The sequence below is a fragment of the Candidatus Poribacteria bacterium genome (genome assembly GCA_026706025.1).
Taxonomy (GTDB): domain Bacteria; phylum Poribacteria; class WGA-4E; order WGA-4E; family WGA-3G; genus WGA-3G.
In genome coordinates this window covers 1-57,671 of record JAPOZO010000060.1, presented here as the reverse complement: position 1 = coordinate 57,671, position 57,671 = coordinate 1, and the positions used below count along the sequence as shown (strand labels likewise).

41 protein-coding genes and 1 riboswitch (1 of these 42 running past the window's edge) are annotated in these 57,671 nt (G+C 47.6%); of the genes, 20 read left to right on the top strand and 21 right to left on the bottom strand.

Going from position 1 to position 57,671, the window contains the following annotated elements; genetic code table 11:
• The 13 genes from OXH00_14530 to OXH00_14470 all read right to left on the bottom strand — a co-directional run.
• A protein-coding gene (locus OXH00_14530) for a RimK family alpha-L-glutamate ligase (GenBank protein ID MCY3742228.1) crosses the window boundary here: on the bottom strand, positions 1–515 show its 5' portion. It extends 367 nt beyond the left edge of the window; only the first 515 of its 882 coding nucleotides appear in the window; its start codon is at positions 513–515; the stop codon falls past the left edge of the window.
• A 97-nt stretch (positions 516–612) separates the two neighbouring features.
• The gene (locus OXH00_14525; protein MCY3742227.1) at positions 613–1,146 is read right to left on the bottom strand and encodes a hypothetical protein; all 534 of its coding nucleotides are present in this window, start codon (positions 1,144–1,146) and stop codon (positions 613–615) included.
• A 219-nt stretch (positions 1,147–1,365) separates the two neighbouring features.
• A complete protein-coding gene (locus OXH00_14520; protein MCY3742226.1) occupies positions 1,366–2,385 on the bottom strand; it encodes an AAA family ATPase in 1,020 nt (339 codons plus the stop codon).
• A 147-nt stretch (positions 2,386–2,532) separates the two neighbouring features.
• Positions 2,533–3,375: a phytanoyl-CoA dioxygenase family protein gene (locus tag OXH00_14515; protein ID MCY3742225.1), complete on the bottom strand. Its 843-nt coding sequence runs from the start codon at positions 3,373–3,375 to the stop codon at positions 2,533–2,535.
• Between the two features lie 4 nt (positions 3,376–3,379).
• Positions 3,380–5,212, bottom strand: a complete 1,833-nt coding sequence (gene sppA, locus OXH00_14510; protein ID MCY3742224.1) for a signal peptide peptidase SppA — start codon at positions 5,210–5,212, stop codon at positions 3,380–3,382.
• A gap of 231 nt (positions 5,213–5,443) precedes the next feature.
• The gene (locus tag OXH00_14505) at positions 5,444–6,250 is read right to left on the bottom strand and encodes a hypothetical protein (protein ID MCY3742223.1); all 807 of its coding nucleotides are present in this window, start codon (positions 6,248–6,250) and stop codon (positions 5,444–5,446) included.
• 218 nt (positions 6,251–6,468) lie between these two features.
• Entirely contained in the window at positions 6,469–8,598 is a 2,130-nt protein-coding gene (locus OXH00_14500) for a hypothetical protein (protein ID MCY3742222.1), read from the bottom strand.
• Positions 8,599–8,701: 103 nt separating this feature from the next.
• Positions 8,702–10,801 (bottom strand): hypothetical protein, encoded by a 2,100-nt coding sequence (locus tag OXH00_14495; protein ID MCY3742221.1) that lies wholly within the window; start codon positions 10,799–10,801, stop codon positions 8,702–8,704.
• Positions 10,802–10,860: 59 nt separating this feature from the next.
• Entirely contained in the window at positions 10,861–12,129 is a 1,269-nt protein-coding gene (locus OXH00_14490) for a hypothetical protein (protein MCY3742220.1), read from the bottom strand.
• Between the two features lie 16 nt (positions 12,130–12,145).
• Positions 12,146–13,633 carry an ATP-dependent protease ATPase subunit HslU gene (hslU, locus tag OXH00_14485; GenBank protein ID MCY3742219.1) on the bottom strand — a complete coding sequence of 496 codons (1,488 nt, stop codon included), beginning with the start codon at positions 13,631–13,633 and terminating at the stop codon, positions 12,146–12,148.
• Positions 13,634–13,730: 97 nt separating this feature from the next.
• On the bottom strand, positions 13,731–14,285 hold the full coding sequence (hslV, locus tag OXH00_14480) for an ATP-dependent protease subunit HslV (GenBank protein MCY3742218.1): 555 nt from the start codon (positions 14,283–14,285) through the stop codon (positions 13,731–13,733).
• A gap of 56 nt (positions 14,286–14,341) precedes the next feature.
• Positions 14,342–15,070: a hypothetical protein gene (locus OXH00_14475; protein ID MCY3742217.1), complete on the bottom strand. Its 729-nt coding sequence runs from the start codon at positions 15,068–15,070 to the stop codon at positions 14,342–14,344.
• Between the two features lie 40 nt (positions 15,071–15,110).
• The gene (locus OXH00_14470) at positions 15,111–16,292 is read right to left on the bottom strand and encodes an ArsA family ATPase (GenBank protein ID MCY3742216.1); all 1,182 of its coding nucleotides are present in this window, start codon (positions 16,290–16,292) and stop codon (positions 15,111–15,113) included.
• Positions 16,293–16,618: 326 nt separating this feature from the next.
• Positions 16,619–16,720: riboswitch (TPP riboswitch) on the top strand.
• A 216-nt stretch (positions 16,721–16,936) separates the two neighbouring features.
• Here OXH00_14470 and OXH00_14465 point away from each other — a divergent pair.
• The 5 genes from OXH00_14465 (at position 16,937) to thiS (ending at position 21,812) form a co-directional block, all read left to right on the top strand.
• Positions 16,937–17,701: an ABC transporter permease gene (locus OXH00_14465; protein ID MCY3742215.1), complete on the top strand. Its 765-nt coding sequence runs from the start codon at positions 16,937–16,939 to the stop codon at positions 17,699–17,701.
• Positions 17,702–17,742: 41 nt separating this feature from the next.
• A complete protein-coding gene (locus tag OXH00_14460) occupies positions 17,743–18,801 on the top strand; it encodes an ABC transporter substrate-binding protein (protein ID MCY3742214.1) in 1,059 nt (352 codons plus the stop codon).
• Between the two features lie 219 nt (positions 18,802–19,020).
• Positions 19,021–20,160: a glycine oxidase ThiO gene (gene thiO / locus OXH00_14455; protein MCY3742213.1), complete on the top strand. Its 1,140-nt coding sequence runs from the start codon at positions 19,021–19,023 to the stop codon at positions 20,158–20,160.
• Between the two features lie 120 nt (positions 20,161–20,280).
• Positions 20,281–21,414 (top strand): glycine oxidase ThiO, encoded by a 1,134-nt coding sequence (gene thiO, locus OXH00_14450; GenBank protein MCY3742212.1) that lies wholly within the window; start codon positions 20,281–20,283, stop codon positions 21,412–21,414.
• Positions 21,415–21,605: 191 nt separating this feature from the next.
• Positions 21,606–21,812: a sulfur carrier protein ThiS gene (gene thiS / locus OXH00_14445; protein ID MCY3742211.1), complete on the top strand. Its 207-nt coding sequence runs from the start codon at positions 21,606–21,608 to the stop codon at positions 21,810–21,812.
• Positions 21,813–22,143: 331 nt separating this feature from the next.
• Here the strand turns inward: thiS and OXH00_14440 are convergent, their stop codons facing one another.
• The 3 genes from OXH00_14440 to OXH00_14430 all read right to left on the bottom strand — a co-directional run bounded on the left by OXH00_14440 (position 22,144) and on the right by OXH00_14430 (position 28,943).
• The gene (locus tag OXH00_14440; protein ID MCY3742210.1) at positions 22,144–25,242 is read right to left on the bottom strand and encodes a dockerin type I domain-containing protein; all 3,099 of its coding nucleotides are present in this window, start codon (positions 25,240–25,242) and stop codon (positions 22,144–22,146) included.
• 82 nt (positions 25,243–25,324) lie between these two features.
• Entirely contained in the window at positions 25,325–25,477 is a 153-nt protein-coding gene (locus OXH00_14435; protein MCY3742209.1) for a hypothetical protein, read from the bottom strand.
• A 187-nt stretch (positions 25,478–25,664) separates the two neighbouring features.
• The gene (locus OXH00_14430) at positions 25,665–28,943 is read right to left on the bottom strand and encodes a cohesin domain-containing protein (GenBank protein MCY3742208.1); all 3,279 of its coding nucleotides are present in this window, start codon (positions 28,941–28,943) and stop codon (positions 25,665–25,667) included.
• A 1,243-nt stretch (positions 28,944–30,186) separates the two neighbouring features.
• Here OXH00_14430 and OXH00_14425 point away from each other — a divergent pair.
• The 7 genes from OXH00_14425 (at position 30,187) to OXH00_14395 (ending at position 33,678) form a co-directional block, all read left to right on the top strand.
• Complete coding sequence (locus tag OXH00_14425) at positions 30,187–30,390, top strand: nucleotidyltransferase substrate binding protein (protein ID MCY3742207.1); 204 nt, start codon at positions 30,187–30,189, stop codon at positions 30,388–30,390.
• Complete coding sequence (locus OXH00_14420; protein MCY3742206.1) at positions 30,368–30,547, top strand: hypothetical protein; 180 nt, start codon at positions 30,368–30,370, stop codon at positions 30,545–30,547. The genes OXH00_14425 and OXH00_14420 overlap by 23 nt, the downstream gene beginning before the upstream one ends.
• A gap of 106 nt (positions 30,548–30,653) precedes the next feature.
• The gene (locus OXH00_14415; protein ID MCY3742205.1) at positions 30,654–31,427 is read left to right on the top strand and encodes a thiazole synthase; all 774 of its coding nucleotides are present in this window, start codon (positions 30,654–30,656) and stop codon (positions 31,425–31,427) included.
• Between the two features lie 23 nt (positions 31,428–31,450).
• On the top strand, positions 31,451–31,936 hold the full coding sequence (locus OXH00_14410) for a PIN domain-containing protein (GenBank protein ID MCY3742204.1): 486 nt from the start codon (positions 31,451–31,453) through the stop codon (positions 31,934–31,936).
• Positions 31,914–32,174, top strand: coding sequence for a hypothetical protein (locus tag OXH00_14405; GenBank protein MCY3742203.1), 261 nt, complete (start codon positions 31,914–31,916; stop codon positions 32,172–32,174). The genes OXH00_14410 and OXH00_14405 overlap by 23 nt, the downstream gene beginning before the upstream one ends.
• The gene (locus OXH00_14400) at positions 32,131–32,409 is read left to right on the top strand and encodes a hypothetical protein (protein ID MCY3742202.1); all 279 of its coding nucleotides are present in this window, start codon (positions 32,131–32,133) and stop codon (positions 32,407–32,409) included. Before OXH00_14405 ends, OXH00_14400 begins: the two co-directional genes overlap by 44 nt.
• Positions 32,410–32,472: 63 nt before the next feature.
• Positions 32,473–33,678, top strand: a complete 1,206-nt coding sequence (locus tag OXH00_14395) for a hypothetical protein (GenBank protein ID MCY3742201.1) — start codon at positions 32,473–32,475, stop codon at positions 33,676–33,678.
• A gap of 21 nt (positions 33,679–33,699) precedes the next feature.
• Here OXH00_14395 and OXH00_14390 read toward each other — a convergent pair whose 3' ends face one another.
• The gene (locus OXH00_14390) at positions 33,700–35,238 is read right to left on the bottom strand and encodes a hypothetical protein (protein MCY3742200.1); all 1,539 of its coding nucleotides are present in this window, start codon (positions 35,236–35,238) and stop codon (positions 33,700–33,702) included.
• A gap of 274 nt (positions 35,239–35,512) precedes the next feature.
• Between OXH00_14390 and glnT the strand changes: the two genes are divergently transcribed.
• The 8 genes from glnT to OXH00_14350 all read left to right on the top strand — a co-directional run bounded on the left by glnT (position 35,513) and on the right by OXH00_14350 (position 44,463).
• The gene (glnT, locus tag OXH00_14385; protein ID MCY3742199.1) at positions 35,513–36,847 is read left to right on the top strand and encodes a type III glutamate--ammonia ligase; all 1,335 of its coding nucleotides are present in this window, start codon (positions 35,513–35,515) and stop codon (positions 36,845–36,847) included.
• A gap of 213 nt (positions 36,848–37,060) precedes the next feature.
• Positions 37,061–38,035, top strand: a complete 975-nt coding sequence (locus OXH00_14380) for a formylglycine-generating enzyme family protein (protein MCY3742198.1) — start codon at positions 37,061–37,063, stop codon at positions 38,033–38,035.
• 153 nt (positions 38,036–38,188) lie between these two features.
• Positions 38,189–38,974 (top strand): LamG domain-containing protein, encoded by a 786-nt coding sequence (locus OXH00_14375; protein ID MCY3742197.1) that lies wholly within the window; start codon positions 38,189–38,191, stop codon positions 38,972–38,974.
• A gap of 191 nt (positions 38,975–39,165) precedes the next feature.
• Positions 39,166–40,224, top strand: coding sequence for an NAD-dependent epimerase/dehydratase family protein (locus OXH00_14370; protein MCY3742196.1), 1,059 nt, complete (start codon positions 39,166–39,168; stop codon positions 40,222–40,224).
• A 64-nt stretch (positions 40,225–40,288) separates the two neighbouring features.
• Entirely contained in the window at positions 40,289–41,212 is a 924-nt protein-coding gene (locus OXH00_14365) for a DPP IV N-terminal domain-containing protein (protein MCY3742195.1), read from the top strand.
• Between the two features lie 71 nt (positions 41,213–41,283).
• Entirely contained in the window at positions 41,284–41,937 is a 654-nt protein-coding gene (locus tag OXH00_14360; protein MCY3742194.1) for a hypothetical protein, read from the top strand.
• A 73-nt stretch (positions 41,938–42,010) separates the two neighbouring features.
• Positions 42,011–42,676, top strand: a complete 666-nt coding sequence (locus OXH00_14355; GenBank protein ID MCY3742193.1) for a hypothetical protein — start codon at positions 42,011–42,013, stop codon at positions 42,674–42,676.
• Positions 42,677–43,344: 668 nt separating this feature from the next.
• Positions 43,345–44,463, top strand: coding sequence for a quinolinate synthase (locus OXH00_14350; protein ID MCY3742192.1), 1,119 nt, complete (start codon positions 43,345–43,347; stop codon positions 44,461–44,463).
• A gap of 227 nt (positions 44,464–44,690) precedes the next feature.
• Here OXH00_14350 and OXH00_14345 read toward each other — a convergent pair whose 3' ends face one another.
• From OXH00_14345 to OXH00_14330, 4 genes are all read right to left on the bottom strand, one after another.
• A complete protein-coding gene (locus tag OXH00_14345) occupies positions 44,691–45,674 on the bottom strand; it encodes a PorV/PorQ family protein (protein MCY3742191.1) in 984 nt (327 codons plus the stop codon).
• A gap of 115 nt (positions 45,675–45,789) precedes the next feature.
• The gene (locus tag OXH00_14340; GenBank protein MCY3742190.1) at positions 45,790–54,393 is read right to left on the bottom strand and encodes an Ig-like domain-containing protein; all 8,604 of its coding nucleotides are present in this window, start codon (positions 54,391–54,393) and stop codon (positions 45,790–45,792) included.
• 485 nt (positions 54,394–54,878) lie between these two features.
• The gene (locus OXH00_14335) at positions 54,879–55,880 is read right to left on the bottom strand and encodes a Gfo/Idh/MocA family oxidoreductase (GenBank protein ID MCY3742189.1); all 1,002 of its coding nucleotides are present in this window, start codon (positions 55,878–55,880) and stop codon (positions 54,879–54,881) included.
• Positions 55,881–56,053: 173 nt separating this feature from the next.
• Positions 56,054–57,019 carry an Ldh family oxidoreductase gene (locus OXH00_14330; GenBank protein ID MCY3742188.1) on the bottom strand — a complete coding sequence of 322 codons (966 nt, stop codon included), beginning with the start codon at positions 57,017–57,019 and terminating at the stop codon, positions 56,054–56,056.
• Positions 57,020–57,671 lie beyond the last annotated feature (652 nt).

Below are 57,671 nucleotides of genomic sequence, written 5' to 3'. Positions count from 1 at the left end.
TGATGGAGATCACAGAGGGCATCCACTGCTGACGTGAGTGATGTCGGTGTATCTATTAACATAACACCTCTGCCGTGTGTGCCGTAGAACGGTTTCAAAATAAATGGGTAATCTCCCGTTTTGGCTACGGCGTTCTCTAAAAATTCGGAGGAACCGACGGTGAGACTTGGTGGGATGGGTAAGCCATGCTGTGCGAGGATACGGAGCGAATGGAATTTGTGTCGTGCTGCTGCAATTGGTTTTGCGCGATTGATTACAGGGGTGCCGATCCATTCGAAGTGTGCCACGACCTCTTCGCCGTATTGCGCCGTTGTGCGGCTGAGCCGTGGTATAAGGACATCGACATCCTCTACCGATTTTCCGTGATATGTGATCCGGTTGCTGGTACCACCGACATGGAGGTAAAACCCGAAGGGATCTAAAATTTCTGCGGTGTGTCCTGCATTGCAGGCAGCTTCGCTGAGACTGCGTGTGGAGTGGTTTTGAGGTCCCCGAGAGAGGATACCAATTTTCATATTTTTAACTATGGGTTTTCGCTCGGTTTTAACCGGTTTTCGCTTAAGTTTGCGTGCATCTGACGCGTGCTGAGAAAGCAAACCTACCGGGGTTGTGCTATTCCGGTGATGGTGAAGACCCACCGACGAGCAGCTCCAACGGTTCCGTTGATTCTCGCAAAAGTTTTAGTGCTGCCTCTCCCCGACAGCGATGTTCGTTTTGAAGTTCAGATACACGTGTTCTGAAAAGGAGCATTGTCTCAGCAACGCCGGGTTCGGTAACAGCACCAGCAAGGACGCCTCGAACAATCAATTGGACATTTTTGAGTGCTGGGTTTTGTTGGACAGAAAACGTTGCGCATTCGTTGATCAGGACGCGATACTCGTTTAGCAGGTCGGGGCCTACAAGGGCATTGCTCTCTGTGACCAATGCCTCGGCATCCAAGACGAAACCGAAGGTGTTGTCCTTTCCGTCCTCGTCAAAAATACTATAACGATCATTGACGAAGAGAAAAATATATTTATGATCGCCTGCTAAAAAATCCTCGATGCAAAACCTTTTACCATACCAATCTTTCGTCGGAACAATGGTGCCTTTTTCAAGACACTCATTATAATGAGATTCGTCAGTTGTGTAATACGCATCAACCATAGGGTAAGAACCTTTCAACGATAGTGCAGTGATGCGCCGACGCACCACTCGGTCAGAATTTAGAATATTAGTTTCGTAACAGAAAACCTTGAAGTTTTAGAATCAGAATAACTTAATATGACTGACGATGACAGGATTGATGAAGGCAATACGATTGAAAATTGAGGTGATTCTTTTTTATTGTTTCCTCTTTTTCTCGTTCCTCCGCTTAATTTGGTGTCAATTTTCATCTACTTTATACGTGGTCGTCAGAAAATCTGTTAACTCCTCGTAGGTGTCAAAGATCCGGTCGCATAAGTTCTCAAAAAAAATGCTTCGCGTTCCTGTGTAGACGGCGTACACCGGTTTGTTATGGCGAGTTGCATAGTTCATTTCGCTGAGAACACCGGGCGACAATTTGTCTGTCGGATAGATGACAACGACAAAATCGCTCTGGTGGACGAATTGGTAATCCCGTGAGATTGTTCGAGTTTTAATCTGTTCAATCACGCCGTCGTCCATCTCACCCATAGTCGTGGGGACACTCCCATCTCCACCAGCGGTCACCAGTGCCATATCTTTAATTGTGAGCGGATCAAAAACAATAAATGACCGACTCAATTTTTCGCCGATCTCTCGGATTTTTTCAATTTCCTTTGGAGTGTCTCTGAGAAGTGTAATCGGATAACTGAGGTAAAATTTCGGTTTCGGTGAAAAGAGGAGTTCGTAAAAATTCTCAAGATCATGTTGTCTTGCGACGGTGTAGTGTGGTTTCTCTGTGAAATGTGCGATTTGTCGCGTCAGGAACTCTTCCTCGTCTAACCAAACGTTGAGTGTGGAATTATCCATACCTGACCATTGTCCACTTTCTTTCATCCGTTCCGATATATCGGTGATATTGTCAACAACGTTAATCAGAAGATCGGGCAGGAGGATTTCAATATCTTTGAAAGAGAATCCTTCGATAAGACTTCCGCGCCACCGAAAGCAGGCGTGTAGTCCGATGATGGCATGTTCATACGATTCGGCGCGTCGTGCGATTTCATAGAAAGCGGTGCGCCGTGCCAACGATAAAACGGCTGGATCTGAATCGAGTACTTTGTCTGTAAAATGGACACGAGATTCCGCTGCAGCACTGTGCATAACATCGCCAATATTGAAGAAGCCGATGTTCAGTCTCTGTTTCATACAGAGTATTTTAAAATTTGCCATCAACTCTTTGCGCCCCGAACAGCTGATGCCGGTACAAATAATCTTCATTTTTTAGTTTTCCTTGCGGTTCGGTGAGGTGAATTTGGGCTTTAATGTCCCTTTCCGTAGATCCGCTTTCCACTTCGTTTCAAGCTACGCACTTTTACTGACAAGAAAACACCGTTTCCAAAACGCTTTCACCGCGCGCAAGCGACATTACGAATTTGCCGCCAAAGACTCCAGTTTCGAGAGTGCTTCTTGCTCTTCCTTCTGCCACGGACGGTGTGCTGGCTTATCCAGTTTTTTCGGTGGACTGCCGAAGACGAGGATATATGCCCTACGTGCTGCTGCCGTGCTATTAGGGGCGGAATAGTGTAAAGTCCGGCAGTGGTGGAACGTTGCACCGCCTGCGGGTATCGGACAGGCAACTGCCTCCGATATGTCAACATCATCTGTCACTAACCCGTGTACGAGCGGATCATTGTCAATATGCCGATGCCAACGCACCTCTCCTTTGTGCGATTTTGGGATGAATTGGAGGCATCCGCTCTCAAGCGTTGCTTTATCAAGCGGTAGCCAGACGCTTAGGCTGTGTGGTAGGACTTCGGGGTTCCAGTACGCTTCGTCCTGATGCCACGGCGTTTCATTGCCGTAGTGTGCGGGTTTCAAAATCATGTGTCCGCCACCGCTGACTTTTTCAGCCTCTACGCTGAGCAACTTTGCGGCGAGTCGTTGGGCGTTTTGGAAATAGACAGTCTCGCGGAGTTCAGGGAATTGTGCCTCAGGCCCCAATACTTGCGGTAACGTCTCCCGCCCGTTGTGCGCACGCGGGCCAGCGAGATCAAAGTAACGTCCTTGCGCCTCTCCGGTTCGTTCCGTGAAAAGTTCATCGTAAATGCCTTTAAGCCATTCGATTTCTTCATCCGTCGTGATGCGCGGGATGCTCAGGTATCCGTTCTCTTGAAAAAAAGCGACCTGTTCGTCAGTTAGGTCTACGTGGCTTTTGTCAAGCAAGTTTCGGCTTGCAAGCTGCGCCGAAAATTCACTCTTAGATTTCATAAGATCACCGAATTAAAATATCATAAGGTAAAATTGTTACGATTTGTGTGCCATTCTCAAAGCCAAACAGGTTCAACCACGTGATAATATGCTGTGATGGCGTGCCTAACATAGATAACACAGGATGGTTGGCGGTGAATTGTAGGGACTGGGTAACCCAGCCCCTACGGATTGAACCGTCTGTATCTTCGATCATCTGCTCTAAGATTTGTTCAAAAAACGGACGCTGCTTCGGTAGGACGATAAGGCCAACTTCGTCCGCCTCGGCAAACCCTGCCTGTTTCTTCGCGATAGACAGCGCAGTATCAAGTCCTCCGATTTCATCGACAAGCCCAATCTCCTTCGCCTGTTTACCTGTCCAAACACGTCCTTGTGCGATTTCGTCGATTTCGTCAAAGGATTTATTTCTTCCTGTTGCTGCTTTGTTGACAAAATCTTCATAGACGGTCTTCATCATCTTTTCGACGCGTTCCCGCTCGGTGGGTGTAAAACCGCCGTAATCCGAATACAAGGTAGCGTTCTGACCGTGTGCGATGATCTCCTTTGTCAAACCTGCTTTATTGTAGAGTCCCTTCAGATTCAGTTTACCGCCGAATACACCGATTGAACCTGTCAGTGTACTCGGATGTGCGATGATTGTCCCTGCTGCCATCGCAATATAGTAACCACCGGAGGCAGCGACATTTCCCATGGAAACGACGACCGGTTTTTCGCGTTGTGTGAGCATCACCGCTCGCCAAATTAAGTCTGAAGCGAGTGCGGAACCGCCGGGACTGTCAATACGTAGCACGACTGCCCGAACGGAATCATCCGTGCGTGCTTTTTCAAATGCCTTCTTTAGTTCTTTTGGCGTAATTGCTGACATTGAGATGAAAGGTGAGTCAATATCGGGTAAAATGGGGCCGCTGGCATAGATAAGCGCGATCTGATTTTCCGATGCAGCTTGCGCACGTTGGGGCGGATTCAATATACTGAATAGCTGCATAAGTCCGGCGAAACTGTTCATATCCGGCACTTTTCGTTTGCGCTCATATCCGGGTTTGGCAACTTGAACATCTTCGTCTGGAGATGCTGCTTTCAGTGAGGCTACCAATTCGTCGTAGTATTGTAAAGCATCAACTAATTTTTTCTCCTCTGCCTCTTCTGCTGTGAACGGACCGCTGTTGATTAAATTCGCAACACTTGCTTCGGTGATACCGTCTCGATTTTCAGCGATGTGGTTCAGGAATTGGGTGTACAGATCATCAAGCAGCGCAGTCATCGACTCACGAAATTCATCCGACATACCGTCACGCATATAGGGTTCAACACCAGATTTGTATTTTCCCATTGCCAGCATATCTGCCTCAATATCCAGTTTGTCCAGCAGCCCTTTATAGAAAAGGATTTCAGCACGTAAACCGGTTAAATTGAGGCTTCCGGTAGGCATTAGGACGATGCGATCCATTGTCGCAGCAAGAAGGTACTCGGCATTACCACCGCTTTCGAGATAACCGATCGTCTCTTTTCCTGTTTCGTGGAATTCGTTTAGTTTGGTGCGGATTTCTTGAAGCACTGCCCATCCTACGCTAACCCCTTCTATTTTGAAGATAATACCAGCGAGATCATCGTCTGTTTGGAGGGCATCTAATTTCTTAAAAAGTCCCCGCAGTGTCTTTGTTGAGGAGGCACCGAATGTGCTGACTGTCTTGGTGTCGGCGTAGGTGCCGCTCAGTGTGAATTCAGCGTATTTCTTAACGGGAGGCGGTGTTTCTTCTGCTGCGTGTCCCTCAGCAAATATCGGGGAAACGAGGAGAAACAGTATCAGTAGAGAGGCATACGTTTTTAATAATTTCATGGATTTGTCCTTCTTTTTTGTATCTGATTTGACGATGCTATTCTACCACAAGATGGAGAGTGTGTCAAGTTGCAAATTCTTTTGCGGTGTATAAATATTTGTCAAGCGTTAGGATTGAGATGCGTTCTCTTTTTCTTCTTTAAATCGTTGATGATACGGATTATGCAGATGACGCGGGTTTTAAGGAGGCTTGCTGTCAAATCAACACCTCCGCTCTGAAGAGCTGAAGGATCAAAGTTCTTCTTGTAGAGAATACTCAATTAACTCAACTGTCCGATCTGGATTTTGTAATTTGACGATGCCGACATCAGGTGCAAGCCAGATAGTATCAGTTTTTTCTGTGGTTGTCTCCGCTTCGTCCAAGATACTTGTGGTGATTTGTGATTTGTATTCAACTTTAGCAGTCGTTTCAAAAGTGCCCGCTGGTGTTTGGATTGAGCCGCCACCAACAACAGCTCCTGTTATCAGATGATGTATCTCAAATGGAAGTTTGAGTCCATCTAAATCCAGGAAGACGATATTCCCTTTGACTTTCAGATCAAGGACATCCCATCGCAAATTACCGATTGGCGGGATACGAAAGAACACAAGTTCATGTTCCGAGACTGCTTTCACTTCAACTTCAATGTTTTCACCCGGAAATACTTGCGTCCTCAGTGCATTTGCGAAATCAACTTCAAAATAGCGATTAATTTCTTCACCTACAAAGAAAAGCACTCGATTTTGTGTGACACGATAAGATGGCGTTTTTAGATAGTCAAATGGCGTGTTTTCAATAGGCGGATTGTAGTCAAAAACACGGTAAACTCTCCCTTGAATAATGCGTTCTCTTGAAACTGTTCGCTCCCATTCAAACCCATCCGCTTCTCGATAAGCCCACCGGTTACCGATAGCATCAGGATAATAGCTCGGTATCTTTTTTTCTTGCGTGGGTGTGACAATGGTTTCATCACTTTCGGGGGTATCGGAGCCGCAGCCGGATAGTAAAAGGATGCCAGAAAAGAATACCGATAGAAATTTCATTAGACTGATTTTCATATTTCCTCCAACAAGTTTAAAAGGTTCATCGATGATAGATAACGGGCGGGAAACCCTGGGGAAATCCGCGGAAATACCCAAGCAAAACGCCTACGGGTTCAGCACCTGACGGAAAATCGAAAAGGTCTATTTACCAGGACTTAATGCTGTAAAGACGAACGCTCGTGGAAAGTGCGCCTACAGGAAGACGTATCTGCTTAGTCTTTATAGGTCACCCTCTATTCTCCAAGGTGCTGAGCAACGAGTACCAGATCCAAAATATTGACGATGCCATCACCGTTAAGGTCTGGCGTTTTCTGCCCGAAACGTGAGGCAATAAAGGTGACGTCCAAAATGTTTATAACACTATCAGCGTTGACATCCCACGGCGTTTGTGCAAGGGACGGCGCGAGGTCCCATAAGAGAATTGTGCCATCATGACTTGAACTGGCAAGGTCCCAATCGGCGGTTGCATCGAAATCTGGAGATGTGTGGTTCGGTGAAAATGAAACGGTGCTGATAGCAGCAGCACTTGTAATTGAAAGCACGTTCGTGTGTCCTGTTAAGAGGGCAATTTGATCGCCGGTAGATGCCTCCCAGAGGCGAATGGTGTTGTCGTAACTACCGCTGGCGAGTAGACTGCCATCTGGCGAGAATGCCAAGGTTGTGACATCATGTGCGTGTCCTCTCGTAAAGTAGAGGACATGTTCGCCCGTGTCTGCGCGCCACAAACTAATGCCGCCGCGGTGGGTTCCGATGGCAATCGTTTTCTTATCCGGTGAGAACGCGACGACGGTGTTGAGTCCTGGATCAAGTCCTCTACCGATTTCGGGGGTTACGGATTTTTCTGTATAGACATCCCACACCCGGAGTGTTTCGGGTCCCTTCCATCCCCCACAGGCACGCAGGCTGCCATCATGCAAAAACGTTAACCCATCTGCCTCTTGCCTGTCAAAGGTAGCTTGCAGTTCGCCAGTGTGCGTATCCCATACTCGAATGGTATCATCATAACTGACGCTGGCAAGTCTGTTCCCATCATAAGAAAAAACGGCGGCAAAGATCCTTCCCGTATGCCCAGAGAGTGTAACATATCGTTCTCGGGTGGAGGTATCCCATAGGTACATCATGCCATCCCAATCTGCACTGACGAGAGTTGTCCCATCTGGTGAGAATGCCACAGCTGCAATTAGATCGGTGTGCCCGTCAAGGACTGCTTGGAGTTCCCCTGTAGACGCATCCCACAAGCGAACGAAGTTGCCCCGTGAACCCCCTCCACTGGCAATAGTGGTGCCATCAGGTGAGCGTGCCAGCGTCGTGAACCCTTCTGTCCACCCTGTAAGGGGTGTCTGAAATTCTTTAGTTTGGGTGTCCCAAAAATGAAGCACGCTATCTTCACTTGCACTGACCAGCGTTGTTCCAGAAGCGTCTCCGCCATCAGGTGAGAAGGCGAGTGCCCGGATGTCGGCAGTATGTCCCTCAAGCGTTGCGTTAAGCCCCCCAGTGCGAGCATCCCACAAACGCACCTTGTTATCCCGATGTCCACTCGCCAATATTGTGCCATCGGACGAGAGCGCAAGTGCGGGAATGCCGCGAGTGCTTTCTCCGAACATGAAGGTTGATAATTGGCGACCTGTCCCAACATCCCACAAAAGGATGGTGGTGCCAGAACCACTCGCTGCCAAGGTTGCGCTGTCCAGTGAGAAAACGAGTCCATAGAGGAAACCCAGATTAGTTTCGAGCGTCTTCATCAATTTACCCGCGGATGGATCCCAGAGTTGGATGTCGCCCTCTGAGTCTCCACTGGCGAGGATCTTTCCATCTGGTGAAAATGCTAAGGCGTATGTCCACCTCGCATGTCTTGCCAGGACGTTCTTCTGTCTGCCGGTATTTGCATGCCACAAGCGAATCTCATTTGAACTCGCACTCGCGATCGTTTTTCCGTCTGGGGAGAACGCAACGCTATAGACAAAATTCTCATGTCCATAGAGCGTAGTCCGGTGTTGTCCGGTTTTAGCATCCCAGATCCGAACTGTGCGGTCCAAGCTGGCACTGGCAAGTGTCATACTGTCCGGTGAAAACGCAGCTGCCTGAACCCAGCCTGTATGTCCGGTGAGCAGAGCGATTTCTTCATGGGTGCGCGCATCGTAGAGCCAAACTCCAATTGAACTGACGACAGCAAACTGTGTGCCATCCGGTGAGAATTCTATATCGGTAATAAAACCTTTGCCGAACCGAACTTTAGCACCTTCAGGCAGATTTCTGTAACGGGAGTCTTGGGCGTGAACGTTTTGTGGTAACGCAAATAGCACCAATAGGAGGAATGTGACAAAAATCAGGCATAGGAAATTGGATAGTTTTTTCTTGATCATAAAATGCCTCCTAAAAGGGTTTTCAGCCTGCGCGGGTTGGGGGACCCAACCGCTACGAAATACACGGGTTGGGGGACCCAACCCCTACGGATCACGATTTCACCTATTTTCCGAGGTGGTTCGCTATAAGTACCAGATCCAGGATATTAACAATGCCATCGCCATTAAGATCGGGTGTGTTCTGTCCAAACTGCGATGCAATTAATGTTAAATCCTGAATGTTTACAAGTCCATCACCGTTAATATCCCAGCGGTTTTGTGCCAATTCGGGTTCAAACTCCCACAAGAGAATTGTATTATCTAAACTCGCGCTGGCAAGGGTTTTTCCATCGGGCGAAAATGCCAGTGAAGTGACGCTATCCGTGTGACCATAAAGGGTTTTGTAGTGTTCACCCGAATGGACATTCCACAAGCGGATTGTTTCGTCGTTACTCGCGCTGGCAAGGGTTTTTCCATCGGGCGAAAATGCTACTGCCTGGACATCAGCCGTATGACCCTGAAGGGCTAAAGAACGCGGCGTTGGTTCTCCCACAGTTAATTTCCACAATTGGAGCGTGCCATCCCGACTGCCGCTCGCAAGAATCCAGTTATATTTATAGGGGTTGGGTAACCCAACCCCTACTGGTGAGAATGCCAAAGCGAGAACGCCATCTCGATGCGCTGTCAGCGTCATCTGCGGTCTATCTGTAGTTGCACTCCCTGAGTCGAGATGCCACACTCGAATCGTGCCGTCACCACTTCCGCTCGCGAGGAACATTCCAGACGTGCCTTGGATATCCGGTGAAAATGCCAATGCATAAACCCAACGTGTGTAGGTTTCAAGCCTCCCAATTTGCTGTGCAATGTCCGTATCCCATAGCCGTATGATTGTATCTTCCCAACCGCTTCCACTGGCAAGGGTTTTTCCATCCGGTGCGAACGCTAATGACTGAACCTCACGCCTCTGCCCTTCAAGGGTAGTTTTGAGTTCAGCATTGTGTGTATTCCACAATCGAATCGTCTTATCCCAACTTCCACTTGCAAGCGTTCTGCCATCCGAAGAAAATGCCAATGCACTGATACGATCCGTATGCCCTTCAAGGGTATCCTTCAAGGCACCGGTGTCTGGATTCCACAATTGGATTGTATTCTGGGGCCAATCGCCGCCGCTGGCAAGTGTCGCGCCATCTGGTGAGAACACCACCTCCGTACCGACGTTTACATGTCCGATGAGAATGAAGCGAGGTTGTTCTATGTTTAAATCCCATACTCGAATTGTATCGTCCTTGCTTACACTTGCGACAGTTGCTTCATCTGGTGAAAATGCTATTGCGGTAATACTACCAGTGTGTCCGTGGAGCGCATTTTTATGTTCGCCAGTATAGACATCCCACATCCTCAGTACGTTGTCGTGCCAACCGCCGCCACTCGCGATCGTTTTGCCATCTGGTGAAAACGCGAGGGTATAGATTGAATCGTAGTGTGTTCTGATGGCTAACTGCCGCTGCCAAGTGTCAGTGTTCCATAGCTGAATCATATGCCCGACACCATCGCTGGCGAGCGTTTTTCCATCTGGCGAAAATGCCAGAATAGAGACAGGTCCTGTATGACCGGTGAGCGTAGTGAGGGGCCCGCCTGTACGCGGATCCCACACTCGGATTGTATCGTCCTGACCTGCACTAACAAGGTTTTTACCATCTGGTGAAAACACCACTACTCTGATGCCACCGGTGTGCCCTGTGAGCGTATTCCGATGTTCCCCAGTTTCTGCATCCCACAAAAGGATTCGTTTGTCCCTACTCCCGCTTGCGAGGGTTTTTCCATCCGGCGAGAACGCTAAAGTCTCAACCGAGTCACTATGCATCGTGAGTGTTACGAGGTGTTGTCCGGTAGACACGTCCCACAACCGAATCGTATTGTCGCTACTTCCACTGGCACATATTCTGCTATCTGGAGAGAATGCTCCAGCACGAATGCGTTCACTGTGTCCAGTGAGCAATACGAGTTCTTTTCCGGTGTGTGCATCGTATATCCAAGTGCCAATTGAACTCGCGACAGCGAGTCGGGTGCCATCGGGAGAAAAAGCAATATTGCCAGTTATTTCGCCTTTTCCAATGAGTCGTTTCGCGCCTTCGGGTAAGTTCCATGTTGTGTAGTCTTGGGTATATCCGTTTGACAAAAGTAGTGTCAGTATCAATAGAAGCGTAAAAATAAGGTATCTCACTGTTTTTTATTCCTGTGACAGGCACGATGTGCTTCGGTTGGTCATGAAAGATGCAGCCTTCATTCTCCGATATGATTTGCAACGATAATCAAATCCAAAATGTTGACGATGCCGTCATTGTTAAGGTCTGGTGTTACTTGTCCGAAACGTGCGGCAACAAAGGTTAAATCTAAAACGTTTACAACACCGTCGGCGTTGACATCCCAAGGTCTTGGTATAGATGTTAAGGGCCACAATTGGATTGTGCCATCAAGACTTGCACTTGCGAGTGTTCTGCCGTAAGTATGGCTTGACTCTTTACCTCCATTAACGAGTAAAAACGCTAATGCAAGGACTGGCGCGGTATCGCCTTCAAAAATTGCCTGTAATTGTCCTGTCTGTGGGTGCCACATACGAATTGCGTTATCCCAACCCGCGCTTGCGAGCATCTCGCTATCCGGTGAGAATGCTAAGGCGAAAACCGGCTCGGTGTGTCCTTTAATGGTTGTCAGGAGTTGCCCGGTGTACGTATTCCATAGGTGAATTGTGCTTTCTGCGTCTCGACTCCAATATCCGCCGCTTGCTAACGTTTGATTATCAGGCGAGAAGGTGAGTGCTGTGATTGAATCTGTATGTGCGGGGAGACTGTGTCGGCGTTGCCTGGTTTCTACATCCCATAACAAAATTGTGCCGTGAAAACTTGTGCTGGCAAGTGTTTTACTATCCGGTGAGAATGCCAATGTGGTGACCATATCCGAGTGTCCGTGAAAGACTGAGGTGCGGATCGGCAGGTCTGTGGTTAAGTTCCAGAGACGAATTTCTTTGAAACTTCCACTGGCGAGGGTGTTACCATCAGGTGAGAATGCCAAGGTTACAACAGGGTGGGTATGCCCTATGAAATCTGTTCTGTGCTCACCAGTGTGAGCGTCCCAGAGGCGGATAGTAGCATCTTCGCTCGCGTTTGCAACTGTTCGGTTATCAGGCGAGAATGCTAACGCGGTCACGGTATCCAGCAGCACAGAGAGCTGTGCCAATTCTTTCCCAGTATAGGTATCGTACAACGTGATACCATTGGCGATGGCGATAGCGAGGTGTGTCCCGTCAGTGGAGAATTTTATGGCATTTATCGCTGTTGTATTGGAGGGGGCTTTGCTACTCTCTGACGCGCGCCATTGTGTTCCATCTTGAGCGGAACTGTTCGGTAGGAGCGCGACATAAATGAATAGAAGGGTAAAAATTAGGAGCTGCCGCACGATCAGTTTCCCTCTGCTTGTCCATTGGACAAACCGGTACTGATAAGGTTTAATATTTTCTTTGCCAATTGCACCACATGCGTACGAGGAAAACATCACCCGGACAATCTGCTTAAAGAATGTACCTGCTCAAATCTTGGTCTTTGACGATTTCATCCAACTCTGATTTGACATAGTCGGCATCAATAGTGATCTCTTTTTTATCGAGTTCAGGTGCATCGAAAAAGAGATTTTCAAAGAGTTTTTCCATGATAGTGTGCAAGCGGCGTGCACCGATGTCTTCAACGGATTCGTTAACTTGAAACGCGAGGGCGGCGATTTCGTCAATCGCGTCATCAGTAATAGTCGCCTCTATCCCTTCAGTTTTGAGTAGTGCGGTATACTGTTTTACTAACGCGTTTTTCGGTTCCGTCAAAATAGATTTAAAGTCGTTCTTATTCAGGCTTTTCAGTTCCACTCGAATTGGAAATCTACCTTGTAGTTCTGGGATGAGGTCAGAGGGGCTTGACACATGAAACGCGCCGGCGGCGATAAACAGGATGTGGTGTGTGCGCACCGCGCCGTATTTCGATGTCACCGTGCTACCTTCAATGATGGGCAGGATATCGCGTTGCACACCTTCCCGGGAGATATCGGGTCCGTGGCGAGATTCTCTACCTGCGATCTTGTCAATTTCGTCCAAAAAGACAATACCGGAGTTTTCAACACGCTGAATGGCTTCGCTGATAACAGCATCCATATCAATGAGTTTTTCAGATTCTTCTTGCATCAAGATAGTGCGTGCCTCGGAGACCGGAACGCGTCGCTTCTTCGTCTGATTCGGGAGGATGTTACTAAACATATCCTTAAAGTTGATATCCATCTCCTCAATGCCGCCGGGCGAGAAGATTTCAACAAAGGGCATACTCTGATGCTTGACATTGATTTCAACAGGTTTATCCTCGAGTCTACCTTCGCGTAGCCATTCTCTAAATTTTTCACGGGTTTTGAGATGGCGTTCTCGTTCTTTCTCTCGGTCTTCTTCGGCTTCGGTTTCCGCGTCGGTTCCGAGATCGAAAGGTAGTTGGAGTACCACGTCGTCATCCACTTCCTCAGGTTCGTCAAGCATATCCTTTTCTAAGCGGGGACGCTCCTGCAAAGAGCGTGGAATCGGAAAAATACAATCGAGGAGGCGTTCTTCAGTGAATTCCCGTGCTTTTTCCTCAACGACCTCGGTCTGTTCGGCTTTGACGCGGCTAATGGCAGTCTCAGTGAGATCACGAATCATGGATTCAACATCTCGACCGACGTAGCCAATTTCGGTATATTTTGATGCCTCTACCTTGATGAAGGGGGCGTCAACAAGACGTGCAAGCCTGCGTGCGATTTCAGTTTTACCGACACCTGTTGAACCTATCATGATAATGTTCTTAGGTGAGACTTCGTCTTGTATATCTTCACCCAACATCTGTCGCCGCGAACGATTGCGGAGGGCGATAGCGACGGAGCGTTTTGCCTCAAACTGCCCGATGATATATTTATCGAGTTCCTCGACAATCTGCCGCGGCGTAAGTGCATCTGCTAAAGTGCTCTTTTCATGCGTTTTATTTGATTTCTCCAAAGTTTCGTTAGTTATCAGTCGTCAGTCGTCAGTTTTCAGTTAAGAGGCGTTGGGGTTACCGAAAGGTGTTTGATGAACCCGAGCCCGCTTGTAACTGTTAACTGTTAACTGATAACTCCTCCTCTATTGTGTCAGTTTCAATTCGTGCATTGGTATAAATACAAATTTCACTCGTGAGTTGAAGTGCCTCTGAAACAATCTCTTTTGCGGTCAAGTCTGAGTATTTGAGCATGGCTTTTGCGGCTGCGAGGGCAATAGAAGAACCCGAACCGATGGCGACAACATCGTCGTCCGGTGCGATCACATCGCCGTTTCCAGAAATAAGGTAACTGTCGTTAGCATCTGCGGCGATCATTAGTGCGTCTACCTGTCTAAGGACTCTGTCACTACGCCATTCCCGTGCGAGTTCTACTGCTGATTTCTGAAGATTTCCCCGGTACTGCTCAAGTTTCTTCTCCAAATTTTCATACAGTGTGATTGCATCCGATGCGGAACCTGCGAAACCGATCAGCACTTTGTCGTTATGGATTTTGCGAATTTTGCGTGCGCCGTGTTTAATCGCAGTATCGCCTAAAGTGACTTGACCATCGCCTGCGATAGCGACTTGGGCATCGCGCCGAACGGCTAAGATCGTTGTTGAACGAATTCGCATACTATTGATTTTCCTCTCCTGCAATTAAAATTATATACGAATAGGCACGCCTATTTCTATGCGTAAAAAAATAGAAGGAAACTCAGAAACTGCAGTGCCCCTATAAAAATGCCACACCGTATCCCTGCGATACCTGCATGTTGTTCCCTCAGAAAACTGCCAGCGACCCCGAAAAGGTAGGGACACAGTAGAAAGGTGAGTAGAAAAGCGAGCGGCACAAAAATTGGTACAGACGCAATCTGTGGTATCCGATCAATCTGTGTTGCATTCCATTGCCACAAATGTAATCCGCCCAGCGCGTAAATTGTGATACTTCCAATTGCAGCACTGATGCCCGTGACACCTGCCGCCAACATCGTGGTTCCTATCAAACCGCTCTTCGGATTTTCAGGATCCGATGCAAAACGGGTTTGGCAAACCACTGCAAGCCTTTGATAAAAGTAGGCTGTAAGAGTTGCGAACACCACCCAATTTAAGATTAGCACAATCGGTGTTGTCATATTCGGAAAAAAATCTGAACGCAGATAAAAAATGAGGTGTACCTTCCGAGAAAATAACCAATCCATGGGTGTGTACATTAACACCGTTGCGATCCCAAAAATAGAACTGCTTGAGAGTAGTGACGCATCTTCATCAGTTTGTCGGACACAGTAAAAAAATAAAGAGACCGCAATCAACACATTTGGATAGAGAATCCAAATAGTTCCAATGCGGCTTGCTATTAAGAACGTTAGAAGCGTTGTAACTGTTACAGCAAAAGCCGATTTGTCCGTTTTGGTTCCCATACATCTCTCAACTAATATTGTTTATCATTAACTTTTCCGCTCAAATCTCAAATTTAATCACCAACTGGTCCCCGGTTAGTTTTGCGCCTGTTGTTTTTTTTGTAGAGAGGGTTCGTGGTAATGCGACGTGTTGCTTAAAGCCACCGATTGTGACGATCAATTCATCGCCATGTTTTGTCAATCCAATTTCCTCTTTACTTAGAAAAGGCAGACGCATAGACAATTGATAGGCATTTGCTGTTTTTTGGAATTGATACGGTTTTTCTTTAGAAAACTGATCTGCTGGATTAATTTCGGAATAGAGTGCTTCTGCTAATCGGTGCAGCCCCTTTTCTCCGACAATTTCTTCTGCGAAGAGGTTCACTTTCCAGATTGGCACGTCCGAGAAATAGTCCATTGCCTCTTTAATATAGTGTTGTTGTGCCTGTTTCCAAGCTTCAAAGTATGCGGCATCAACACCGTCCGGAAAGATGCGATTGATAATCACTGCGTCTATACAGAGTCCATAAAGGCAAAAGTACATAAATGCGCGTTGTGTCTCTTTAATAACAATTTTTTCTGGGTTCGTTACCAAACGTACTGTGGTGATCTTGGGGTCTGTCAGCACATTGTCAATCCCTTCCAATTTATCGAAAAGGTCTTGGATATTTTGAAAATAGTTATCTCGGGGGATCGGAACAGAGCTCACTTTTTCGATGACGGGACCGGCAATTTTCGCCAGATTGCGTTCCAACTTGAAGATATGGTTCATGTACCACTCCAAGGTCGTTGGGATACTCACGAAGCGGAGCGATTCCCCGGTGGGCGCGCAGTCGAGGATAATTACATCGTAACTCTTTTCACGCACATATTGGTTGATATAGAGGAGCGCGCAAATCTCCTCCATCCCCGGAAACACGGCTATCTCCTCTGCTACGAGACTGTCAAGCCCAGAACGATTCAACAACGAACGAATATAGTTGTAAACGTCGTCCCAGTATTCGATAATTGCTTCTTGAACGTTAATTTCTTGTATCCAGAGATTTTCCCTGATTTGGATCTGTTTTTCTTTGCGCTGGCGGACGAGTTTTTCGTGGTTATCAAAAGCGTCACGGAGTGAATGTGCGACATCCAGCGAGATTACAATTGTCTTATAACCGAGCTGAGAAAGTTTGATGCCCGTGGCAGCGGCGATAGTGGTTTTGCCGACCCCACCTTTACCTGTGTAAAGGATAATGCGCATTATTAAGTTCCTATGTATTGTAGTTTGTATCGTACTTTTTATAGTATAACACAATAAGAACCAGTATGCAAAGAAGTGTTGTATATACCGGAACAGGATCATTCAATTTTAAGAAATTATTGGATTGGATGTCTTTTTTTTTAGGATCCGCTGCGACAGGCTGCGACAGGCTGCGAAATTTTCTGCGTTTTGTTTTAAAACATAACATATATAAAGTGTTAATGCCTGCGCAAAGGACAACACCAAAAACCGACAATTGAATGACCCTGTAGACCGGAAAATGAACACTTGCATTAAAAGATAAGGATAAGGTATAATAATACTTGAACAACATTATGGGGTGCTCTTATCTGAGTAGGAGCTGAGAAAACACCCATTGAACCTGATCTGGGTTATGCCAGCGTAGGGAAATAGTGAGAGTAGTTATCAGTCGTCAGTTTTAATAGTTATCAGTTGTCAGTTGTCAGTTAAGAGGTTTTGGTAATCCCAAACTCTCTTTCTGAAAACTGAAAGGTTTTTCATGCCTCGCAGTGAGAGAAAACCGAACTGATAACCATTCCTCTGATAACTAATAAAGCTGCTTCCTTTTGGCATATATCCAAAATGGAAGGCGGCTTTTTTAGGTTAATAAGGAGTTGATGCGTATGTTCAGTAAATTCGCGGTCCCTATAGCGATCCTATTCGCAGTTTTAGGGATATGGGAAGGAAGTGTGTATCTTTTTGATATACCGCGCTATATTCTGCCAGCACCGTCAAAAATTGTAGTGACACTATTTGTGGAACATACGCAATTACTGAAACATACGCTTGTAACCTTGGAAGAGATGCTCCTTGGGTTTGCCCTCGCGGTTAGCATCGGCATTCCGTTAGCAGTGCTGATGTTCGAGTTTCCTGTGCTGGAGAAAGCCTTCTATCCGTATGTTATCGGTTCACAAACGGTGCCGGTATTTGCTATCGCGCCGCTGTTGGTACTGTGGTTCGGCTTCGGGATTGCTTCAAAAGTCGTTATGGCGGCACTGATTGTGTTCTTCGCGATCGTGCTGAACACATTAGACGGTTTGAAATCCACTGATCCGGACACAGTAAATCTATTTCGGATTTTGCGGGCGACTCGGTGGCAGATACTTTGGAAAGTCCGCATTCCATCAGCACTCCCGTTTATCTTCTCCGGTGCGAAGATCGGTATATCAATTTCTACGATTGGTGCTGTCATCGGTGAATGGGTAGGTGCCAAAGCAGGGCTCGGATACCTGATGTTGTACGCGAATGGGCAGCTCCAAGTTTCATTGGTATTTGCAGCTATTTTTTGTTTAACGCTTTTAGGTTTAGGTCTCTTTGGATTGATGACGCTGCTGGAGCGTTACGTAATGCCGTGGCGACATCAGCACAATACATTAGATACTCGGTAGGCGTGCCTCACGCCTATCGGACAATCAGAAAGGAAAATCTCATGAAAACAGCAATTTGCTTAATGTTTCTCATCAGTTGTGGTATACTTTTAACAGCCATCAGCCATCAGCCATCAGGTATTAGCAAACACTGGTTTGTTGCAGATGCCAACGCAGATACACACCAAGGCGAGTCGTCTAAAACCGCAAGCCAGAAACCGCAAGCCACTGCAGAGAAAGTTACGTTGCTTCTTGATTGGGCACCCAACATAGACCACGCGCCGCTTTATGTTGCGCAAGAGAATAAGATCTTCGCCAAACATGGATTGGAAGTCGAATTACTCTGGGGTGGTGATCCAGATGCCCCACTCAAATTGGTAGCGGCAGAGAAATATCCGTTTGCCGTTAGTTACCAACAAAGCGTGACAATTGCGCGCGCGAGTGAGGAAGTTTTGCCGGTCAAATCCATCGGCTTACTCGTCGAGCATCCGCTTAACACGATTAGTTTTCTGAAGAAGACCGGCATTAAAACGCCTGCAGATTTCAAAGGAAAAAAAATCGGATACACAGTCGCACCGTTGGATGTACTTTTGTTTAACGCCATCGCGGCGAATGCTGGATTATCCGAAGATGACTACGAACTAATAAACGTAGGCGCGAATATTGTGGCACCTATGCTAAGCGGTCAAATTGATGCAGTGATCGGACCCTTTCGGAATTACGAGATTAACTTGTTGAAACTTGAAGGTGCGGAAGCTGGATATTTCGCACTTGAAAAATACGGTATTCCGGATTATTATGAATTAGTAATTATTACGAACGACGCTTACTTGGAAAACCATTCAGAAACTGCCAAAAAACTGATGCTGGCGATTCAGGAGGCGATTAAATTTACGAAGGAAAAACCCGATGCTGCGCTTCAACTCTTTTTTCAGGCAAACCCTGATGCCAGTAAAGAATTAGAAGAATTGGCATTTCGGGATACACTTGATGTATTCGCGACAACACAGGTGCAATCCGTAGAAAAATGGGACGCTTTTGCAAAATTTGCATACGAAAAGGGGTTAATCCCCAAAAGAGTCAAAGCAAAAGATTGTTTTATTAATATATTGGCAGAATAGTCGCTTTACCTACGAAAAATAAGTTTACACTTGTCGCTCGTAGGGGTTGGGAATGTAATACAGGGAACGGATTTAGTCTAACCCCAGACTAAATCCCCCAACCCCTACTACGGTTCCCATGTGTGGAAATAATTACGGGTTCTACTATAAACCTGATCTAAAGAACAATGGGCTGCCTGCGCGAAATTCGCCCATTAAAAAGGATTGATTTTCAAAACGATGACAAATAAGAAGATTCTCATCATTGGTGGCGGTGTGATTGGACTGGGTATCGGGTGGCAGCTGGCGAAAGCGGGTGCCGCTGTCACCATTTATGAGCGCGGACAAGCCGGACGCGGTGCCTCTTGGGCGGCCGCCGGTATGCTCGGTCCAATTGCTGAAGCACATATCGACGAGCTCGACCTCCTCAAACTCAGCAACCAAAGTTTGGCGCGCTACCCGGAATGGGTCGATGAGTTAGAGACAGAAACAGAGATGTCAATAGGTTACCGAGCAGAAGGCACGCTCATTATAGGCATTGAACCGGATGATGCGATTCAACTCCGGCATGCTTATACCTTACAACAAGATTTAGGGTTGAATGTGGAGTGGTTGAGCGGACAAGAAGCACGTGAAATTGAACCGGCACTTTCACCCTACGTGACGGCAGCTGTTCGTTGTGAAACTGACCATCAAGTTGATAACCGACTGATGGCTCAGGCACTCCAGCGTGCGTATCAGGGGCGCGGCGGCGTGTTGCATCAGAATAGCACTGTTGAAAGAATTGTCATAGAAAACGGAACCGCGACAGGTGTTCAAACACAAGACGGTTTTCAGAGTGCAGATGTGTGTATTCTCGCCGCAGGATGCTGGTCTGGGCAGCTCAGCGGGTTACCGGATACGATTATCCCGCCCGTGCGCCCCGTGAAGGGACAGATGTTGGCGTTGCGAATGCGGGAAGGCATTATGCTCAAAAACGTCATCCGTACCGTCAAGGCGAGGTATCCGATGCCGGTATATTTAGTGCCGAGAAGCGATGGTAGACTTATCGTCGGGGCAACAACCGAGGAGTTGGGGTTTGACACGGATCTGACCGTTGGGGGTATATATGAACTCCTCCACGGAGCGTGTGAAGCGGTGCCGGGTATTTACGATCTACCACTTATCGAAACATGGACAGGTCTACGTCCCGGTAGCGAAGACAATGCGCCCATACTCGGTAAAACATCTGTCGAAAATTTAATATACGCAACAGGACACTATCGCAACGGCATCTTACTCACACCCATCACAGCTTACGAGATCTCCAAACTGATTCTGACGGGTGAAACTTCAGAGACAATCGCCCCGTTTCAATTGGACAGGTTTTCAAAGGCGTAGGATCTGTGGATGTTTTTTAACGGTTCGTCAGCGTTTTGAAATTGCCAGCGGTTAGTCCCACGTTTTTCATGCAAAGTGAAAAAATGTATTGGCAGAATAGTCGTTTCACCTACTGAATTAATGGTAAATAAAAAAGTTCTTATCATCGGTGGCGGTGTAATTGGACTCGGTATCGGGTGGCAGCTCGCGAAATCGGGTGCCACCGTCACCATTTACGATCGTGCTGAAGCCGGGCGCGCTGCCTCTTGGGCAGCCGCTGGGATGCTTGCTCCCCTCGCTGAAGCACATAACGAAGAACCGGAACTGCTCAAACTCGGCTGTCAAAGTTTAGAACGTTATCCGCAATGGGTTCGCGAATTAGAGGCGGATGCAGAGATGTCCGTCGGTTATCGGGCAGAAGGCACGCTCATTGTTGGATTAGAGCCTGATGATACACATCAACTGCGGCATCTCCACACTTCACAACAGGACTTAGGATTAGATGTCGAGTGGTTGACTGGAGGCGCAGCACGTGAAATCGAACCGGCTCTTTCACCTCGTGTGACTGCAGCCATTCGCTGTGCGACCGATCATCAAGTTGATAACCGTCTGATGGTAAAGGCGCTCCAGCGTTCCTTTCAGGTTTGTGGAGGCGTGCTGCATGAAAATAGAACGATTGAGCGCATCGTTATAGAAAACGGAGTCGCAACTGGTGTTCAAACACAAGGCGGTTTTCGGGCAGCTGATACGTTAATTCTCGCAGCAGGGTGCTGGTCTGCCCAAATTGAAGGACTGCCAGATGCCCTCCGCCCACCGGTACGCCCTGTGAAAGGACAGATGTTGGCGTTTCAGATGGAAGCCGGTATTACGGTTAAAAATGTCATCCGTACTGTCAGAGCAAGATATCCGATGTCGGTATACCTGGTACCAAGAACCGATGGCAGACTGATCGTCGGTGCGACGAGTGAGGAAATGGGATTTGACACACGTTTAACGGGTGGTGGCGTGTTTGAACTGCTCCGCGGCGCGTGGGAAGCGGTGCCGGGCATTTACGAGCTGCCACTTCTGGAGACATGGACGGGCTTACGTCCGGGCAGTAGGGACAATGCCCCTATACTCGGTGCAACGCCCGTCGAGAACTTGATATACGCAACGGGACACTATCGGAACGGTATCTTACTCACACCCATTACGGCTTATGAGATTGCTAAACTGATTTTGACGGGTGAGACTTCAGAGACAATCGCTCCGTTTCAACTAAACCGGTTTTTATAGTAAATCCCATAATTATTTGCACACACGGTAACTCGTAGGGGCTGGGGGATTTAGTCTGGGAATAGACTAAATCCATTCCTTGTATTACATTCCCAGCCCCTACGAACGGGAAAAATGTAAACATGTTTTCCGATTTTACTATAAGGTAGCATGTACATGCTGCGTGCCGTAAGTAACCACATTTGAAAAAAATGAAAATACACGTGAATGGCGAAGAAACAGAGGTTTGCCTCAATTCAAATGTTTATGACCTGCTCATCGCTTTGGAATTAGATCCGGGGCAGGCGGGTATCGCTGTCGCTGTGGATCGGGAAGTTATTCCGAAAACGGCGTGGCAGGCGACGGAACTTCGTGAAAATAGCGATGTAGAGATCATCCGTGCTGTCCAAGGCGGATAGTGTGTTTGTGAACACAACAGCTGCGTAACATCGTATCACAAGAAGTTGTCAGTCGTCAGTACGATTTTTTTCTGCGAAAAAAATCTTTCAGTTGTCAGTTTGAAGAAAATGAACACTGAAAACCCAGGCATGACAACTCACCAATGCCCCGGAAACCCCATCTTTGTAGAAACTTCAATACCACAATCAGACCCTTATTTTTCATCAGAGATCTTATCAGAGAAATCACAGAAATCAGAGTTCAGACTGACTATGCCGAGAATGGCACGGAAAATCGCTAAATAGACACTTATGGTGCGAGTTGAAGCTCGCACCTGCAATAAAAGTCGAATTACTTCCGAATTAACATTTTACGGGTTGCGGTGAAATCACCTGCGGTCAATGTATAAAAATACACGCCACTTGCCACAAATTCACCCACCTCGTTTTTGCCGTCCCAATACGCTGCATGGCTACGATGATGATACTTGCCGACGGCTTGGTGTCCGAGTGCGAGTGTTCTCACTAACTTCCCATCCATAGCGTAAATGCGAACTGTCACATCTGCGGGTTTTGCTAATTGATAGGGTATCCACGTCTCCGGATTGAACGGGTTTGGGTAGTTAGGCAGCAGTGCTGTTTCTCTGGGTGTCAACGCTGCCAAGAGTTGTTGTAAGAACAAGACACCGCGCTGTGCCGTTGTATCCGTGAGGTCCAACTGCTGTGCGGTGGAAAGCCACTGTTTGACCTCTGCAGCAGTGAACATTTCTAAGGCTTCGGGATATAGCGAAGGTGCGGCGGCAGTCGTGCCTAACGCGCCAGCGACTAATGCGAGATCGGCGATGTTAACAGTGCCATCCCCATTGACATCCGCAGCATTCGGTCCTGTCTTTCCGAGATTTGCGGCGACTAATGCGAGATCGGCGATGTTAACAGTGCCGTCCCCATTGACATCCTCCTTGAGCCGGGTGGGTTCCGTTATCTCGGCGTTTTCAACTGTGGGAACGAAAGTCTCTCCTGCGCTATTCGTGAGCAGCACATCAGATAATGTTAGAGTGGATGCCTTCGCTGCGATCACCTCAAAAGTGAAAGTGGCAAGCGTGCCGTTACCCTTACTTTCGCCAGCGAGAGATATGGCGTTGAGTTTTATGAGATTGCCTTCGACGACGGGGTCGACAAAGAACGCGCCAGCCGGTAGATAATCGCTATTCGCACTTGAGACATACCGCAAGGCAGTCGTATCAAACTGCAGGGTTGCCTGATACCCGGCGACGGCTTCGCCGCCTGTGATGCTCAGCGAAAAATCTATCTGTTTGCCAACAGCAGCGGATTCCACTGAGGCGGGTGAGATGTTAACCGTCGCATCGGTTGTTTTGGGAACGTCAGCGTCGGTCGTGGGTGTATCCGTTTCGGTAACATCGGTAACGGGTGTATCCGTTTTGGGAGTGTCTGAAGGCACGTCAGCAACTGTGTTGGGTCGTTTTGTTGCCCCGTATTCATAGGGTCCGATATCCACAGCGGCACCGGCGGGTCGTGCGGCACCGTCAAGATCATCATCAGGTGCGTAGGCGTTTGTCCCGGCATCAATCGCAGGACTTCCGGCTTGTAGATGGAAGTCTTTTGCACCGAGCGGATCCACAAAGAGGGGTGCGACAGCAAGGTTGTTACTGGCATTTTCGGCAAGTAGTTCCCAAAACGCCACATCGTTTCCAAGACCGCCACCGCCTTGCGAGACAATATCCTGCCTAATATCGTGAAATATGTTATGCGTAATTGGGAGAGCGGAAGCACCGTCGATGTAGATAGCAACATGCATGCCGTCGAAGATGTTATTGTGGAGCCGGCTTTCGGGTGAGGCCAGCCAGATATGCGGTTTATATTTCCCTTCAGAGAGTTCATCAGCAGTCGTCATGAAAACATTATTAATAATGTGAACGGGGACCCGTGCCATTAACGTAACCCCCTTAGGCCCCTGATGCTGATCGCCTACCTTGTTGTTGAAGAAAATATTGTTGCTGACCTCTACGATACCTTCGGATTTAGATGCAGGGCGCCAACCGAGCATGAGTCCGCCGGCCGCATGATCCGTACGCCCCATGACGCTATTGCTATCAAAGATGTTATGTGTAACATTACCGTTTGGTTTCTCAGCAACTGTAACGCCTCCGCCTGTATTCCCTGTGAATTCATTGTAAGCAATATCACCCGTCATGTCGTTCGCAAAAAAACCGCCCCCGGCCCCGCCGAAACGACATGTATTATTCGTAAAAGTATTGTGCTTAAGATTCCCATTGAAGGTTTCAACATAGACCCCTCCGCCATAGTGATTAGTTATATTATTCGTAAAAGTATTGTGCGTGAGATTCCCATTCAAGGTGCCAACATGGACCGCTCCGCCGGGTGTTCCAGGCTTGCGCGGTTCATTGTTCGTAAAAACATTGTGCGTGATGTTCCCATTCAAGGTTTTAACAGCGAGTCCACCACCCCCCTCATGACCTTGCGGAGAATAAGACCTGCCTCTGCAATGACTAAAAGTATTGCCGGTAACATCCCCGTTCATTGTTCCTTCAATAAAAACCCCACCGCCGTTGAAGGTATTATCCCTAATATTTCCATTTAATGAACCACGTATCGTCACATTTCTTCCAACTTGTATTGGACTACCAAAAAAATTCCCTGTAATATCACCTGTAGAAATAGCACCTGGAGAATTATGACCTATGTAGAGTCCTTCCCAGTTGATATCTTTAAAGGTATTATTGGTAGCAACGACACTATTATTAAAAACGATCACGGCTCTAAAATCATTATTGCTGAAAGTATTCTCAACAAGCACGAGAGGCATGTTCGTCCACAAACCACCGCACACTATAGACTGCTCTTTTATTTTTGGATCTAGACGGACAATACACTCTTTTAGCGTGTTCGGTTTTTGTCCCGCGCCGCGGAGAATAATTTGGGCACTCACTCTGGGTTTTGGGTGGGTGTCGTCTAAATACATCAACATGTTTTGTATCGTCAGGTGCCGGATGTGGACACCTTCAGCGTTTTCACCGAGCAGAATCGGGACTATTGTCCTACCTGTGTGTTGTGCGTCAATGATACATTCCTTGGCATTGGTTGTGCCTTCAAAGATCATGTCAGTTCGGAGCTGGATCGGAAAGATTTCGCGTTCGGTTGCGGGTTTCGCTGGGTCCGCAGTGTAGGTGCCAGGGCGGATATGTACGTGCCACGGATCCGGGAGGTTGTTTTTGTTGCTGATTAATAACGCAAACGTAATGGTTTTATAGGGCGCAGCTGCGGTGCCTCTGCCGGTGGCGGCGTTTACACCGTTGGCAGCGTCCACATAGATATGGGAGTAGGTTTGTGCGTTGCTTACGGGTGGGACTATAAGTAGCAGGGCTGCAAGTAGCAGGACAATTGATTTGTGAGATGTGATTAACATTTTCATGGAAAGTAAACTCCTTTTTTTCCGTCTAAAGGTTTGTGCCTAAGATCCGGTGCGGTTAGAAACCGCACCATAGGTGTCAATTTTAGAAAAAATAACCGCCTGAATCCCCCGGTCCGGTAGGTTCGGTTTGCAACCGAACCGGATACGACACGGCAACCGTAATAACTTCAAACTCCTCTTGAATTCCGTTCTCGGTTTCTTCTTTAGCGGAACCCGTGTTCCGCAAACGCTGCATCTGAAGGTTTTCGCGAAGTATCCGGTGCGGTTAGAAACCGCACCTACCGGGCCTGGGGTGCCGCTAAATTGACACCTATGGTGCGGTTGCAAACCGCACCTACCGGGCCTGGGGAAAATATAGAATTACCGATTTATTTTCTTACACTTCATCAAACCGCACCTACCGGGCCTGGGGTTTTCAGCACTTACTTCCGAATTAACATTTTACGGGTTGCGGTGAAATCACCTGCCGTCAATGTGTAGAAATACACGCCACTTGCGACGGGTTCACCCACTTCGTTTTTGCCATCCCAATACGCTGCACGGCTGCGGCTCTGGTACATACCAGCAGGTTGGTTGCCCAACACTAATACCCGAACCAACTGACCGTCTGCGGCATGGATAGCGATGCGAACATCGGCAGGTTTTGCCAACCGATATGGGATCCACGTCTCCGGATTGAATGGGTTTGGGTAGTTAGGCAGCAGTGCTGTCTCTCTGGGTGTCAACGCTGCGAGGAGTTGTTGTAAGAAGAGGATACCGCGCTGTGCCGTTGTATCCGTGAGGTCCAACTGCTGTGCGGTGGAAAGCCACTGTTTGACCTCCGCAGCGGTGAACATTTGTAGGACTTGCGGATATAGAGCAGGTGCGGTGGCAGTCGTGCCTAACGCACCCGCAACGATGGCAAGATCCTGCACGTTGACGACCCCATCGCCGTTAACATCCGCACGATTTGTGCCTGTTTGCCCCAACTGTCCAGCAACTAACGCTAAATCTTGAACATTTACAACGCCATCACCGTTCACATCGCCTTTGAGCCCGGTGGGTTCCGTTATCTCCGCATTTTCAACTGTTGGCAGAAAAGCCTTACCCGCACTGCTCGTGAGCAGCACATCAGATAAGGTTAAAGTGGATGCCTTCGCTGCAATCACCTCAAAAGTGAAAGTAGCAAGCGTGCCGTCCCCTTTGCTTTCACCAGCGAGAGATATAGCGTTGAGTTTGATGAGATTGCCTTCAACGACGGGGTCGACAAAGAACGCGCCAGCCGGTAGATAATCGCCATTGGCACTTGAAACATACCGCAAGGCGGTTGTGTCAAACTGCACGGTTGCCTGATACCCGGCGACGGCTTCGCCGCCTGTGATGTTCAGCGAAAAATCTATCTGTTTGCCAACAGCAGCGGATGCGACTGAGGCGGGTGAGATGTTAACCGTCGCGGCGGTCGTTTCGGGAACGTCAGCAGTTGGTTCAGTGATCTCGGCGTTTTCAACTTTCGGAACGGAAGTCTCACCCGCGGTATTCGTGAGCAGCACATCAGATAGTGTTAGAGTGGATGCCTTGACTGCGATCACTTCAAAAGTGAAAGTGGCGAGCGTGCCGTCTCCCTTGCTTTCGCCAGCGAGAGATACAGCGTTGAGTTTGATGAGATCTCCTTCGACAACGGGCTCGACAAAGAACGCGCCAGCCGGTAGATAATCACCATTTGCACTTGAGACATAACGTAGGGCAGTCGTATCAAACTGCAGGGTTGCCTGATACCCAGAGACGGTTTCGCTTTTTGTGATGTTCAGCGAAAATTCCATCTGTTCGCCAACAGCCGTTGATGCCACTGAGGTGGGTGAGATGTTAACCGTTGCAGCGGTCGTTGGTGTTTCGGTTTCGGGAACGTCTGTAGTGATTGTTGGTGTTTCGGTTTCGGGAACGTCTGTAGGAACGTCAGCAACTGTGGTTGGTCGTTTTGTTGCCCCGTATTCATAGGGTCCGATATCTACAGCGGCACCGGCGGGTCGGGCGGCACCCTCAAAATCATCGGCGGGTGCGTATGTATTCGTGCCTGCATCAATCGTAGGACTCCCCGCAATCGGATGAAAATCGCCATTCGCTGCGTCTACGAGCAGCGGGTCGCCTGTGATGTTATTGTTGGCACCGTCCGCCAAGAGTTCCCAGAATGCCAAATCGTTGCCGACACTATTAACGAAGTCCATTCCAATATTGTGAAAGAGGTTATGGGTTATGGGTAGATCAAGGTCACCGCCGATGGAGATGGCGGTCTTCATACCACTGAAGATATTGTTGTGGAAACGACTCCCGGGAATATTCACGAAGACAGCAGGAATGGATGCTGCCGCAGAAAGACCATCAGCAACCATGAACAGATTGTTCGTGAAGCGCGCAGGCGCATCATCATTGTCATCATCTACGGAAACCGAGGAAACACCGCGACTTGCAGTGTTATTAAAGAAAATGTTGTTGGTAAATTCCGAAATCACACGATTATTATACAGCAAGACCGCACCGGCACCCCCGCCGGGGGCATGCGACGGGGCTGAATTACTATTACTATCAAAGAGATTGTGAGTAACGGAGGAAACTTTTCCACTGTTTGCCCTAAACCCACCCCCACTTCCACTACTTCTTGCCGTATTCCTAATAAATTCATTGTGAGTAATGTTGCCAGTAAAATGCTGAACGAGAAATCCCCCGCCTTGACCACCGGTATTGTCGGTAAAGGTATTGTGGGTGATATTGCCGGTCATCAATATAGTTGTAAACCCACCCGCCGAATTGCCTCCCTTACCTATATTGCCAGTGAAAGTATTGTGAGTGACGTTACCGTTCAAACCATTCTGAACAACGAAACCACCCCCAACATTATCACCATGATTGTTAGTAAAGGTATTGTGGGTAATGTTACCGTTTAATGTGCCTGTTACGTGGATCCCTCCAGCGTTATGATGACTAACATTGTTCTGAAAGGTGTTATCGGAGATATACCCTGTTGAGTCCCCTTCAATCCACAGACCGGTGACATGATCGCTGAAGGTATTCTTGAGAACTGTCAGGCTCGTATTTGTCCACACCCCTTGGAGGGAATTGTTACTGAAGGTGTTGCCGGTGAGAGTAAGCGATAGATTCGTGGCGACGCCATTCGGAGCATTATTATGAATGATACACGTCTCAATGCTGCTGGCAGCCTCACGCCTGCCCCCCGTATCCCAGAAAACGATGCCACCGCCATCAGTACTGGTACCAGTCCGATTCATGTTCTGAACCGTCAAATTCCGGATGGAGACCTCTCCGACATCTTCACCGAGGAGGATTGGCGTTTCGGTTTCACCGAGGTGTTGCGCATCAAGGATACAGTCGGTGGCAGTGGTCGTGCCTTGGATAACCATCTTAGACCGGAGTCGAATCGGGAAAACCTCGCGCTCGTTTGCGGGTTTCGCGGGAGCCGCATCGTAGGTGCCGGGGTGGATGTGGACATGCCACGGAGCTGGCAGGTCGCTTTTCTCGCTAATCACCAAGGCGTAGGTAATGGATTTATACGGCGCGGCTGCGGCACCTCTGCCGGTGGCGGCATTTACACCCTTGGCGGCGTCTACATGGATATGCGTTTGCGCGGTACTCATATTGTGGAGCGTCAGCGTAAATAGCGCGGTAAAAAGTACCACTATCAGTTTATGAGATGTAAATAAACTTTTCATTGAAAATTACCGTCCTTTTTCTATTCTCACTGCGAAGCAATTTCACCCCTCTGGGGTGGGGAAAGTATCTGAAAAACTGTGTTGAAACGCTCAAAAACCCGTTAGTAGCAACTTGGGTTATTATAGTAAAATCCGAAAATAAGTTTACACTTGTTGCTCGTAGGGGTTGGGTTACCTCGAAGAAACACCGTTTTTGCTTGGGGTCTTTGATAGGGTGTTTCTGCGGATTTCTTCTAAGCAAAAACACGCCTACGGTTTTCATGAGTGCAAATAATTACGGGCTCTACTATAATTCTAAACTTCACTATAAAAAGTGCTGATGCGTAAGTGATAAGTTATGGTATGCCAATTATTATAATTTTTCAAATAAAAAATTATAAAGTCTGAATCTAACTATAAATTATAATTAAAAAAGGGAAATTATTTTTCTGGGTGTGTAAAATTTTTGACACAGGAAACCAACAGCCTCTGCTACAGAAAGAGTGCCACAAACTAAGTAATATTATAGTAAAGTTTAGAATTGATAGGACACTCTGTGTAGGTTCGGTTAGGAATGCAGATTGCATGAATCAACGGTATGAATGCCTTAATGAAGATTAAGAATTTAATCGGGTAATTTTTTGTGGAAGTCCGGTGCGGTTAGGAAACCGCACCTACCGGGTTTGGAGGAACATAGAATTACCCAAATATTTTATTAAACTTCATGTAGGCATTCCCCGGGGCGAGTATGCCGCAAAACTGCACCATAGGTGTCAATTTAGGGATTTTGGACAGTGTTTTATAGACCATCGAGATAAACATGCTGAAGAAACACCCTATCAAAAACCCCTTACAGGGCTAAATTGTTTTTTTCAACGTTTTTCTATAAACATAGTGAAGAAACACCCAAGCAAATAAACCCTACGGGACTGAAGAGGGTTTTGAAGTCATCAAGGTTTCCGCGTAGTATCCGGTTCGGTTAGAAACCGAACCTACCGGCCTGGGGGTCGCGACGGTTATTTTTTCTAAAATTGACACCTATGGGTACACCGCAAAACTGCACCTACCGGGGTCCCTTCCCAGTAACGGGTGGGGACCCCGGGTGTCCAAAGCAGGTCGCTTATGGGCGAGTACGCCGCAAAGTTGGACGAAAAAACCGAGAACTAAATAGCCCTGATCTCGCGTAAAAAATGACTTGATAAAGAGGCTTTGACGGTGCTATACTAATTGAAAATAGACGGTGATGAATTGTAGGCACAACACTATGCAAAGTCAAGAGGTTCGTTGGATTCAACGCGCAAACAGCTTTGAAAGGGCTTTTGCCCGATTAAAGGCAGCTGTCAAACTTGCGGAACAACGAGAACTCTCAGACTTAGAAGCACAAGGATTAATACAAGGGTTTGAATACACGCATGAACTTGCTTGGAAGACGTTGAAAAACTTCCTTGAAGCACAAGGTATGCGGTGACGATGCGCTAACGCACACAATCCTTTCTCGGATTACAAACGATCTCGATGACCAGCTGCTCCCTTATACTATTGATCTATCTATCTTTCAGAATATCCGTAACCCTGAGATGGTTGAGCAGATCGAACGTGTCGGCGTGGCACTGTATAAAAAATAAGAGTAGTCGTCAGCGGTCAGCAATCAGCAGTTAGATAAGAAGTCTTTTGAGTCTTAGCTGAAAGCCGATGGCTGATAACCGATACCCGTTAAAAAAGAAACAAAAAATGCAAGAATTCAAAATCGCAGATCAAATATATACATCACGGTTACTCATTGGAACGGCGGGGTACCCGAATTTTCATATCATGACGGAGGCTATTGCGGCGAGTGGTGCCGAGATTGCTACGGTGTCAATGCGTCGTGTGAAATGGACGGATGATACATCTGGCGAAAATCTGTTCGCACTCCTGCGTGAACGGGGTATGACGATTCTCCCGAATACCGCTGGGTGTTTCACAGCGAAGGACGCGATTCTAACTGCGAATCTTGCGCGCGAAGCACTTGAAACCTCGCTTATCAAGCTCGAAGTGATTGGGGATGAACAGACGCTATTCCCGGATGTGGAGCAGCTGCTCAGCGCGGCGGAAACGCTTGTGAAAGATGGTTTTACTGTGCTGCCGTATTGTAATGACGACCCGATTACGTGTAAGAAATTGGAAAATATTGGGTGTGCGGCTGTGATGCCGTTAGGCGCGCCGATTGGTTCAGGAATGGGGATTCGGAATCCGTATAACATCCAGATTATTCGGGACCTCGTGCAGGTGCCGCTTATTGTGGATGCGGGGGTCGGGACAGCATCGGATGCGGCGATAGCGATGGAATTGGGGTGCGACGGTGTTTTGCTCAATACAGCCGTGGCGAAAGCACATCGTCCAGTGCTGATGGCGGAGGCGATGAAGAAAGGGATTGAAGCCGGTAGAGCTGCGTTTTTAGCAGGACGGATTCCTCGGAAACTCTATGCGACCGCCTCAAGTCCACAAGCGGGGATGATTGAGTAAAGGCAAAAGGTCAGAGTAACTGCGTGAAAACACCTTTTTACGACTGGAAAATTTACCTTGATACGTGTTGTTTGAATGGTTCATTTAATGATCAGACACAGACTCGGATTCGTCGGGAGACTGAAGCTATCCAGACGCTTCTCAAGTACTGTTTCACAGAACGATGGCTCTGGATTACGAGTGATGTATTAATTGTTGAAGTCAACAACACCCCAAATCAAATCCAACGCGGTTACATGAGAGCTCAGTTGGATCGTGCGTATCAAAACGTTTTGGTAGGGGCAATTGAAAATACGAGAGGTCAAGAGCTTGAAGCCTTGGGATTTAAATGGTTTGATGCCTTGCATCTTGCCTGTGCAGAGAGCAGCAGGGTTGATGTCTTCCTCACAACAGACGATAGGTTGATCAGAAGAGTGAACCGCATCAGGGCACTACTTCAAGTTCGCGTCGAAAACCCTTATACTTGGTTACAGGAGGAAATTAGAAATGAACGTACTAAAGATGACTAATATTGAGTTTTTTGAACTCGGTATTGCAACACTTTTGGAGGAACTCGGTCCAGCTGGCGTGTCTCGGTTCCTCAGACAGTGTGAACCAGGGATAGGCGATTATACGGCTGAGCGGCATGAATGGCTTGATAAAATTGATAGGGAAACGGGTCTCAAAGAAATCAAAAAGATTCAAAACGCGCGCGGCAGGTCAGTTGGATCGAAAATTCGCATCCCTGGCGAAAGAGGTTCTTGCTGAAGAGAAAAAACTGCCGCCAAAAAAGGTTCAAAAATTGACAGATATGGAACTTTATGAACTTGCAGTGGAAATTCTGGCAGAGAAACTTACCCCCGGTGGGCTGATTGGCTTCTTTTTGCAGTGTAACCCAGTAACAGGTGACTGCTCTGTCAATCGACATACATGGCTGGATAAACTTGAGGAGGGAAGGGTTCTTCAGGATATCCACGCGAGCGGTGAAAAACGCAACAATTAAAGGACAAATAGGATTGCGGGCACAAACTTATTCAACTTTGCGCAGCAAAATCTATAAAAGATAATGAAAAAAAAGTTCTTCTCTTTAGGATTATGTCTCCTCACCTTTATACATCTCGGAGCGAGTTCGCTCTGTGCGCAGCTTCAGACCGAACTTGGACGGAGTCTCCTTGAAAAGGAGCCTGAAAAGCCCGAAACCGAGTCCGCGGCATTGATAGTCAATGCGCATCTCTCGAACACGTTCAACAATCATATTGAACTCGGTTTGAGTGTGGATCCGTACACGAGCAGTCTCGCTGGAGAAGACGATCCGCAACTTTCAGGTTTGATTAATCGTTTCGGTGTTACCTTAGGCGGAGATTTACCGATAGCCGATAAACTTCGCGTCCAATTACAATATACGCCCCAAGTTGAAAACTACAGTGGTGCCGAAGGCAAACTCAACGAATTCGATGCATTCAGTAACACGCTTTCGAGTGAACTTAACTTTAAGCCTGTTACAAGTTTACCACCGCTCGTTGCCTCGTATCAGTTACAACGTTTCGTCCGCACCTTGGATGTCTATAACAACATAGACCAACAACTCGGTCTGCGCTTCGGACGGGTGCTGGAATATAATTTCCGCTTACACCGGTTTGACGATGAAGACTCGCGTAGAGAAGACTTCCTACTTGTCGGTTCTAACAGCCATAAAGTGACGACGCGTCTGCAGTTTGGGCTACTTAAACAGATGCTCGGCAAACTGGAATACGGGATAGAACACGGCAGCTACCAAACCAATTTGAACAACCTCATCTTGGGTATAACAGGGCTTGAGGACAATGAACGTCGAAAAGATTGGCGGCATATCGGTGCTGCGAAACTGATACAGGTAGCAACTGAACGGCTCATGTTTCAGGAGGAAGTTAACCTATTCCTGAACCGCTCGAATGTCGATTTCTTTAATTTCGTCAGCACAGAAGTCGCAGCAAGTTCCTTCTACCGACTTGATTCCGGTCGGTGGCTTCGGCTTCGGCTCTCCAGACTGTGGGTAGCGTTTGAAGGCAGACAGATTCTGGACGAGTCGGGAATTATTACGGAAGATGCGCCAAATCGTCAAGATACACAGATAGGCGCGAATGTGCAGTTGAACTGGCAATTCAACCCATACCTGACACTGAACGCCGATTATCAGATAACGCAAAACCGAACGAACGAAGAAGATCCGTTTCTTGACTTTCTCAACTATACACATACGATCGCAACCCTCACGCTCCGCGGCGAGTATTGAAATAGCGTTTGGATTCCGTTCTCAGCGTGCTGTTCGCTGCCCTTTATAGAGTTTCAACTTCCCTTCCGATGCAATCAGTGTATAACACGCTTCAATTGCTTCAGCAACGATAGGCTCGTCTGGCGTGTCCCATAGCAATAGATAATCCACGTTGTCAGCATAGTTGCAGAGGTCTATCTTTTCCGGCTGCCAGTGGACGATCTGCACCCACTCTTTTTCGTCTAATGGCGTTTCAAAGTCGGCGTTGAAACGGACAGGAAAGTAGTCAAACTGTATTTCGTAGTTGCCAAGATTGATACAACCGTTGTCAAGGCAGTAGTAATTGGCAGTGTTGACAAAGATGCCGACGCGTTTTGAGCTACCTCTCGGATCAAAGTGAAGTGGGAGGATAACACTATTTTTTTCAACCCGTTGGACAAAAGCGTTAAACGCTCGGATTTCGGCATTAAGGTTTTTGAATAGAACACCGACATAAACGAGGTTAACAAGCGCGAGCAACGTGACGATGGCTGTAAATGCGCGTTTCCATTGGAGGTTGTCGAATCCACGAAACCAGGCAAATATGGCAAGGGTGGCTAAAATGGCGAGTCTGTCATTGACCCAACCGCCGGGACCGATGGAATTAGGTAGAATAAAATAGAGACCAAGAAGCACTACAGAGAGATAGAGAAACGCTTTTTGTCCGGGATGTTCTGCTGTGGTATCCTTTCTATTTTTCCAGAATGTTACGCCAACGAGAAAGATCAGAAAAGCAGAGATGGCAACAGAAATCCAACTTGGGGGTTCGGTGTAAGAGATGAGTACGTGCATACCGATCAGATTCGCGAACAGTTCTCCGACCCGTCCGAATCCAAATTCGGGAGGCTCTCCCGCCAGTAAGTCAGAGGTGGGAAGGTAGACGAGCAGCAACATGGCTGCGGGTAAGACGGAACACCCTGTGATGAGGATTCGCTTGAAGTCTCGTTTGAAATGGAGAAGTGCCAGCAAGGCGATAGAGAATAAGATGAAGGCGTAAGAGATGAGATGTGCAAAATAGGTGATAACAATGAGTAGGTTGAGTAGGATGATACGGCTCTTGTTCAAATCGTCCTTATGTTTCCACCAATAGCCGAGTGCGAGGAAAAAGAGGGGGACGCTGATAGCAAAGTTGTAGAAGCCCATGAGAAAAAGATAATTGTAAACAAAGGTGAAGCTCAGTATGACGAGGGCATGTCGTCCGCGTTGTACAGCGTTGAGGAAATAATAGATTGCGAGTGGAAAGAGGATGACATAGAGGCTCAGAAAGATTTTCTCGGCGATGAGAGCAGGAAATATGAACATTAACACTGCCAACGAAAAGTGGGAAAGCCAGTTCGGAAAGGGGTACCAATTAATTTCGTAATAGTCGCGAAACTGATATTCAGGATTGTTGTATTCTGTTAGGATCTGTGAATTATAGACATGGCTTACACCGTCTTGTGTCGGAAAATAGGTAAACAACCATATTGGTAACAGATAGACAACGATTAATACACCAATTAAAAGCGACTCTTTTGTATGAAAACGGGGAAAAAATGCCATCGTTTTTCCTTTCGTTCTGGTGCGGCTTGCCAATCAAACTTGTATTGTAAAGTGGTGCAGCTTGCCAGTCTCCTAAACTTGACGCCAAAAATCAACCTTGAAATTTCCAGGGCTTCAGATATAATGTTATCATGGTTTGGCATTTTATACATAGTCTTTTTACATTATGAAAATACATGAGTCGCTTCGTATTCTGGGGAAAGCGACTTTTGGGGGGTATTTCGTCTCACTTTTGAGGCACGACCTCCTACACAAACTATGGGAGAACAATTTCATGACCCGAGAACAGGTCAAACGTTTCGTTGAAGAGAATGGTATTGAGTTTTTCCTCTGCTCTTTTGTTGAGATGAGTGGTGCCCCGAAGGCGAAGGTTATTCCATCGACGCACCTTGAAGATATGGCAGAAGAGGGAGCAGGCTTCGGAGGCTTTGCCGCTGGTGAAATAGGACAATATCCGCACGACCCGGAAATGGCGAGCATCCCCGACTTTGATTCGTTGACAATCGTCCCATGGCGAAAAAACATAGCATGGGTGGCGGGGGATATGTATGTTGAAGGTAAAGCGTGGCACTACTGTCCGAGAACAATTCTACGGCGGCAATTAGATGCAGCGAAGGAGAGAGGGTATGTCTTCAATGTTGGCATTGAGGCGGAATTCATGCTGTTAAAACAGGATGAGTCGCGTGCCTACGCGCCGTGGGACAAACTCGACACTTTAGATAAGCCGTGCTATGACTTAAGGGCATTGCACCGCAATCTTGATATGATGACTACCTTGATTAAATATATGCAGGAATTAGGGTGGGAGCCCTACGCCAACGATCACGAAGATGGAACCTGTCAGTTTGAGACGAACTGGACTTATTCGGACGCACTCACGACAGCCGATCGGCATACCTTCTTCAAATGGATGGTCAAAACACTCGCTGAGGAACAAGGATTGCTGGCAACCTTTATGCCGAAGCCGTTCACAAACCTGACAGGCAACGGGGCACACTTTCACATGAGCCTTTGGGATGAAGATAATCAGACAAATTTATTCCTTGATGAAAGTAATAAAAATGGCTTGTCGCAACTCGCTTACTGGTTCACAGGTGGGGTCCTCAAACACGCGGATGCGGTCACAGCCGTCACGAATCCACTTGTGAATAGTTACAAACGTTTAGTTCGTAGACCCCCGCGTTCGGGTTCATCGTGGGCACCGGTTTATGTTACCTACGGTGCAAACAATCGGACACAGATGATTCGGATTCCAGCACCGGGACGCATCGAAAACCGCTTAGGCGACGGAGCAGCGAACCCTTATCTTGCGGCGACAGTCCTACTCGCAGCCGGTCTCGATGGCATCGAAAACCAGATTGATCCGGGCGTGCAAAACGAGGATAACCTCTATGAAGTCTCAGAAGATGAACTGCAACGACGCGGGATAGATTCCCTACCGGCGACACTTGACGCAGCTGCGGACGCGCTTGAACAGGACGCAGTGATCAAGAACGCACTCGGAACAGTGTACGCCGATTATTATATTCAGGTGAAACGCGAGGAGTGGCGCGACTATCACTTGAGTGTCAGCCAGTGGGAAACTGATAAATACTTGGAAGTTTATTGATATTGAGGGTCGCGAGCGTGCGGAAACACCCAAGCAAAAACACTCGCTCCTACGCAAGAAAGGCACTATTTCACGATCGCGAGCACAGCTCGCTCCTACAGCAAGACGATGATATTGAAGATCGCGAGCGCAGCTCGCTCCTACAGCAAAGATTGCAGACACGGCTCACTCCTACAGCAAGAGCGTAACGCTGGTATAAAGGAAATAATTTTGATGAAAATCTTATTTAGACTGTTCGGTTTGGCACTTATATGTTTTTTAACTGTTTATATAGTCAGTTGTGGGCAACGTGAAGAAGACGAGGAAGTTGGTCCGGTAGAACTGATGCGCGCAGATCCAACAAGTACTGATAGTAGTACATCAGTCCTTGAACCCGTACCTGAACCTGTACCTGAACCCGCTCCTGAACCCGCACCTGAACCCATTATCCCAGATGGAATGGTTCTGATTATAGAAGGCGAATTTCAGATGGGTAGTAATGATGGTGACGCTGATAACGACGAACAGCCAGTGCATACCGTTCACCTTGACGCATTTTACATAGACGCGAACGAGATAACCAACGGCGAATTTAAGGATTTCGTTCTTGCGAATCCAGCGTGGCAGAAAGAACAGATTAATGAAAAGTTCCACGATGGTAAGTACTTGCTGGACTGGAATGGAAATAATTTCCCTCTTGGTGAGCGCGACCAGCCAGTACGTTATGTGAGTTGGTATGCAGCGATGGCTTACGCTGTTTGGGTAGACAAGCGTTTACCGACGGAGGCGGAATGGGAGAAAGCGGCGCGGGGTGGATTAAAGAAAAAACAGTATCCGTGGGGCAACGGCATTAATTTTAATAGGGCAAACTACGGTAAAAAGCTTGGTGAGACAACCCCTGTCGGCGAGTATCCACCGAACGACTACGGTGTACATGATGTCGCAGGTAACGTGTGGGAGTGGTGCCTTGACGAATATCAAGCCGATTTCTATGCGAATTCTCCACGCCGAAACCCAGTTGCTGGCGCGAATAATGTTGAGGAGATTGTCAACGACTTTGAGAACATTGTAGACTTCCGCGTCATCCGAGGTGGCGGGTGGAACAGCGAACCTGAGTGGTTGCGTGCCTCAAACCGCCACGGGACAAGTCCAGCGTATGCGGGTATCGGCGCGCTTGGATTCCGTTGTGCAAAAAGCGTATCACCTTAATGCGCGACCGATCTTTTCCGAAAATTAACATTTTCTGTCTTGAAGCAAAAATGAAAATTTGCTACGATATGGTTCAAGTAGGAAAGGATATCCATGCTTTTCTGCTATTTGCGTAATATTAGACTGTTTTCACTTTTCAACAAAGGAGACAACATGAAGATTTTTTCAATAATCACACTTTGTTTACTTGTATGTGTCACATTTTCCCACGCCGACCTAATGGACGGACTTGTCTTATACATGCCGCTTGACGAAGGTTCTGGTAGCACAACGAAAGACTTTTCCGCAAACGGTTTTGAAGGTGAAGTGATGGGCAATGCAAAATGGGTTGATGGAGAGTTCGGGAAGGCACTCCAATTTGCGGCTGCCGCAGATCACGTCGTTGTTGAAGACGATACCGCCTTTCATATCGAAGGCGCAATTACACAAGCAGCGTGGGTGCAGTTGGACAGGCTTCCAAGCGCACACGCCATTATCTTTGGCACTCGGGCGAGCGGTGCAACTCGGCATATCGGTTTCGGGTTCGGGATGAATCCAGCAAACGGCATCAAAGTCTGGACGAACGGTGCTGCCGGCGGATTCAAGGACATCAACGATAACGAAACAGAATTGGAACTCGGCAAGTGGTATTATCTCGCTTATACCCATACCGATGATAACAGCGGTTTAGTGGAAATCTACTTAGACGGTGAGGTAACGTACTCGGAAGAATCGGGCAATCCGGTTGCGCCTGCCCAAAACACGAGTGCGGTGACTATCGGTACTTGGGGTGGTGAAGCCTGGACGGGAAGCGTTGACGAGGTTCGGCTTTGGGACCGTGCGCTCTCAGCAGACGAAATTAAAGCGAGCATGAACCAAGATGCCGCGTCATTCCTGACACCGGTAGAACCAGAAGGTAAACTTGCCACATCTTGGGCGAACATTAAATTGATCCGATAACGCGTTGGGGGCAGGTTTCAGGACCTGTCCCTTAAACATCAGGACTTACGCAATTTTGACGATACGACGTTCTGTTAGCGGGTAAACTCTCAAAAAACAGAGACGTTTTCAGTGCACAGGCTAACAGCCTATGCTACAAAAGAGCACGCTGCGTAAGTCCTGAACATGCTTGCTTTAGATAAGATGATGACATGACAGGTTCCCAATCCTTGCCAAATTTGTGTAACACCTTGATACAAACAGAGGTCCAGTTAGAGTCACATCTATCCGAACCGACAGACGAGGTAATAGGGGCAGTTGCTGCACTGGAAGGGGATATCCTTATCCTTGGTGTTGGCGGGAAGATGGGCCCAACACTCGCTAAGCAGGCGAAACGCGCTATTGATCACGCAGGTATCGCTAAAAAGGTGATAGGTGTTTCCCGTTTTTCGATCCCGGGCGTGCAAGAAGACTTGCAAGGAGCCGGTATTGAAACAATCACTGCAGATCTACTTTCGGAAGACTGCTTGCAAAATCTACCTGACATCCCAAATGTAATTTTGATGGCGGGTAGGAAGTTCGGTTCAGTCGGCAATGAAGGTCTGACTTGGGCAATGAACGGTTATATGCCAGGACGCGTAGCAGAAAAGTTTCGATCTGCGCGGTTGGTTGTGTTTTCAACGGGGAACGTCTACCCGCTGACTCCGGTCTCCCACGGTGGTGCGACTGAAAGCTCACCCGTTGATCCGATGGGTGAATACGCGCAATCCTGTCTAAGTCGTGAACGGATATGTACCTATTTTTCACTGCAATTCGGTACACCGATAGTTATCTTGCGGCTGAACTACGCGATAGACCTCCGCTACGGGATACTGTTGGACATCGCTGAAAAAGTTTATGCCGAAGAACCGATTTCGCTCCAGATGGGTAATGTGAATGTGATATGGCAAGGTGATGCAAACGCGATCGCATTGCGGGCTTTCTCGCACTGCCAAAGTCCACCGCTGGTGCTGAATGTGACGGGACCGGAGACTGTTTCGATACGATACCTTGCGTCGTGTTTCGGGACGATTTTTAACAAATCGCCGCATTTTGATGGGGAAGAGGCATCAACAGCACTGTTGAGCAACGCATCTCGGTGTCATCAACTGTTTGGGTATCCACACGTCTCTTTAGGACAAATGATTGAATGGGTTGCAGAGTGGGTGCGGGTTGGTGGCACAACCCTCGGCAAACCGACCCACTTTGAAGTGCGTGACGGAAAGTTCTGATAATCTTAAAAAAAATAGACAAAAAATGCGAGTTCTGTTAGTATGTCAAAGTAGTATTTTTGTGATGTTCCTCTTTGTTGTTGATAGTGCTATGGGGCAACCCCATCCACTAATGACAATTGCGTTTGCCTCGGATGTGAGCGGCGATTGGGAAATCTATCTGACAGATACGGCAGGAAAGCGCCCTATAAATCTCACGCACAATCCTGCAGCGGATTACTATCCGACGTGGTCACCGGACGGCACTCAGATCGCTTTTTTCTCTCGACGAGATGGGAATCACGAGATTTATGTGATGCAAGTTGACGGCACCAATCAGCAACGTCTAACGCATCACCCTGCGACAGATAAGGCACCGGCTTGGTCACCTGATGGCACGCGCCTCGCCTTTACATCAAATCGAGGTGGGCATTTCGACATCTATCTGCTTCATCTCAATAATGACGAGGTCGAGCATCTCACCGAAAACCCATTTGAAGATGAGGCACCGGCTTGGTCACCTGATGGCAACAGGCTTGTTTTTCATTCAAAGCGGGAACTCAACTGGGATATATACGTCGTTAATGTAGATAGTGGTGTTGAACAACGGTTGACGGATCAACCTCTGATGGACACGTATCCGGCTTGGTCGCCCGATGGGAGTCGGATTGTGTACGCTTCAATGCATGCCGAGGCAGCGCTTGCTGACTTTGACCTGTATATCATGGATGCAGTTGATGGTGGGAACAAGAAAGTTCTCACCGATACACCTACCGATGAAGCGGTTCCAGCATGGGCACCAGACGGTGATACCATCGCTTTTCAATTTGAGAAAGATGGCAGATGGGTTATCCACGTCATGCGTGCCGATGGCAGTGAACGCCATGAATTGATTAACAACGGTGCTTGGGCGGCGCAACCGAAATGGTCTAACAGTCGTTCGGACGTACTTTTAGTAGTGCCATCAGCATTACAGATTCAGCAGTGGGGCAAAATTCGAGCTCCGTAGAATGGTAGTTAACAGGTATGCCCAAGGCATTCTAAAGGGCAAAACTTTACTAAGAAAAAGGAGATATCTTTATGTGTTTCAAGACATTGGTATTTGGTACACTTTTCACCTTCGGTTTATTACTCACGGTCGGCATAAGTTATGGTTATGAACGAGCAATTGAAGCAGAAGCGGCGGATACGATTGAAGCACCAATGATAGTTGCCGATGATGATGCGGCTTCCGGGGGGCAATTTATATGGATGGAAGGGGATCCTGCCACGGGTGGTGGTGGTGAAGGTTGGGCAGAATATAAGCTCCATATTTCAGCACCCGGCACCTACGCCCTGTGGGGAAAAGTCCTTGCATGGGATGGCAACAGCGATTCATTCTGGGTAACCTGGCAACCTGCTGATCCCGATGAAAACGCGCAAGAAACCCAGAACACCGAGTTCCGCTGGGGTGTCGCCCAAGGCAATGAATGGCACTGGGACCGTATCAATCACTGGTTAGATGGCGGCACATTTGAACGGGAATGGGAGATAGCGGAAGCTGGAGAAACCACGCTCCGCATCGCAGTCCGGGAAGATGCTTGTATGTTGGATGTTATTTACATCACTGATAACCTCTCCGAGGACGAAGCAGAGGTCAACCCTCGCGATCCGATTCCGGAAGATTCTTTAACGCCTGTTGAACCACAAGATAAACTCGCGACAACGTGGGGAAAGCTGAAAGCAGGGAGATAGTAATTGACTTAACCTGACTACGGGCGGTTTAATACAACCGCTCGTATCTTAGAGAGTAGAAAGGAGACCTTTGGTGAAACACGGAACAATATTGACGCTGATGATACTTACTGTATTCTTATGTGGAATTGTGGAGCTTAGTGCTGAAGTCGAAATTGCGCTTGAAGCCGAGTTGGCAGACGAGATTGTAGAACCGATGATCATTGCCGATGATAAAGATGCTTCTGATGGGAAATTCATCTGGATGGAAGGGGATCCTGCCACAGGTGGCGGTGGTACAGGCTACGCTGAGTTTATTATCAATATTCCTCAGCCGGATACCTACGCGCTGTGGGGGCATGTCATTGCTTGGGATGGGAATAGTGATTCATTTTGGGTGACTTGGCAACCTGCCGACCCGGACGAAGATGCGCAAAAAACCCAGAATACCGAGTTCCGCTGGGGTGTCGCACAAGGTGGTTTTTGGCATTGGGACCGTATCAATCATTGGTTAGACGGTGGGACGTTTGAACGGGAATGGAAGTTCAAGGAAGCCGGTGAGACGGTGCTGCGTATCGGCGTGCGTGAAGATGCCACCATGTTAGACACAATCTTCGTGACGACCAACTTGAAAGCGACCGAAGCAGACCTTCGTCTCCCAACCGATAAAGATCGGAAGATACAAATTGAGGGACTCGCTGTGGACGCAAAGGGGAAAGCTGCAACCACCTGGGGTTCCCTAAAACGGGCGTATCAATAAGAAAGGGCAAAAGATTGGAAGACTGGAAGATTGGAAGCGTATTTCTTCCTTCCAGGCTTCCACCCTTCCATCGAAGCGGTTCTATGGAATTTGGGGACGCGTCAGAGTTGGAAAAGGGAACCTTAAACACTTTTTTTCCGATGAAACGGTTGTTCCTAAACAGATAGCACTGCTCTCTATAGTAGTTAATACGCCACGAGTCAAATCCACGTTCAAACTGAACAACGCCATCAGGCGGGCCGAGGTGAAATTCCAATTTCTCTATTGCCCGCCTATCGCGTTTAACAAGCACGTGTGTTGCATAAGCGAGGCCTGAAAGAATTCCAGCCAAGGCAATTTTTCCTCTCAGTTTAACGGAAATACTCTCTGCAGTCGGTGTCCACCCGCAAATTAGGAATAAAATAAGTGCCGCAGCGCAAATTTTCCTTTTTACGCAAGAAATTTGACATAGATTTTGCATTTATATGGCATTTCGATAGATTAGGACTTGACAAAAGAAATATGTTAAGTGTATCCTAATAGGAATGAATAAAAAGAATCGCTAATAGCGTCTGCAGTTTGCCAATCTCTTACATCCTAAAGTGCGACAAGACTCACAATTTTTCCATTTCGTTAGTTTGTAGAGAAGCAGCCCTTTTTATTAGTGATCAACTTGGAGCGTGATCAGCATGCATTCTAAGGGAGAAACTTCCCATACAACAGATGCACCAGACTGTACGACAGATCTCAGTATTGAAGACGTTAAGCAGGAGTTGTACAACCGCCATCATCCAAGCTTAACGTTTCTTGACATAGAGGCTCACGCGAGGACAGTCCATAAAATACGGACATTGAAACAGAAACATAACGTTGTGATGCTGGGTCATAACTATATGGAGCCGCTGGTCTTTGGATTGTCGGAAAAAGAAGAGCAGGGCGATTCGCTCGGCTTGAGCATGTATGCCGCGAAAACAGAGTCGCCGTATCTAATTTTTAACGGTGTACCGTTTATGGCGGAGACAGCAAAAATTTTGAATCCGAGCAAAACGGTGTTAGTTGCCGATAAAACAGCGGGGTGCTCGCTCGCCGATAACTTCGGTGCTGAAGATGTTAGGGAACTGAAATCCCTGTATCCCGGGGCACCAGTGATGATCTATATCAATAGTTACGCCGACGCGAAAGCAGAATCGGATATCTGCTGTACGTCAGCGAATGCAGCACACATCGCTAAATCTATGCCCGGGGATACACTGATCTTTGTGCCGGATATCTTCTTCGCGCAGAATTTAGAGGAAGAGTTGAAGGACGAGAAAAATGTCGTCTATCCCGGCAAAGACAACACAGCACGCGGGGCAGTTTGCGAGGTTCACGAAAAATTCACACTTGATGATCTTCTCGGCATCCGTGAATCCTTTGAAATCCCGAAAGGACACTCCCACCGTAAGTTATATGCGCACTGGGAATGCCGGCCGAATGTCTTAAAGGAAGCAGATTTTTACGGCAGTACCAGTCAGATTATGAAGGACATAGCGGAACGTGTTGCAGCTAAACAACTCGAACGTGCTTTCGTTGCCTCGGAATGTGAGTTAACTTCTAACTTGGCGCAGGAATTTCCAGAAGTTCAATTCTGGACAGCATGCTCGGTCCGATGTTCCCACATGGCACAAGTCAATTTGGGCAAGATAGCAAAGATCTTGGAAGCGATTGATCGGGACGAGGACCTTGATGAATATGAGATTACGCTGAGTCCTGAGACGATAGACAAAGCCCGCACGCCAATTGAACGAATGCTTGAGGCAAGTGTTTAATAGTTGTCAGTTGTCAGTCGTCAGTACGATTTTTTCGGAGAAAAAATCTTTCAGTTGTCAGAAAGAATAGCAGTCAGCAATAGGCAGTCAATTTTAAGAGTTGCCAGTCTGCCTTGAGGTTTGCTGTTGCTTGGACACTAACCTCAACGGTCCTCCACAAGAACCCTCTTAACTGACAACTGATAACCGATAACTGACAACTATAAAAACTGACAACTGATAACTATTTAGAAGCGTGTGATGAAAGAGACGCGATGTGCGTTGCCGACATAAGCATCTGGTACGAAAGCGTAATCAAACTGGAAGTCGATACTTGCTAACGCGTCTTCACCACTGCGTCGTACGCCGATGCCGAGTGCTAATCCGTCGCTTGGATTCTGGTTCAGACCGATTCGATATCCGACGCGTGCCGCGATACTCTCGTAAAACCACCGCTCTGCCCCGATATGAAAACTCGGATTTGCATCAAGAAGCGGGAGATGTGCGTCTGCGACCAATGCCCATACCTCCTGCGCCGGCATCGGTTTATCTGTCTCTGCTTCTGCAGCAGGTTGTTTCCACGTTCTGTAAGCGACTCCTGCCCGAAGTGCCATCGGCAAGTTTTCTCCACCGTCTAAGACCCCCGCATTTTGAACAGCAACACCAATACCGAGGTGATTGTCAAGCAAGCGCAAAATTAATCCGACATCTGCTGCAACTCCATAGGCGTTCTGAATATCCAGTTGCTCTGAAATTATCTTTGCTGTACCACCAACTGATATTGCTTCGCCGAGTGGATAGGCGAGGGATAAACCTGTAGCAAACCCACCGATCGTTGCGGTACTATCTGGATCTTCGGTTGGTCCCTGTCGGCGTTCAATTTCGGTGAAACTACCGAGGAAACTGGCACCCCAAACGAGCCGTTCTATGCGCTGCGCGTATCCGATGGTTTGGTTGTTAATTTCTGCGAACGAAAAGTGTTGCATCGCGGTCAATTCTCGGTCATTGACGGCGGTTAACCCTGCTGGATTCCAAAAGATGGTATTGATGTCGTTAGCAAGTCCAGCGAAGGCACCGCCCAATCCGGCGGGTCGGCTGCCACCTTCAATTTTCAGGAAAGCGGCACCGACTGTTCCCGCGCCATCGTTAATATCAGCGTGCAAACTTGGGGCAGCTGCAGTTATTATGAGAAGTGCCATTACGATTTGAACGGCTCCCCTTTTCAGCATCATGAATTCTCCTTTTTTAGAGTTACCAGTGTCCAGTGTCCAGTTAAGAGGGAGTTAATCTGGTAACTGGTTACTATTCCCTCTGGTAACTGACAACTGGTAACTGGTAACTTCTTTCTTAGTCAACAACAAGCACCTTGCCCACAACATTTGCACTGTTTCCTGCTGCATTGACGGCTTCTAAACGGAAGATGTAGAGCCCTCTTGCGACAGTGTTACCTGACTGGTTCTCCAAATTCCATTTAACCAATTGGTCGTTCCGCTGTCCGGAAACAACATCCGGATAGGTTTGTGATAGCACCATATCTCCACTCCAATCATAGATGCTCAAAGTGAGTTCGATCGTCTCCCCGAGGGGTACATTAACATCAAAGGAGAAGAAAGCGACATCTCGTTGTGAGAGGCGGAGCGGATTTGGCCACCCAAATGTTGAACCACGGAAGGTGAGGGATACAGACATTGTATACTTTCCGATGTCATAAACGGCGTAGTTGCCTGCGTTATCTGTGACGCGGACATCTAAGTCGTATTCACCCGAACGCGTCGGCAGGAAGTCGATTGACCAGCGGCTCCACGGTTCTTCTTGCGCGTTGCTGTCATCGACCGCTGGGACCGGGGCAATCGGTTGATCGTCTGGACCGGTCCCTACGATTTCGACAAGCCAGACACCGGATGCCTGAACAGGAATTTCGCCTTCACCGATGCGCTGTGTGCCCGCCGGGTCGGTGGCTGTGCCTTCTAACGGCAGTGGTTCATCGGTTAGTTCGGTTTCACCACCATCACTGGTTACAGTAGCGGTAGGTTCACCTGTTTCATAGAGAAATTCTGTTGTGATGGAATCGGTTGGAGCGAATCCGAGGAGTTCGGAGTCGTTTCCAATACTGGTAACTTCGACTTGATAGTTTCCTCGAAGGGTCAATCCATCTGATTTAAAAACGATCGTGTCTACGCCGTTTTGCTGCGTGTTGCCAGAAAGTTCCGATCCGTCCGGACGCCTCACAGTAATTTTTGATTGTGCAAGATTGACCCCCAAGCCTGTATCAAAGATATTTGCTTGTATGACCACACCACCGGTTGTAGAGACTGCGGTCGGATAATTGTCCGTGTTAATGTCAACAAGCAATGGAGCATCGTTAATAAGTAATGTGCCAGCATCAATCATTGGCGGACTGGTATCGTAGATAAAGACCCTTTCATAAGGCTCATCATCGTTTCCTGCGCGGTCCTTGGGGTTAACGGTAATTCGGTACTCGCCATCTGCGGAACCGTTGTCTGCGAGGGGTGCCGTGAGGCGGAAAGTGAGGTTACCTTGTCCATCGTCGTCAACTCGCCCTGAAATTTTGGATGCGTTTGGTGATAATCGCTCAAAAGTTAACCATTTTTCGTCGAGATTTTCCCAATCAATACCAGATGTATTATCGGTGAGGTTGACGCGAATCTCTGTCAGTGAATTATTAACCCCGGGTTGTGCAACGACAAGATTGATTACATCATCGCTTTCAATTTCTGGTGCTTGTGTGTCATATATGAACGTCAATCGTTGCGTTTCACCGTTGCGCCCGGAAGCACTGATTGGCGTAAACTCAATCGTATAGCGGCCGTCCTCGGAACCGTCAGTCGCGAGGGGTCGAACCAGATTATAAATTAACTTGCCAGATGCCCGCTGTTGTTGGCCAGCAACAACTTGATCCCCCGGATTTAAGAGGCGAAGTGTTGATAGATGATTTTCATCATCTGTTTCGAGTTCCACTTCTATCTGCTCAATTTCTTCATTCGTGAAGGCCTCGTCTACTGGTGCTGTAACCGGTTCCGTTGAAACGATTGTAGGCAAACGCCTTGACAATAGGAAATTCCGTTCAAATCGGGTTGCTTGTCCGTTTCCGGCGCGGTCAACAGCTTGAACACGGATAGTGTATCGTCCATCCTCAACGAGTTGATTCGTGCTAAGCGTTAAGGTTGTTGTGCCGTTACTGACAATTTCACCTGATATTTGGAGTCCACTCGGGTTAACCAGTGTTATCGTAGTCCTTGTCCAGTCGATACCACTACCACCCGCATCATTGAGCGTTACCTGTACCTGTGTGACATCTTCGGTGAGAAGTGAACCATCAGCGGGGACTGTACTAACAAGCGTCGGTGCTTGCGTATCATAGACGATGCTATGTTCAACTGTGAAGGCATTGCCAGCTTTATCTCCTAACTCAATAACAATGGTGTATTCACCATCCATACTACCGTCAAGAGGTAAAGGCTGGTCAAGCGTAAAAAAGAGTTGGTTATTCGTATCATTAGTGAGCTGCGCAGGGACTAAATTGCCATTTGCATCCCGGAGGCTCACTTTCTGATCCGATAACTCAATATCTGCAGGACCGACATCTACAACTGTAAAGTGGAACTGCGTTAAACTCTGACTGATATAGGAGACCGGTTGACTTAAATCTATCGGGTCAGCAGCGATTATCTCTGGTTCTTGCGTATCATAAATGAATTCGCGATAAACGGTGTTTCCCTCGCGTCCGGCTTTATCAACAGGTGTAACATATACACTATATCGTCCATCGGTAGTGCCATCAGTCGTGAGTGTTATCGGTTTCCAAACGAGCAGGTCTACGCCATTAGAACTGATTTGACCGGGAACAACTAAATCCTCCATGTCTGCTACCGTAATATCCGATCCGTCACTGCCGAAGGATAATCCTGTCCCTGTTGGGTCTTCAAGTACCGCGCCTATAATCATGTTGCTTGCATTGGCGTAAACAACATCGCCGCCAGCTACTGTCTCGGCGTCGCCTATAACAACAGAACTGACACTCGGCAACGGTATATCGAGAATGAAAGTGTAATTAATAGGTGCAGTGGCGACATTACCAGCGATATCTTGTGGTGTGACAGAGAGGACATACGTAGCAAGTTGATTTAATTCCGGAAAACTGGCAGTTATCTGAGATGTACCGTCATCTTGCAATGTAAGCGGGATGTCCACTACTTCAGAGGTAGCAGCGACACCGGAACTCACGAGCGTAACCACTGTATTGACAAAATCAACTCTCGTTGCTTCGCCAAACTTAATCGTAATGCTGCTGATGGGTTCCAAAACCTCGGCAGTTCCTTGCGGAACAAGTTCTATCGGTGGTTCGGTATTTACCGTGACAGCAGAAAGTTGTGGCACTTGAGAATCATAGATCAAGAGGTGTTCCGAATTCGAGGTATTACCGGCTCTGTCAATGAGGGATAACCTGACTGTATACGTACCATCAACGCTTCCATCTCGAGCGAACGGGAGCGAGAGGGTCAAGTAGAGTTGATTTGTTAACTCGTCGGATGTCAACGTTGCCGGGACGACATTTCCAGAACCGTCTATTAACTCAATGGATTGTGCTTCCAGAAGCAGGTCCGCCGGTCCGACATCTTCAACAGTAAACGAAAACTGGTTCAAGCCGTCGCTGATGTAAGACACCGGTTGGCTCAACACTATGGGAGAAGACGCAGTGATACGCGGGTTTTCTGTATCGTAAATGAACTGTCGATAAACGACATCGCCTTGCCGACCCGCTTTATCAACAGGTGTAACTGCCACAGTGTACCGACCATCAGCACTGCCATCAGTCGGGAGCGATATAGGTTGCCATGTTAACCGGTTCTCGCCATCTGTGTGAGTTTGACCGGGAACAATTGTCCCTGAGGGTCCCGTCACAACAATGCTTGAACCACCATCCCCTAAAGCGAGTCCGGTGCCAGTCCCGTCGAGCAAAGTGGCGACTATTGTGGCATCACTGCCGTTGAGGAAAACAACATCCCCAATTTGTCCGCCCAATTCGACAATACTGACACTCGGCAAGACGAAATCAAGGCGAAAAGCGTATTGTACAGCCCCTTGGGCAACATTGCCTGCTATATCTTGCGGTGTGACAGACAGTGTGTACAATCCAGCTTGGGTGAGTGCGACAAAACGCGCGGTCAGTTGCGTAAGTCCATCAGCTGAGACGTTGATCGGAATCGGTTGTTCATCGGGACCGACTAAACTGACGACGGTATTCGCGAAATCAACTCGTGTTGCTTCCTCAAATTGAAGCGTAACACTGCTGATAGATTCCGCAACTTCGGTAATTTGCTGTGGAACGAGTTCTACTGGTGTCTCAGTATTTATCAAGACCGAGGAGACACGAGGTACTTGAGAATCGTAAACGAAACTCTGTGCCGACTCCAACATATTTCCTGATTGGTCAACAAGCGAGACCTTGACGACGTATTCACCATCCGCGCTCCCATCCTGTGCAAGCGGAGCATCAAGCGTGAGATACAGTTGACTGTTTATCTCGTCAAATGTGGATATCGCATCGACGGGCACGCCTTGGGCATCAAGAATTTCTATCGTCTGTTCCGATAGTTCTAAACCTGCGGGGCCTACGTCTTCAACAGTAAACTGAAATTGCGTAAGAGATCCACCAATATAGGTAACGGGTTGCGTCAATGACATTGGTGTAGCAGCGGTGATACGTGGTTCCTGTGTATCGTAAACGAACTGCCGATAGACAGCATCGCCTTGCCTCCCGGCTTTATCTTTGGGTGTAACAACGACGGTGTAGCGTCCATCGGCACTGCCATCAATGGGGAGCACTGTGGGTGTCCACGTTAATTGATCTGTTCCATTAGATGTGGTAATGCCGGGTGCGGGTAGCCCTGATTCAGTAGTGACAGCGATCGTTGAACCGCCATCATCCAAGTCTAACCCTGCCCCACTCAAATCAGCGAAAGTCGCGACGATATTGGTTGCCTCGCCGTTGACGTAGACGATAGTGCCGAGTTTATCGCCAATGAGAACCGAAGTGACTGTGGGTAAAGGGACACCGACGCGGAATCTGTAAACAAACGGTGCAGCACTCTGATTTCCAGCCAAATCCTGCGGTGTAATCGCGAGAATATATTCACCACGCTGGGTTAATACTTGGAAATCAAGGGTCAAGACATTTCCACCGTCATCAGAACGGTTAACAGCGATGTTCTCACCAGCCGGATTGGTCAGCGTAACACCGGTATTGATGAAGTCAATCCCCATCGCGTCCTGAAATTGGAGTGTAATACTGCTAATAGATTCTGGAACCTCAACAACCTCTTGTGGGAAAAGTTCTAATGGTGATTCCGTGTTTACCGAAACCGATGAAATACGAGGCACTTGAGAATCGTAAACGAAGACCTGCTCCGAATCCAAAACATTTCCGGATCTATCAACAAGCGGCAATTGCACGGTATATTCGCCATCGGCACTTCCATCTTGTGCAAGCGGCGCGTCGAGTGTGAGATACAATTGACTGTTTAGTTCATCAAATGTCAGCGTGGCACTGACAGAGGCACCTTGGGCATCAAGGAGTTCTATTGTCTGTTCGTCTAACGCTAAACCTGCGGGTCCGACATCTTCAACGGTGAATTGAAGTTGTGTGAGAGAACCGTTGATATAGGTAACGGGTTGAATCAATGAGACCGGCGTAGCGGCAGTGATGCGTGGTGCCTGTGTATCGTAAACGAATTGACGAAAAATAACATCACCTTGCCTCCCGGCTTTGTCTTTCGGTGTGACGGTGACGGTATAACGACCATCAGCACTGCCATCAGTCGGGAGCACTGTGGGTGTCCACGTTAATTGATCTGTCCCATTGGATGTGGTAATGCCGGGTGCGGGTAGCCCTGATTCAGTAGTGACGGCGATCGTTGAACCGCCATCATCCAAGTCTAACCCTGCCCCACTCAAATCAGCGAAAGTGGCAACTATGTTAGTGGCATCGCCGTTAAGGTAAACGATAGTGCCGAGTTTATCGCCAATGAGAACCGAAGTGACTGTAGGCAAAGGCACGTCAACCCGCAGCCGGTAAACAAGCGGGGCGGCACTTTGGTTCCCAGCGAGGTCCTGGGGCGTAACAGAGAGTACATACTCACCGCGCTGCGTTAATGCTGGAAAATCAAGGGTCAAGACATTGGCACCGTCATCCAACCGGTTAACAGATATACTTTCGCCAGAGGGATTGGTGAACGTAACACCTGTATTGGCGAAGTCAATACCACTAACGAGATCTTCTTGCGCGTTCTCAAAGGTTACAATGATTTGTGAAAAACCTTCAGCAACGATTGTTGTGCTACCCGTGGCAAGTTCGGGTTTGGAATCGGTTGCGACCTGTACGCTTTCGATCGCGGGAAATTGTGTGTCTAAAAGGAGTTGAAATTGTTGTGTTAAACGTTGTCCAATAAAATCGACGAAGGTTGCGGTTACAGTGTATTCACCATCTGCACTGCCGTCGCGTGGAAGAGGCGTTTCTATGTTCCAAGTTAACAGGTTATTTACTTCATTACGTTCAAGTTCAGTCGATGTGATAAGAGCCCCTTGGGCATTTCTGACAGTTAGTGTCGAGGCATTGGGATCAATACCGGCACCGATGTATCCACTGAGTTCAGCGACAACCGTAGTCAAATTATTGACAGTTGTAGTTTCTGGCATTGTCAATCGAATCTCAGGTTGGCTTTGACTGACGAGATAGAATTCGCGGCGAACGGTAACCCCGACGTTACCGGCTAAGTCCATCGGGGAGATTTCAATTATGTAGGTACCATCATCTGAACCATCTAAGGCAATCGGTTTTGCGAGCGTCAAGGTCGCTGCATCTGTGCCGTTACTCGTCAGATTCACAGGTACATCTACAGCGTTTCCGTCAACACTGCGAGTCAATCGGAAGGTACTCTGAATGAAATCTATACCGCTGGTTGCTTCATCAAGTACGATCTCAACTTGCGATAGTTCTGAGACGGTCTCATTGGCAGCCGGTGCCGTAGAAACGAGTGCGGGGAGTTGCGTATCGTAGACAAATTGGTATCTGTACGTTTCTGTATTACCGAGGATGTCTGTAGCTTGAACGTTGAGTACATAGTGTCCATCTTGGGTTCCGTCTCGGCTTGTCAGTGGCGTTTCTAAGACGTAAGCTAATTGATCGCGATCCTTTGCCAGAATAACGCGTCCGGGGAGTGTGTTGAGTCCATCACCAGCATCCTTCGTGCCGAAAGTAACACGTGTATCTCCATCCAAATCAACACCAACACCTGCATCATCAAACGTTGCGACAATCTGTGAAAGCGGCTGCGCGTGGTAAATGGTATCCTGATTAAGCGTGAAGGGAGATTCTTCTGTAGGACCTAAGGTGACCAACGGTGGAAGGTTATCAAAGATAAAAGGTATTTGTAAAGCCCCTGTCCGGTTCCCGGCTTTGTCCACTCCATCAATTTCAATTGTATACGTACCATCCATAAGGCCATCCCGCGCCAAGAGCGGCGATAGGAAGAGCCAACGGATTTTATTAGCAGTTGGTTGTGTCTGCTGTCCCAATACAGTACCATTGGGTCCGGTGAGTCGAATTGTGGAGTCGAAAAGGCTGAGGCCATTTTTAATATTATCACTGAGCGTTGCCTCAACAAAATTTGTCCATGTGCTAACGCCGCTACCGGGGGTCAACTTGCCGTTTGAAGTAGCGACTTCTGTCAAATTCGGTGCGATGTTATCAAAGGTGAAATTCAACGTTTTTTCGGCGAGGTTTCCAGCTCTATCAGCAACAGCTATTGAAATAGTATATTCGCCGTTTTCGGATGCTGTATCCAAGCGGTTGCCGAAGGACAATGTCAATGATTGACCCTCCTGGCTGAGGGATCCTTTTATAGTCGTATCATCTTGTGCCTCCACCATTAGAGCCGTGTCCACGTCGGTAAAATCAATCGGTGTACCCCCTAAATCGTCTGCCGTCATTTTAATCGATTGAATAGGGGCATTGATAAAAACACCATTAACAATGGTCAGGTTCTCATTAGCAACAACACGAGATATTACAGGTGCTTGCGTATCAATAGTAATCGGGTTGGTTTTATCCGATTGCGTAGAATTTCCACCTTTGTCAACTACCTTAATTCTTAGTTTGTACTGTCCATCTGGAAAAATTCTGAAATTTCTGTCTGCGCCATCCCAAAAGAATGTATGTTCTCCAGCAGTTTCCTCAAGCCGCTCAGGTCGCCCAAACTGAGTTTCGCTATCATTAACGACGCGAAAAAATTCCAATTCACTCTCTGTGACATCTTCATCTACACTATAATAGACAGTAACGGCATCAAGGAATCTGTCTCCATTTGGCGAGAATTCGGTGAGATCGGTGCCAATTGAAATCTCCGGGGCAGTTCTGTCTAAGGTTACTGTTGCCTCGTCTGAAAATGATGCCTCAGCATCAGGAGCCGCACCGTTTTCACGAATTTCCACACGAATTGTATAGGTGCCCTCTGAAAGATTACCGCCATTCCAAGCCTCAACGACAGTTTTTGTTTGATTTTCCTCTATAGTACCGGGACTACCAATTTGAACCTCGTCATGACCATCTACTTTGAGGATATAATCATACGGACCGAGGTCACTCGGATCATCTGATAATGAGATAGTAATACGCAACCTCTGGTTATCACCATTGAAAATCGTATCATCTCCCTCGGTATCAACAACAGACAGTGTTACAGAAGACACCGCCGATACATCGGTAGAAATCATTAAAGCTGTGAAACAGACAAAAATCTGAAAAAAGAGAAAATTCACCCATCGCGAACGGATTGGTGATTTGGGGGTTGGATTGTTTCCGAGTTTGTGTTGGTTTCGATTTTTGTGTGCCGGTTTATAAGCAACACCGTACATATTCTTAATTTTTTGCACTCGTTTCTCCCTGCTTTTCGCGAGTCCGAAAGATTGCAAAGATTCGGTGCTTCGCGTTGATTCACATATTTTCCGGGCAGGTTCGGACCTTATCCCGGTATCGGCACCTCCACGCTTCAACATATCAAGCGGTGTCCGGCAAACGCTTTTTGCACGTTAGACATGCCTCTGGCGTTGAATGGAGTGTGTCGAGAACTGCGTCGTATCTATTACTGCTTCTGACTTGTTTTTTCATTTCAAGTCTAAACGTTAGACAATATACACTTATGTCATAAGACGCGTTTTAAGGATAAAAAGGTTGCAATATTTTTACATATTCTTTAAAACTTTATGGTCTTGCGGGACAGGTGTATGAAATCCCCTTTAATCTTTGTTAGACGCAAAAGATTCAATTAGGTTGATAAAAATTACAGAAAAACACAAGGCATGTGATACTGCTACAGTGCGCGGTGGTAAACCGCGCCTGCAGCTTATAGAACTAAGACTTAACCGATGTCTCCATTAGCAACCATCGTCAGCAAAGCCGAATCATCTACTGTGAGGGGTAAATTAATCTTTGCCCGCCGCCGGCTCGACTCATACGTCGCAAAAATAAGTTCCGCCCCCTGCAGTGCTTTACGTCCGCTGAGTTCCGGCTCACGTCCAGTCTTAACACTGTCAATAAGGTCAAGAACAGAGAAAACTGTGTCATCGCCTTTCGGGATGTCGCTTAAATCAGGCGTTTCCCAACCGTCAGACTCCGCGCGTAGCAGGCGGACCGGCGCGCCACCACCGACATCAATAATACCTTCAGTGCCGATGAGACGATTCGAGAACCCTTGTGAAGAGGCACCACCGGTTGTCAATAAACCCTCGACACCGTTTTTCCAGCGGAACCAGGATAGACCGCTTGTCTCAACTTGCGTCCCGAAGACGAGTTTCTCTTCTGCTACATCTATTTGACCGATTACCCAGTCAACAGGTTCGTCGTTATTATAAAAAAGGAACATATCAAACCAATGTGTTCCCCAGTCAAGCAGATTTGAACATGAACCCTCAAGGCGGCGCAATTCACCGATTGCCCCTTCATTTGCCAGTTGTTTTGCCTTAATGAATTGTGCGCCAAAACGGCGTTGGTGGCAGAACGTTATCACCACGTCGTTATCCACACACGCCTGATAGAGTGCTTTGGCATCGCCCCATGTCGGTGCCATCGGTTTCTCAGAATGGATGGCTTTAATGCCGCTGTTGGCAGCAGCGATAACCATATCCCTATGGAGCGCAATCCACGTGCAGACGCTGACAAAATCGAGCGATTCTTTAGCCAGCATCTCTTCATAACTTTCGTAGGTATTGGGCACCTCAAACTGTTCCGCGAAAGCGTTCCTCGCGTCTTCAATCGGATCGGAACACGCCACGATCTCAACATCTGGAGATGCTTGATACCCGCGTGCATGGGCGCGCCCACGTCCACCACAACCGATGATACCTGCTTTAAAAGCTGCCATAGTAAATTTTCCTTTCCGCGCGACTCGGAGATCGCGCCTACAATTTGTTTAATAGGACTTACGCATTTCCGCTTAAAGTCCCTGATAAGGAGGATTCAGGGGGTTTAAAGGACGAAAAACACCGCTTTTTGCGTTTAAATGTCCGATATTTGCGCAATGTACGTAAGTCCTATTTAAGTGAATTGACTCAAAAGCGCGTCGTCAAAATAAATACCGTCAGCGAGATGGGTATCCCGTTGACGGTAAGCTCGCTCACCAGGGATCAGAATTTCCGTAACCCCTGATTCCGTTCGATTTTCCTTGACACATGCGATGAGCCTATCAACTTCTGTTTTGAATTGCGCCAACGGCACAAAGCTTGTCGGATCTATCACAATAATAAGTAGACCGTAATTGGTGCCGGGCGGCGGAATTGTCGCGGCGTTGACCAAGACCCCCGCTAGGATTTGCGTTACGAGTGCAAGTCCAAACCCTTTATGACCACCAAACGGACGGACACTCCCCTTCAATGCTGCATCAGCATTGGTTGTCGACTTACCCGTTGTATCAAATGCAAGTCCTTCAGGGATTGCGATACCATCTCGCATAGCGACGAGCAGATCGCCATTAGTGATCGCAGCGGTAGACATATCAAATAGGAGTGGTACTGTATTAGATGGGATTCCGACAGCGATCGGATTTGTTCCTAAGAGAGCCTCCGTGCCACCTTCGGGTGTAATGCGGGGCAGACAATCCGCAAAAAGCAATCCAACGACATCCGCTTTTCGCGCCATATCAACATAATATCCCGCCATGCCACAGTGTGATGTATTGTAAACGCCAACGATGCTCGCGCCGTTGCGCCTCGCGCGTTCAATTGCAAGTTCCATTGCCCGATAGGCAACAAGATAGCCGGGTTGGTTACCACCATCCATCCGGACGCAGAGTCCCTCTTCCTTGTCAACCTGAATGTCAGTTCTTTCGGCCTGCGCATAACGGTTCTTAATTCCAGTTAAGCGAATAAAGCCATGTGTTTTTCGCCCGCGGAGTTCGGCTTCCAATAGAATATCGGCGATAATCGCGGCATCGGTTTCGGACATCTCACTTTTTATTAAAAAGGTTTCCGCGAGTTCTCGCGCATCAGCAACGGAAATATGCACGTTGTCGCTCCATTTCTTTGGTCCGGCAATTTAATTCAAGTTTTTTGACTTTATGGGACAGGCAGTACGCCGTTAATACCGTTAGGGTGGACACGGCCAATGGATGCCACGCTGTCCCGAGAATCCCGGACCAACAGATGGACTATACGTCTGATCAGGTAGCCCAACGCGTGTGTCACCCTGAACCCAGTTTAGATCTGTTCCGTAGAATTCATCTTTTGATCTTTTTTTAACTTAAGTCTTTGTATTCTGTTATATCTTGAGGACTTAGGCAATTCCTTTGTAGGTGTGGTTTTGCGGCGTACGCGCCCAAATGCGATCTACATTCCTAAATGCACCTACCGCGTGGTAATAGGTGTAATTCCGTGATTTTTTGTAAGTCCTATTATTATTTGTTGAACTCACGTACATAAAAAACGCCCCAATGTCAATGGTTAATCGGCGGATCGGGGCGTTTTATTTTTTAATAGTTATCAGTTTTCAAGAAAAAAGTCGTCAGTTGTCAGTTATCAGTGGTCAGTTACAAGAACTCTCTTAACTGAAAACTGATAACCGATAACTGATAACTATTCTTACTGATAACTCATTTACTTCAGGATAACCATCCGTCGCGTCGCAGCAAAGTCTGCAGTCTGGAGTGTGTAGAAGTAGA

Bases quoted from the DNA above. Each gene is read 5' to 3' on its own strand.
- OXH00_14430 (MCY3742208.1), bottom strand. From the start codon at position 28,943: ATGAAAAGTTTATTTACATCTCATAAACTGATAGTGGTACTTTTTACC.
- OXH00_14380 (MCY3742198.1), top strand. From the start codon at position 37,061: ATGAAAATCTTATTTAGACTGTTCGGTTTGGCACTTATATGTTTTTTA.
- OXH00_14365 (MCY3742195.1), top strand. From the start codon at position 40,289: ATGTTCCTCTTTGTTGTTGATAGTGCTATGGGGCAACCCCATCCACTA.
- OXH00_14390 (MCY3742200.1), bottom strand. From the start codon at position 35,238: ATGGCATTTTTTCCCCGTTTTCATACAAAAGAGTCGCTTTTAATTGGT.
- OXH00_14415 (MCY3742205.1), top strand. From the start codon at position 30,654: ATGCAAGAATTCAAAATCGCAGATCAAATATATACATCACGGTTACTC.
- OXH00_14370 (MCY3742196.1), top strand. From the start codon at position 39,166: ATGACAGGTTCCCAATCCTTGCCAAATTTGTGTAACACCTTGATACAA.
- OXH00_14465 (MCY3742215.1), top strand. From the start codon at position 16,937: ATGTTCAGTAAATTCGCGGTCCCTATAGCGATCCTATTCGCAGTTTTA.
- hslV (MCY3742218.1), bottom strand. From the start codon at position 14,285: ATGCGAATTCGTTCAACAACGATCTTAGCCGTTCGGCGCGATGCCCAA.
- OXH00_14375 (MCY3742197.1), top strand. From the start codon at position 38,189: ATGAAGATTTTTTCAATAATCACACTTTGTTTACTTGTATGTGTCACA.
- thiS (MCY3742211.1), top strand. From the start codon at position 21,606: ATGAAAATACACGTGAATGGCGAAGAAACAGAGGTTTGCCTCAATTCA.
- OXH00_14470 (MCY3742216.1), bottom strand. From the start codon at position 16,292: ATGCGCATTATCCTTTACACAGGTAAAGGTGGGGTCGGCAAAACCACT.
- OXH00_14515 (MCY3742225.1), bottom strand. From the start codon at position 3,375: ATGAAATCTAAGAGTGAATTTTCGGCGCAGCTTGCAAGCCGAAACTTG.
- OXH00_14395 (MCY3742201.1), top strand. From the start codon at position 32,473: ATGAAAAAAAAGTTCTTCTCTTTAGGATTATGTCTCCTCACCTTTATA.
- OXH00_14460 (MCY3742214.1), top strand. From the start codon at position 17,743: ATGAAAACAGCAATTTGCTTAATGTTTCTCATCAGTTGTGGTATACTT.
- glnT (MCY3742199.1), top strand. From the start codon at position 35,513: ATGACCCGAGAACAGGTCAAACGTTTCGTTGAAGAGAATGGTATTGAG.
- OXH00_14425 (MCY3742207.1), top strand. From the start codon at position 30,187: ATGCAAAGTCAAGAGGTTCGTTGGATTCAACGCGCAAACAGCTTTGAA.
- OXH00_14345 (MCY3742191.1), bottom strand. From the start codon at position 45,674: ATGATGCTGAAAAGGGGAGCCGTTCAAATCGTAATGGCACTTCTCATA.
- OXH00_14350 (MCY3742192.1), top strand. From the start codon at position 43,345: ATGCATTCTAAGGGAGAAACTTCCCATACAACAGATGCACCAGACTGT.
- sppA (MCY3742224.1), bottom strand. From the start codon at position 5,212: ATGAAATTATTAAAAACGTATGCCTCTCTACTGATACTGTTTCTCCTC.
- OXH00_14335 (MCY3742189.1), bottom strand. From the start codon at position 55,880: ATGGCAGCTTTTAAAGCAGGTATCATCGGTTGTGGTGGACGTGGGCGC.
- thiO (MCY3742213.1), top strand. From the start codon at position 19,021: ATGACAAATAAGAAGATTCTCATCATTGGTGGCGGTGTGATTGGACTG.
- OXH00_14505 (MCY3742223.1), bottom strand. From the start codon at position 6,250: ATGAAAATCAGTCTAATGAAATTTCTATCGGTATTCTTTTCTGGCATC.
- OXH00_14490 (MCY3742220.1), bottom strand. From the start codon at position 12,129: ATGTTTTCCTCGTACGCATGTGGTGCAATTGGCAAAGAAAATATTAAA.
- thiO (MCY3742212.1), top strand. From the start codon at position 20,281: ATGGTAAATAAAAAAGTTCTTATCATCGGTGGCGGTGTAATTGGACTC.
- OXH00_14525 (MCY3742227.1), bottom strand. From the start codon at position 1,146: ATGGTTGATGCGTATTACACAACTGACGAATCTCATTATAATGAGTGT.
- OXH00_14520 (MCY3742226.1), bottom strand. From the start codon at position 2,385: ATGAAGATTATTTGTACCGGCATCAGCTGTTCGGGGCGCAAAGAGTTG.
- OXH00_14500 (MCY3742222.1), bottom strand. From the start codon at position 8,598: ATGATCAAGAAAAAACTATCCAATTTCCTATGCCTGATTTTTGTCACA.
- OXH00_14435 (MCY3742209.1), bottom strand. From the start codon at position 25,477: ATGCAGCGTTTGCGGAACACGGGTTCCGCTAAAGAAGAAACCGAGAAC.
- OXH00_14360 (MCY3742194.1), top strand. From the start codon at position 41,284: ATGTGTTTCAAGACATTGGTATTTGGTACACTTTTCACCTTCGGTTTA.
- OXH00_14475 (MCY3742217.1), bottom strand. From the start codon at position 15,070: ATGGGAACCAAAACGGACAAATCGGCTTTTGCTGTAACAGTTACAACG.
- OXH00_14440 (MCY3742210.1), bottom strand. From the start codon at position 25,242: ATGAAAATGTTAATCACATCTCACAAATCAATTGTCCTGCTACTTGCA.
- OXH00_14405 (MCY3742203.1), top strand. From the start codon at position 31,914: ATGAACGTACTAAAGATGACTAATATTGAGTTTTTTGAACTCGGTATT.